Origin of the sequence: Microcoleus sp. AT8-B5, assembly GCF_036705565.1 — a bacterium.
Classification (GTDB): Bacteria; Cyanobacteriota; Cyanobacteriia; order Cyanobacteriales; family Microcoleaceae; genus Microcoleus.
Genome location: NZ_JAUBUY010000018.1, coordinates 57,672 through 113,167 on the forward strand (window position 1 = coordinate 57,672; position 55,496 = coordinate 113,167).

The following is a 55,496-nucleotide window of genomic DNA, read 5'->3' on the forward strand; positions in this document are numbered from 1 at the left end:
TTCTCATCCCCACTCTAGCAGTTCGAGGCAAAACATTGACGAAATCTTACACCAAGTTAATACCGTTTGGCCCGAAGCTAAAACTACTTTTATTTCTCTGCCTTTGACGCCTGAAGGCATTTTTAAAGTACGGAAAAAATTTCCCAACGAGCCGCATCCAAACGGGGTTAGCACCATTTATCTCGACCAATACAGTGGCGAAATATTGCAGGCTGACAGCGTAAATTCAGCTTCTGTCGCAAATCGAATTCTCAACTCGCTTTATCCGCTACATATTGGCAGCTATGGCGGAATTTACTTGCGGCTGGTACACACGATCGCAGGATTAGCAGCGATCGTACTGTTTGTTACGGGCGTACTGATGTGGCGACAGCGGCATTTGGTGAAATTTTACCGCAAGGAGGCGAGACAGCAATATGAAGAATTATCTCCCCTTAGCCAGCAATGGCCTTGGTTTTAATGAGAGCAATGTGTGGTTTTATGCGGGTGTCAATCGATTTTCGATTTTCGATTTTAGATTGAAGCATTGACTTGCGCGAGATAAATACGTTCGGCAAGTTTCTCGGATACAGGTTTTTTATTTCTGGGTCCTGAGTCTGCGAAGGAATGAATCCGGAGGCTTGTATCCTGGATGCTTTCGGTCATTCTCCTGCCTAAAAACCCCGATTCTCTCAATTTTAAATCCTATCAATCGCTTCTTTAATGCAAAAATTTATTCAACTCTGGCTCGGACAAACTGCTTCGATGATTGGCAGCGCTATGTCCGCGTTTGCGCTGACTATTTGGATTTGGGACTCTACCAGTCAAGCGACAGCTTTGGCTTTGTTGATGTTTTTTACTCAATTGCCGCGCATCTTGCTCGCTCCGGTTGCTGGCATTCTCGTCGATCGCTGGAATCGAAAATTTTTGATGGGGATAGGTGATGCGGTTTCAGCTCTGTTAACGCTCACTATCCTATTACTTTATATCAGCCAAAACCTGCAAATATGGCATATATATGTAGCGGCTGCGATTAACGGAATTTTTGACCAAATTCAGCAGTTAGCTTACTCAGCAGCGATCGCCACAATGATGCCAGAAAAGCATTACAGCCGCGCTAGCAGTTTAAGTTTTTTGGCAAATTACGGCGCGAGTATTATTGCTCCGACACTGGCGGGGATTCTCTATTCTGCGATCGGGCCCGGCGGGATTTTTACGATCGACCTGGCAACTTTTACAATCGCGATCGCCACCCTAGTATCTGTCAAAATACCACAGCCCGCGATCGCTTCCAATCCCCAAGCGACTCGCTTTCACCTATGGCAAGAACTCAGCTTCGGATTCCGCTACATCGTCGATCGTCCCAGCCTGCTTGCCTTGCTGGTGTCCGTGTCGCTATTCTGGTTCGCTCACGACATCGGCGCGGCCCTCTACTCACCGATGATTCTGGCACGCACCGACAACAATGCCAGAATCCTCGGTACTATCCTTTCAGCCGCCGGCGCCGGCGGCGTTTTAGGAGCATCGATCGTCAGTATATGGGGCGGCCCCAAACGCCGAATCCGGGGCTTTCTGCTCGGCATGGCAGGCGCGGGCTTGAGTAAAATAGTCTTTGCTTTCGGCCAGGCCCTTTCTATCTGGATTCCCGCTCAATTTTGTTCGTCTTTCAATTTCCCCATCCTCGGCAGTTCCAACGAGGCGATTTGGTTGGCGAAAGTCGCACCAGAAGTACAGGGGCGCGTTTTTGCTACCAGAGCAGTTATCGTGCAATTGGCGTCTGCGATCGGTTTATTGATCGCAGGGCCACTTGCCGATCGCGTCTTTGAACCCGCCATGCAACCGGGAGGTTTTTTAGCAGCTATTTTTGGCCCAATTATGGGGACAGGTGCCGGTGCTGGCATGGCCTTGTTATACGCTATCTCCTCGCTGGGCTTATTGCTCGTAGCAGTCGGTGGGTATGCTTGCCGGCTGCTGCGCGATGCGTAAAGGGGAAATGGGAAAGGTAAAAGGAGAGAGGTTTTTTAACGGCGTTGCACAATTTGAGGATGATTCTTGTGGGGAGTGGGGTTAGCCGTCCCGCCTGCTGTGAAAATACACGCCTTCGGGCGAAGAGATCCCATCCCACAAAACAATCAAAACCATCCCGCAATTATGCAACGCCTTTTTAACTTCTTCCTTCTTCCTTCTTCCTTCTTCCTTCTTCCTTCTTCCTTCTGCTATATTTCCGATTTAAGATACTTCAGCCATAAATTCAACGACAAATCTTTTAAAACTTTCAAGTTATCAGTTAAATTGTATTTACTTTCTTCTGAAGCAGATAGCAAAATTTCACCCCCATCAACGATTGGTGATACTTTGTGTATAACACATCCAATGATTGGATGTTTCAAATAAGTTGCTTTTTTTTGAGGATGGATACCTTTTAATTCTGGATATTTGTTAATTAACCCTGGATGTAAATTTACAATATTATAATTGTTACAAATGCTATTAGGAATAATTCTTAAAAAACCGTGTAATGTAATTAGGGTAGCTTTTGTGTCAATTTCTATCAGTTTAAATAATTTAAAATAATCTTCTTCTTTCGGATTATTTGGCATTTTATATATTTTTGATGCGAATAATTTAGTGATTTCTAATAGTTCTATATTTTGTTTATTTGTTACAATTATATCGGGTGAAATATTAATATTTTGAGTTATATTTATAATTTCATTTCCAGTTTGTGAAAAAAATGCTATCCATTTCATAACTCATCGCTCTCCCACGGAAATTTCACCCAATGATTCTGTTTAACAAGAGCAGCAGATCGAACTTGTGCTGTAATAAATTTATTTTCATAAGATTCATCTACAAGTAATGAATATATAGCTAGAATATCTTTATTTTTTTTGTATATTTCATCTTGAACAAGCTTTATTGTCTGCCCTCTAAAAATGATATCTTCAAATATGATAAATTTATCAAAATCATTTCTTATTGCTTTAAGTAGTATGGATGATGTTCCGTAATCAAATGGTTTATCACTATTTGTCATTTTTAATTGACAAATTGACAAATCTCTAATTTTTGTATGATGTGAAACATAGGACAAAAGGGGCAATGCGCCTCTCGCAATACCTAACAAAGAGACCTTTTCTAAATGGAAGTTACTGAGAAAAATATCATTTACAATGAAATTAGACAATTTTTCAAATTGATCCCAGCTAAGTTTTTCAAACTTCTCATTACTAAAGCCAATTTTTTCCTTACTTAGTAATTTCATCTATATCCCCCAATCATTTTAAAAAGAAACCGTTAAAATACTTTATATTTTCATCTAATAGCTTTTCATTAAAAGTAATTTGTTCAAAATTGACTAATATTTCTTTGATGTTTTCTCCAATAGCTTTTACATCTTCAATTTTTATATTTTCGTAAAGTGGAAGAAATATACTATTTTTTTTAACATAATTTGAGTGTATAAATTCATCATTAATATTGATAATATATTTTTTAAATCCTTTTGTTTCTGTAACCGTTGGATATTTAAATTTCCCTATTGGAATTCCTAACTCAATAGCCTTAATTATGAGTTTGTTTATTTCGTACAATTCTGGATCTATTAAAAACCAAGCTGAAATAGGAGCAGTTTTAATGATAGAGTCATTTATCAACCTGATTCCTTGTACATCTCTTAATATTTCTTGGTACAAACTTAACTTATATTGTCTATCCTGAATTATAGTATTTAAATTTTCTAAACATCTAATTCCCAATGCGATATTTATTGGATTAAATCTAAAATTAAATCCCTTTTTTATATAATCAAAACCATGTTCTAATATGTCACGGTATGTCAAGTTACTAGAAACTGTTGATAAACCTGATTTTTTCCAAATTTCCCCAACGTGCCTATATTGATTAATAATATCAAAATCTTTTTCATTTTTATAAACCAAAGCACCTCCTTCACCTGTTCTTAGTAATTTATTAGCACCAAAGCTAAAGCAGCCATAGTCGCCAATAGTTCCTGCGAATTTTTTTCCTATTTTGACTCCTAGACCTTGGGCTGAGTCTTCTATAATTTTAATATTATGTTCTTCGCAAATTTCTTTAATTTTATCTAAATTAAAAGGAAACCCGTGCAGATAAGATACAATTAATACTTTTGTTCTTAAAGTAATTAAGGATTTTAAATGATTTAAATTCAAATCGCAAGAATTTTCTTGAAAGTCACAAACTTTAATTTTACAGCCATGAATATGTATAACAGGCAAAATAGCTGAAGCATGAGTTAAGTTTGGAACAATTACTTCATCATTTTCCTGTAAATCTATTAGTTGCAATGCCACAAATATTGCTGATGTACAATTTGGCATTGTGATATTTTTTACTACTTCATCTTTTGATAAAAAATTAGACAATAGAGATTCAAACTTATTTAATATTTTGCTATTAAAAACAGTAACATCTGAATCAGCTAAAGCTTCTGCTATATTGTCTATATCTTCTTTTGTGGCGTTTATACTATCTGCCTTAATGTTTAATTTATGCATTTAATTTTCTCGCTAATTATTTGGATGTTACTCTTTAGGTCTTTGCTGCCATCTATTAATAAAACAGGTATATCTCTTTCTTGACATACAGATTTGATAAGTTCCTCAAAGCATTCTTTTGTGTCAACTAAAAACTCTTTTTGGCTTTGGGTCAAACTGATGTTATCTCTTTTTTCAATGCGAGCAAAGCTTAAAGATACTGGAACACTAACATATACTAATAAATCTATATTTTTCAAATCAAACATTAAACAGCTTTTCCAATAACCCAAAAAAGCATTTGCTTGTTTTCCGTACTCTAGTTTGATCATTTGCTCTTGATAGCACAATAGAGTAAAAATGTCTCTATCATAGAAATTGATTTTGTTTGAATCATTTCTAAAAAACTCTTGTTTATAAAAAAAATGTGCTGATAAAAGGAAAGTTTCATATATACTTGTTTTAAAAGTTTTATTACTTTTAAAAAAGATATCTTCTTTTAATAAATTATCTAATAAAGTTCTTAAAGGAGTATCTTCTAACTCTGAAATATTACTTGCCAAATACCCATCTTTGGTAAGTTGTTCAATCACTTTACTTATAAGTGTGGTTTTGCCAACTCCATCTATACCTTCAAATATAATATTCAATTTAATACATCTCCCACAAGTTTATACATTTTTCGCTTACACATTTAGTTTTGTCTATTCTAGTTTCTTGCATAGACGCAGGACAACCATAGGTCTTTCCTAAACAATTAACAAAGTTAAATCCATCCCATGCTTTACAGGTCTTAATTAAATTAGATATATCTTTATTAAGATATTGTTGATGTGCTTTCACATAATTCTGATTAAAATATGCGGAGTAATATTGGATTACTTTATATACCTCTGTGATTTCTGATGTGTTTTTTATATCAAACTTTTTACTACTACTATCAATATCATGAACTAAATTTATTGATAAGGAATTTACTCCTCTCTCAATTAAAGTTTCAACAGTTTTTCTAAATTGTTCTATATTATAATTATTGAGACATATTTTTACTTCTAACAATGAACTTTTATACTCTAAAACTTTATCAATTGCTTTTAATATAGAACTGCTATTTATCGTTCTTAATGAATAGCCATTGTCAAAAGTATCGAAGGAAATAATGATTTTATCAAGATTTTCAAATATATCTTGTGGATCAACCGAATCCAATAATTTTAACAGAATAATGCCATTTGTAAATATTGAACATTTTATATTTTTACTTTTCGCCAATTTAATCATTTCTATGATATTGGGATTCAAAAAAGGCTCTCCTCCAGTTATAAAAATATTTTTTGGTTCATTCCTTAGTACCTCATTAAACATACTAAGTGTCATTTGTTCTTTATATCTACCATGATCATGATAAAAACAATATTCACAATTTAAATTGCAAATTTGATTCACTTCAATAAGAATACTGTCTTGATCCACCATCTGTTCGATTTCCTTAAGTATTGTGGCTAGACATAGACTAATAAAAACCAGCGATTTTCATTTTAAAGGAAGCATCCCAATCATGCAATGAGTAGAAATACTCAGATAAATTTAGAGCTAATTGGGGTTTGCTGAAAAAGTATAGCAACCGCCTTGGCGGTTAGGACGCAAAGCGTAAGACATTCTCTATTGCATCTGGTAAACAATCAAACTGATCTAGTTGTTTGCGGATGCGACTTTTTAACCAAGACCAGCATTGCTCTATTTTGTTAAGGTCTGGGGAATAGGTTGAATATAATACTGGCTTCACTAATTTTTAAGCCATCTAGCTTGATGGCTTGAATAACGGCATGACGTAGGTCGTAGCTGTAGGGTTTGGGCATGAAAAGTGCGATCGCAGAAAGCGGGACTATTTCTAGTCTACGTCTTAACCGCCTTGGCGGTTGCTATAGTTTCTGGCGCGAACTCAGGTGAGCTTCAATTTCCGATCGCGATCGCCATACAGGGCGCAATTCCTTGCGAGCAAAGAGCTGCAACTGATCGCCGACGTGGGGCGAACCAGGTTGAGTAGCGTTGCCGTAACTGTTTAGCGCCATCGCTTTCACCGGATTCGAGAACTCAATCGCAGCCACAAAAGAATCGCCTGCAACCGCTTGAAAGCGATTGTCTTTCCCAGGAGCGAACCATACTGAGCGAAATACACCCAAATCACCGTCACCTCCATTTGCCGGCAAATTCGCTTCCCCAGGCAATCGGAAGACTTCCCCCCAGGCCACATCTAACGCGCCATAAGTCGCCTCAACTTTGGTTGCTGTCGCTTCCAGCACCCGCACCGCCTCCGCAGGATTTGCCAACCCGTCTGGCGTCGTTAGAGGCGCATCTTCGCTCCAAGGTTTAGCGAATAACTTATCGGCATCCATCGCTTTTTTCCAAAAGGCAAACAGCACCGCACCGCGACTGTCAGCATCGACTTTGCGATTCCAAGTGGCGAGAACTTCCGCAGCGCGGCGCGCTTTTTCACTGCCTTGCCGTGCGACGGGAATTAAATCATCGAGGAGGCGATCGGCGAGTTCTACCTGAGTAGAATGTTTGTATTGCATCAATTCATCGAAAGAGATTTTTTCATCTTCTAACAGCATTTTTGCCGATCGCTGCGATCGCAAATCCATCGGGCCGCGCGGTGCCATGTAGGCGGGATAATTATTCGGTGCGATCGCGCTGGGAAACGTCGTTGTCCAAGGAGGATCGTTGGTATTTTGCAACCAACCGCTGGGCGGATCGACAACGCGCGGCAAATCCGCATAAGGATGATTTTTGCTCCACAAAGTCTCTGACGTATCGCCTGGGATTGTGTCTGACCAGTATTTAAAATCTCCGTTTTTGCGAATGGGGACTTGACCGTTAAACAAGTGCATGATATGCCCCTCTCGATCGGCATACATGACGGTAAACATGGGAATTTCTAAGCGCTTTAAAACAGCCTCAAATTCATTGAAATTCCGGGCTCGTGCCATATCCCACCACTGCTGAAGGGCTGCTGGTTTATCGAGTCCGACAACGCGCAGGGCGATCGCTTTGCCCTGTTTTTCTGTGAGAATCGGCCCGTGAACAGAACGCCGCACTACTAGAGATTCCGATCGCAAATTCCCATTCTTTTCTTTGACTTTTAAAACCTTCTCTTCCCTGTCAAAACTTCGGACTTCGCCATCGAAGCGATAGCCATCGTTAGCGAGGGGCAATTCGTAGGCATCCCAGCCATCGTGAGTGTTGACAGTATGAGTCCATCCCAAGTTGTCGTTAAAGGCGATCGTTAATACAGGAAATCCGACGAGAGTCGCTCCGTAAGCGTTAATTTCTGGGGCAACCAGTTGTGCTTCGTACCATAAATATAAATCCGACCAAGGAAGGTGAGGATTTGCCAATAGCATGGCATTGCCACTTTGAGAATGGGAAGGAGCGATCGCCCAACCATTAGAGCCTTTGGGGGTGTGATTTTCAGTGAGATTTTCAACGCGCTCTGGATCGACTACAAAAGTAAAATTGATGACACGCTGCTCGTGTGCCAATACATCTGCCGGTTTGAGGGGCAATGCTACCTTTAATTCTTCCGTGAGCGCCTCTGGGTGTTCTTTTGCATAGGCATTCATTCCGCCAACAAAAGCATCGAGATAGTTGCGAAAAATGGGAGTTTGTGATTCATACCACGCCTTTGCACGATTAGGAATTCCCATAGTTTGCACCCAGCGATCGGATTCCAGATAATCTTCACCCCAAAATTCCGCAGCTTGTCCGCGAGCTTGCCCGTAAAGACGCAAAATCAGATTACCGTGACTTTGCATCTGCGCCCACCCAAAAGCGTAGAAAAGGCTTTTAGTATTCTCTCCGTAAATATGTGGAATTCCATAGGTATCCCAAAGAATTTGAGTGCCTGTTTGAGGCGAGGATTGAACCCCATTATTTAGAAGCAAAACTAAAATAAAACTCATTAATAACGAAACAATCCGTCGGTCTTGTTTTTTTAGTTGTAGAAACACTGGAAATTAATTGGCTAGGGTGGTTTAAACTGAGAAATTGCAGCCTTTTAAACAAGCTGCATGAACAAAACGCCGAGGATTTAAACCCCTTTTATGGAGAACAAGGGAAAAATTTATACCAAATCCGTTGCCCCAAAATGTAATCTATCTACGTCTATCTGAGTCGATATGCAGTTAAAAAAATAACTTTTCTTCGAGCTATCCAGAAAATCCTAAAAAAGACCCTGTGTAAATCGGATGTGAAATTAAAAACCCTCCGCTAGCTCACCAACTTGAAAAGCGCTATAAAACGCCGCTGTGCCTACTGTAAAGCGCCTTATGTTATTGGTGAGGAGGGGGGGTAAACAAGTAGGGCGAGATAGGTTATAAGGTTATTTTTTAATTTGACCTTGTTGCCAATTTCCTTCTACTTTCGTTCCATCTGCATAAATGTAGGAACCTTGCCCGTGTTTCTGGCCGTTGAGGAATTCACCTTGATAGCGATCGCCATTGGCGTAAATGCAGGTACCTTTGCCGTTGAACTGACCATCGCTAAATTCGCCTTCGCAGCGATCGCCATTCTTAAAAACGTAAACTCCTTTCCCGCTCATCTTACCCTTGACAAAAGTGCCTTTATAGCTATCTCCATTGGCGAACTCGCGGACACCTTCACCACTAAATTCTCCATTGTCAAACGGCCCTTGATAACGTCCTCCTTCTTTAAAAGTAAACAACCCCTGACCTTGAGTGTTGCCCTTGACAAACTCTCCTTCATAGCGGTTGCCATTCGGATATTCGCGAACCCCTTTACCGTGAAATTGCCCTTCACTAAATTGCCCCTCATAACGGCCTCCGACCGCAAAGGTATAAATTCCCTGTCCGTGAGGCAAGTTATTCAGCAACTCTCCTTCGTAGCGGTTCTTATTAGCATATTGACAGACGCCTTTGCCGTTAACTTTTCCTTCTTTAATATCTCCTTCGCATCGAGTGCCATTACTGAACGTAAAAGCCCCACGACCGCTGGGAGAACCACTCGTAAAAGAGCCTTCGTAACGAATGCCGTTAGTCGAGGTAAAAGTGCCTGTACCGTCGAACTCACCGTTTTTAAAAGTACCTTCGTAGCGGTTGCCGTTAGCAAATTCGCGGACACCTTTACCGTTGAATTCACCCAAGGCAAATTCTCCTTGATATTTACCTTCTTCTTTAAAGGTATAAATTCCTTGACCGTGAGGTTGGCCGTTGAGAAAAGAGCCTTCGTAGCGATCGCCGTTGGCATATTGACACATGCCGGGGCCGCTGAGTTTTCCCTCACTCAATTCTCCCTCGCAACGTCCGCCATCGGGTAAAGTAATTACTCCTGCCATTGCGCTGTGAGGGTTGGCAAACAACAAAGCCATTCCCAAGTTGGTACCAAGTAATAGAGTGAGTCCAACTCGCTGAAGTTTACTTAATATTGCTGACGACATTCCCACATTCATAATTCACAAAAAATTCAACTTTTAACTTTGCTATTCCTTGGACGGTGCTATAGAATTCCCAGCCAAATTGCTATAGTCTCAATAAAATCCCTAGTCAGTGAGCCGGAAGATAATGACTATTCTTTCCCCTTGAATGCCACTCTCTGATGGGGCATATTTCCTTTCTTGTACTTGTTTCATCGCTGCGCGATTCAAGTCGTTGTATTTGCTAGGAGTCAATATCTTGATGTTGGATGTCTTACCGTTGGGGTCAATGTCACAAATGAGTTCCACTTGGCCTTGGCGCCCTTCTTCTCTGGCTGCGATCGGATATTCAGGTTTACCGCAGCCACTAATGCAAGTGGCCAGAGGCGCGCCGGCAGGGCGCGAAGGACTCCCCCCTCTTCCTGGATTTGTCGGTTTTGGCATTGGCCCGGAACCGCTGCCAAATGGCTGTGACGAACCCCCGCCGCCATTTCCACCTCCACCGGGTGATGAGTTCGATGCACTTCCTGCAGGGCTACCAGAGGAGGGGAGGTTTCCTAAATCTCCGATCGCACTTCCCGAATTTCCGCCACCTCCTGGCCTGGTGGCCGTGACTGGGGAGCCAGCCGCAGGCGATCGGGGCGATCGCCCCGAACCAGCCGCAAATGGCTCATCAGAAGGTATGTTGCCATTTTCGCGGGCACCGGATGGTGAGTTCGACGCACTTCCTCCGGGGCTATCAGGGGAGGAGGGGTTTGTGAGATCCCCGATCGCATTTCCAGAGTTACTACCGCCTCCTGGCCTAGTAGCTGTGACTGGCGGGCCAGCCGCGGGCGATCGCTGTAGGGGCCCGGAAGAAGGATTTAATGGCTCTGAGGAAGGTTCCCCGCTACCCGCCGAAGCAGGCGGCTGGTTTTCAGGGCTGTCTGAGGAGTTGAGATTTCCAGCATCTTTTGTAAAGTCTGGGAGACTCGCAGCACCCTTGGGGCGGGAGTCGCTAACGGGTGGTTCGCTTTTTGGAGGATCGGGCGAGGGGGTTTCGGGTTCCTGAGCGATCGGGGTTTGAGGAGTTTTTGGGGAATTGAAATCCTCTTGAGGTGCGGGGGAAGGCTCCTCTGGAATCGGCGGTGGCGTTACCGCTACCGGTGGCTCCTCTGGAATCGGCGGTGGCGTTGCCGCTACTGGCTGCTCCTCTGGAATCGGCGGTGGCGTTGCCGCTACCGGTGGCTCCTCTGGAATCGGCGGTGGCGTTACCGCTACCGGTGGCTCCTCTGGAATCGGCGGTGGCGTTGCCGCTACTGGTGGCTCCTCTGGAATCGGCGGTGGCGTTGCCGCTACTGGTGGCTCCTCTGCGGGAGTTGGATCTGGTGGCGGTTCTGGTTTTAACGTCTCAGGCGGGGGAGATGCCTTTTCTGGAATAGTCTGCTCTGGCTGGGTTTCCTCTACTTTTGGCTCATCAAGCACAACAATTTCAATTGCATCCTCTTCAAATTCAGCAGGTTTGACGAACTTGAGGCTCAACGGCAGCGCGACACCGTGCAGTAAGGTTGAGGCTAACAGACTGATCGCCAGAACTTTTTTGAGAGCTTCTTCTTGTTGTTGTCTTTGCGTCGCCGAAATATTTGAAAAACTCATGCCTTCTCACTCTCCTTTATGGATGGCAACATCCTCGCTGGCTCCCCGACATCACCCGAAACAAGCTACCAACTGCGGGTTGAGCTTGCTATCACTGATGAACCTACCCATCCTATAAGAAGACTGTCACCCTGTTCAAGACTCTTGCAATTAATTTTCATTATTTAATTTTGAGATAGGGGCTAGAGGCTACCAATCAGCATTTTCTTTGGGGGCGTCTACTTTGCTCTTATGGGCGGTGTCAATGTTCTGATTCTGGCAGGGCCAGGTTCCACAACGCCTTAAATGCAATACTCTAGCCCCTAATCTACCAACAAAATTCCACATTCTCAAGCTTTTCATAAAAATCAATTAATTAGTAAAACTTATTTCTTTTTGCTATCAGTTCGATAATTATTATCTAAAAGTGTGGCGCATGACTTGACAAACCCTGAACTTTGTGGAAACCTAGTTGAGAATCTTTTAAATTATTGAAGATTATTGTCAAGTCCTAACGCAAATATTTAGCAAAGAAGCACTGGCAGAACAATCTGTCGCGATCTCGATCGGGATCGCAGTAGGAGCATTTTGGGTACAGACGAAGATAGTCACATACAGGTAGTGCGATCGCGCTTGAGTGAAACAATTCGCAGCCTGAATCACTTGTGCCGACTTGACGCAGAAACTCTACCAACCTTCGATCGGGCTAATTACAGCATTAGGCAGCTTGCGATCACTCAACCGAGCTAGCGAGAGTACAAATCAATGGATGCTTTCATTTACATTTTTCGCGCCGCAGGCATTGTTGCTTGGCCGCTATTTGCCTCCTCAATCGCAGCAGTCGCGCTGATCATAGAGCGTCTTGCCTTTTGGTTTAGGGTAAATCGGCGGCAGCGGCGAGTCGTGCGAGAAGTGCTACAGCTTTACAGTCAAAACCCCGATTCCGCCATCAAAAAGTTACAAGTAAACAGCGATTTGCCCCTAGCCCGGATTTTTTTAGAAGCTTTAGAATTAGACTCCCCCAACATCGAAGAATTTCGTTTGGCCTTAGAGAGTGGTGCTCAGGCAGAAATCCCCATCCTGAAGCGATTCAATACAATATTTGACACCATTATCAGCCTTTCCCCACTATTTGGGTTGCTCGGAACAGTTTTGGGGTTAATTACCACCTTTAGTTCTCTCAAACTGGGGAATGCCACGGGCACCAATGCCGCAGGCGTTACTTCTGGGATTAGCGAAGCCCTCGTTTCTACGGCAATAGGGTTAGTTGTGGCAATCTTTACACTCTTATTTGCCAATATGTTTCGCGGGTTTTACTTACAGCAGATAGCTTTTATTCAGGAAGCTGGAGGCCAGCTAGAGTTAATGTACCGTCACCGCTACGAAAAACTACCAAGAGAATCTAATTATGCGCCTACCCGATGAACCTGAGACTATTGCCCAGATTAACATCGTGCCAATGATTGATGTGGTCTTCGCCATATTAACGTTTTTAATTGTTTCCTCTCTGTCTTTATCCAAATCCGAGGGTCTACCCGTAAATTTACCGAAAGCATCAACCTCTCAAGTTCAGGACTCGCCTGCTAAAATTACCGTCACCATTGATGCTAATGGAAAATTAATGGTTGATAAAAAGTTAGTCAACTTAGACCAGATTGAGAGTACAGTGCGACAGGTAATGGGGTCAAATCAGAACTCCTTAATTGTGTTGAATGCAGATAAAAGCGTCAATCACGGAAATGTTGTGGAAGTTATGGATCGATTACGCCGAATTAAGGGAGCTAAGTTAGGGATTGCTACCGCAAAGTAGAGAGTTCCTATAATTACTAATTTGTAATTCCCTCACACCCTTAAACATGAATTACCCCGTGAAAATTTACTAAAAAAGCCTGTAAGCCTGATTAAAAGGTAGTCCTGAATAGTCTGTATGATTCAGGACTTTATTTGATAAAGCAGTTAAAAATTAAAGTCCTTACTGCCAACAAACAGCAAGGACTTTAATTATTTATTCCTGAGTTTTAAGGATGAAAATCCTTACTACACACGTTAAATACTGGCCATCACTTCACGCGCTGCAGCCAAAGTTCGATCGATATCTTCCTCAGTATGAGCCAAAGAAGTAAATCCCGCCTCAAACTGCGAAGGAGCCAGATAAATTCCGTGCTCCAACATTCCCCGGTGAAAGCGGCTGAACTTTGTCAAATCCGACTTCTTCGCATCCTCATAATTGTGAACCGGGCCAGCCGCAAAAAACAAGCCAAACATCCCGCTAATTTGCCCGCCCCAAGCCGCGTGCCCGGTTTCCTTAGCAATTTTTAGCAATCCGTCAGACAGTTTTTTAGTAATCTTATCCAACTGTTCGTAAGTGCCGGGTTTTTGCAGCAATTCCAAAGTCTTAATCCCAGCAGTCATCGCCAAAGGATTTCCCGAAAGCGTACCCGCTTGATACATCGGGCCAGCAGGAGCCACCATCCCCATAATATCCCGCCTTCCCCCGTAAGCTCCCACCGGCAAACCGCCACCGATAACTTTACCCAAAGTAGTCAAATCCGGGGTGACACCGAATCTTTCCTGAGCTCCACCGTAGGCGATGCGGAAACCAGTCATTACTTCATCAAAAACCAACAAAGCACCGTTATCTTTAGTAATTTCCCGCAAACCTTCGAGAAAACCTGCATCCGGGGTAATAAAACCGGCATTCCCCACCACTGGTTCGAGAATTACGCCTGCTATCTCGCCGGGATTTTCGGCAAATAAAGCTTTGACTGCTTCTAAATCATTGTAGGGAGCGTTGAGGGTATTGGCAGTAGTGGATTTCGGGACGCCCGGAGAGTCGGGAAGGCCCAGAGTTGCGACACCGGAACCGGCTTTTACCAAGAACATATCGGCGTGCCCGTGATAGCAACCTTCAAATTTAATCAGTTTATCGCGTCCGGTGAAAGCTCGCATCAGGCGCAAAACGGCCATACAGGCTTCGGTGCCGGAGTTGACAAATCGCACCATTTCAATGCTGGGAACGGCATCGATGACCATTTCGGCGAGTACGTTTTCCAACAGCGATGGTGCGCCGAAACTCGTACCTTTTTCTAAAGATTCGTGCAAGGCTTTGATGACTTCCGGGTGGGCGTGGCCACAGATGGCGGGGCCCCAAGTGCCTACATAGTCAATGTATTGGTTTTCGTCAACATCCCAAATGTAGGCTCCTTTTACCCTGTCAAAGACGATGGGCTGTCCGCCCACGGATTTGAAGGCGCGGACGGGGGAACTGACGCCACCTGGCATCAACTTCTGGGCTGCAGCGAAAATTTCTTCTGATTTGGTAGTTTTCAAGGTTGTGGAAACCAATGTTTTCTCCTTAGTGAACGTCTGTTGTTGGTAGAATAATTTTATAGCCAGTTCAACATAAAGGTTAGGTCGATTCAAGGAAACTATTCTAGTAGATTTTAGGGTACAAACCAATCAGTAGCAATACTAGCTTGGGTTTTTTAGGCTTTGTCGCACTAGCACCGAGCGCCCTAAAATGTAATTTTTTGTAAAATAGTTCTTGACAATTTAGCCATCCCTTGCTCAATCTTCTCTCTTCCTCTGCGTCCTCTGCGTTCTCTGCGGTTAATAAAAAAACAATCTCCGACAGGAAAGCGTTAATCTATATTACCAAGTTGAAATAAAATTATGTCTACTACTGATTTATCGAGTTTGAGCCGATCGATCCCAATTGAAAAGATTCGTTACGACGATCGCGGTTTAGTGCCTGCGATCGTCCAAGATTATTTGGACGGTACAGTGTTAATGATGGCCTGGATGAATCGGGAGTCCCTGCAAAAAACGCTCTCTACCGGGCAAACTTGGTTTTGGAGTCGATCGCGCGCCCAATTGTGGCCCAAAGGCGCGACTTCGGGACACATTCAAAATGTCAAAGGGCTGCGTTACGACTGCGATAGCGATGCTTTGCTAGTCACTGTCGAACAAGTCGGAGATATTGCTTGTCACACGGGAGAAAGAAGTTGTTTTCACCAAGTTGATGGGGAAATTCAACCGCCGCCAGGGGATATGTTATCTCAATTATTTGCGGTAATTTGCGATCGGCGAGACAATCCTAACGAAAGTTCTTATACTTGCAAATTGTTCGAGGGCGGCGACAACAAGATTCTCAAGAAAATTGGCGAAGAGTCGGCGGAAGTTGTGATGGCTTGCAAAGATGACGATAAAGAGGGGATTGCTGGGGAAGTTGCGGATTTATTTTATCACGCTTTGGTTGCTTTGGCTCACCATCAAGTTGATTTGAGAGAAGTTTACCGCAAATTGGGCGATCGACGAAAATAAATTAGTTATTGGTTATTGGGCATTGGGCATTGGGCATTGGGCATTGGGCATTGGGCATTGGTATAGCCATCCTAAATCATTTGTAAATTTCTTACTCCCTCCCCTTACTAAGGGGAGGGTTGGGGTGGGGTAAAAAATTTACGACTCATGTAGGATTGCTATAGCAGCAACAAATGACTAATGACTAATAACTAATGACTGCTGACTAATGACTAATTACTAATAACTAATGACTGCTATTTTTCAACATTCGATCGAGCTTTTGCAAAATAAAAATAGCCGCGCCCACACTCAAAGCCAAACCCAACCAAAAATTATCCGCCGCCCCTTTACCTCTATCCAAAGCCAAACCGCCCAGGGGCGGCCCGATTAAATAGCCGATCGCCCAACACTGAGAACTAACCGCCAAATACACGCCCCGCAAAGACTCCGGCGCTAAATCCACCACCAAAGCAGAAGCAAAAGGCGTATAAGCAACAGTCGCCATCGACAAAAAGCTCAAGCCTAAAACAGCTAATAATAGATTGCCAGTGGCAGCCATTCCCGTCAAGCCGATCGCGATAAATCCCATTCCCCATAGCAGCGCAGAAATCATCAAAGCTTTCGGATGGGAAAACCGCTTCAAAGCTTTAACAACCGGCAGTTGCAAAGCCACAGTTAAAAACGTGCTAAAAGCAAACAAAACCGTAATTGTACCTGTAGAAAAGCCTTTTCCCGATGTCCCCACCGCGACAAACTTGCTAAAGTACAGCGGCATTGTGGTTTGGATTTGGGAAATATATAATGTGAACAGGGTATTTACTAAAGCATAAACTAGAAGACTTCGATCGCTCAGCGCCACCATCCAGCCATTTTCCCGATTCTTTTTGCCTCTATCCCCTGGATTAGCTGGTTTGTAGGTTTCGGCGATCGCGATCGCAACTACTGCAAACAGCACTAAAAACGAGATACCATCAATAATAAAGAGCGATCGATAATTCCCCGTTATAGAAATTAACAAACCACCCAAAATAATCCCAACTTGCAAACCCAAATTATCAGCCAGCCGCGTCAAAGCAAAAGCCTCCTGTCGCTGTTCGCCCTCGGTTAAATCCGCCACCATCGTCTCGGTTGGAGGCCAATACAAACCCACCCCAAAACCCATCAGTAAATTGCCCGCAATTAAGCCAGCGAAATCATTAGTCCCCGCCAGTACAAAAGAAGCCGCCGCCGAAATAATTGTCGCCAGCAATAAAGTTCGCCGCCTTCCCCAAAATTTGGAATCGCAAAAAGAACCGCCCAAAATTCTGCCGAATATTCCCGAAACTGAACCGCTACCCAAACCAATCCCAACAGCAGTAGCAGATAAACCGACGCGATCGACAAAAAATATCGGCGCGTAAAATAAAGTAAAACCGGTGCCGCTTTGGGAGAGGAATCTGCCGGCGGCAAGAATCCAGACTTGAGGCGGGAGACGGGGCAACCAAGAGGATAATTGAAATTTAGGCATATACACTTAAATTAGGAGTTATTTCTGGACGCAGAAACCCGGTTTTTTTATGAAAAAAATACGTTATGACCTTTAATCAGGTTCAAAAACAGATGTCTTTGGTCGCAGTGCATAAGTCCTGTGAGTAATTATTAATTTATTCCGTACTTTTTCGGAATTAGTATTAATTAACCGAGGTGATGACAAACATAAGTGAGCTTAACAATTCTTCAGCGTCTGTTACACAAAAGTTACCATTAATTTAAAAATACTTAACACGATTTGAGAAAAAAGTTAGTTAAACTCTAGAAAAGGCAGAAGAAAATTTTAGAGGCTCAATTATATGACAGCTATTACAACATCAAGAGTGGAATCAATCAAACCGCGCTGGCAAGCAATTGTCATGGTTGCCCTAATTTTCTGGCTCAGCGTTAGCCTGATTTTGGATCTAGTAATTATGCCCAGTCTCTACGTATCTGGCATGACGACATCACCGGAGTTTGCAACTGCCGGGAATTTAATGTTCTGGGGATTCAACCGCGTTGAGTTAATCTGTGCGGGCGTGGTGGCAACGGGTTTGATGGTTTTGAGCAATTTAGTCGGTGACTTCGGCAAGCGCAGCCGCACAGCAATTTTATTATCATTGGTACTTCTGGCGATCGCCCTGATTGACACCTACGCCCTGACACCCCAAATGAGCGCCTTGGGACTGCAGCTAAATCTGTTCGATTCCGCAGCAGAAGTCCCCGCCGGGATGAATCTACTGCACCAAGGCTATTTTGCATTGGAAGCGCTGAAGTTGGCTGTCGCCGGTACGCTGCTGGGCTGGTGCTACCAAAACCAAGTTTAATCGACACCCTGCTCAGAGGTTGAGTGGAGAAAAAAGACTCAACCCGCAGCGGGGGGCGTGAATTCACGCCCCCCGCTAATTTTTTTTAAATTTTAACGCGATCGTAAACACCGGATTTGATATTCATCGGCGTTAATCTGTGTTTATCTGCCCTTATCTGCGGTTCAAAACAAGAGAATTTCTTGGGCCGCAGATGACAATGTATTGACGCTAATTCACGCAGATGAAGATCGGAGATATATGAATAATCTCCGATGCTAACTGATTTGATACAACTATACGGTCAAGTTTCCTGAACCAGCGCAAAAACGGATACTTGCGAACTCCTCCCGTGGAGAAAGCAAAATTTTAGACTCTTGTTTAAACTCCCAGATTCATCTGTAGAGTAAATCTAAAATCTAAAATCTAAAATCTAAAATCTAAAATCGACTGCCCTACTCCGATGCTTCCGGTAAATCTGCTTTTGGCCACAGCAGGCGCAAACCCATTACCGCAAATCCGATCGCCGCGAGTCCCTTTACCAGTCGTTCCGGCAACACCTCTGCCGTGCTGAAGCCAATGGCCACGCCGATAAAACTGGCCAACAGCAGCGCCGACGCCGTACCAAAAAATACAGCCCGCGGCGAGTTACAACTACTGCCCAGGGCGATCGCAGCTAATTGACTTTTGTCTCCCAATTCTGACAAAAACACTGTAATAAAACTGATTCCCAAAAGTTGCCAGTCCATGTTTTTTTAGTTCTTAGTTAGCTATTGTAGAAATCTACGACTTACCGACAAGGCAGACAATTAACCCAGCACTTCCCACAGCAGAACCGCCGAAATCGCCAGTAAAATCACTCCGGCTGCTCTCTCCAAAGTTCTCGGAGCAATCCGACTAGCCAGCCACCTTCCCAGCAACACCCCCAGCAAACTGGTTGCTATCAAAGCCGAACCCGCACCCGCAAACACGATCCAAGGATTTCGAGATTCAGCCGTCATCAGCAAAATCGCGATCTGAGTTTTGTCTCCAATTTCAGCTAAAAAAATAGTTGCAAAAGTCGAAGCAAAAATTGCCCAGTGCTTGGGCTTCAGTTTCTTTTGTTCCTGACAAATATCGGGATTTACAGTCACTGAGAGTTCAGCGGGCTCCGGGGTTAAAGCAGCACAAATCTCAGTAACCTCTTTTATTTGTAGTTGTACCTGTTGTGGTAAATCATAATTGGGGTTTACTGAGTCAGAAGCAGACAAGCTTGGCGGAACAGAATCAAGTTTCACGGGCAATGAGTGCTAAACGCTATTTATTTTTGACTTGTACTTTTGATTCTAACTCTCTCGGTGCCTGCTTTTACCAAACCAGGGTCAATCGATTTTAGATTTTAGATTTTAGATTTTAGAATTGAAGGATTGAAGGATTGACCCCACGGATAAATACGTTCGGCAAGTTTCATCGGATACAGGTTTTTTATTTCTGGATCCTGAGTTTGCGCGTTGGAATGAATCACGTGGCGGGTATCCTGGATGCTTGATTTTCATCTTTTTCCCCCGATATTTCAGCAACTGGTTCCTGGAACCACTCACCCCCCCCCAAAAAGGCCTACAAGCCCCCAGACTTATCTGTCGAGTCAATCTAAAATCTAAAATCTAAAATCTAAAATTGACTGACTGGCTGGTTCATGTGCCGTAAGTTCGATCGCCCGCATCTCCCAAACCAGGTACAATAAAGCCCTGTTCGTTGACTATTTCGTCGATCGTTGCCGTGTAAATCATCAAACTTGGGTACTCTGCACTCAGCCTCTTCAAAGCCGGAGGAGCAGCCACCACAGAGATAATCCGAATCAAGCTCGGATCAATTCCCCGTGCAGTCAATTCCTGCATAGTCGCTATAATCGTCCCGCCAGTCGCCAGCATCGGCTCGCTAATTATCACCCGCGTTTCCGGGTTAAACTGCGCCGGCAATTTGTTCAAATAACAAGTCGGTTCCAGCGTCTCCTCATTTCTTGCCATGCCGAGGTGGTAAACCGAAGCCAGCGGCACAACCGTCTGAATTCCTTCGAGCAGTGACAAACCCGCCCGCAAAATCGGTACCACAACTAACGGAGCTTCTGGGTTGATAAAAGTCGCCGGACATTCTGCCAAAGGCGTTTGCACCGTTGTTTCCACTGTCGGCAGCCATTCTCGAATCGCCTCGTAAGCCAGCCACCTTCCCAATTCTGTCATCGCAGAACGAAAAAGTACCGATGGGGTGGCGGCGTCGCGGGCAACAGCCAGCCAGTGTTTAATTAACGGATGTGGAGGAACGTAAACGCGCAGTTGCAGGGACATGAGGAAATTGGGGAGATTGCTAGGTTTGAGGGATTTTATGCGGTGCGATCGATCTGCTTCGTTGGCGTAGCCCCCGTAGGGGCGGGCTTCCCCAACGGGCGATCGATCGCTCTGTGCAACTTATCACATCCTTGAGGGTGCATACAAGCCAGAGATTGAGTTAGAACCCATTCGCCGATCGACCTCCATCCGCTTATTGAAATATTTTTCTAATAGTATTGACATTAATTAGCAACAAGGCTATATTGATTTTTAGTGTTCTCCTCTCAAAGGATCGGCAGACGGGGGCAGTCGGCAATGGTAGACTGTTCCCGCATTTTTTTTTAAAAGCTGGGGCATCGGCCAAACAGGGCATCGGCCAAACAGGGCATCGGCCAAACAGGGCATCGGGCATTGCCGAACTTCGGTCTTCTTGACATCCGCTACATCCGCTACATAATCCGTTGCCGAACTTCTTGCTTCTGGAGCGATCGACTGTAAAATCATAGAAATATTAAGATTTTTAACCGAATGTCAGCTCCTACCCAATCCCAGTTATTTTCTCCCAACTCCCGCCCAACAGAGCAAGAGTTTGATGTAATTGTCATCGGTTCCGGCATTGGCGGACTCGTGACAGCCACCCAGCTAGCAGCTAAGAAAGCCAAAGTTTTAGTGCTCGAAAGCTATACAATTCCGGGGGGTAGCGCTGGATATTTCGATCGAGAAGGCTACAGATTCGATGTCGGCGCCTCCATGATTTTTGGTTTCGGACAGCGCGGCACCACCAACCTCCTCACCCGCGCCCTGAAAGCAGTCAACGTCACCTTAGAAACCATTCCCGACCCCGTACAGCTTCACTATCACTTACCCAGCGGCTTGGAACTTGAAGTTCCCCAGGCTTATGATAAATACTTGCAAGAATTAACAGACAGGTTCCCTCACGAACGCGAAGGAATCCACAAATTTTACGGCGAATGCTGGAGCGTCTTCAACTGCCTCAACGGCATGGAATTGCTATCCCTAGAAGAACCCGGATATCTCGTTCGAGTCTTTTTTCAGAATCCTTTAGCCTGTTTGGGATTAGTAAAATATCTGCCTCAAAATACTGGCGACATTGCGCGGCGCTACATAAAAGACCCTACTTTGCTGAAATTTATCGACATGGAATGCTACTACTGGTCTGTAGTACCCGCAGACTTGACGCCAATGATTAATGCCGGAATGGTATTTTCCGACAGGCATTACGGTGGCATCAATTATCCCAAAGGCGGAGTCGGTCAAATTGCCCAAAAATTAGTCGAAGGATTAGAAAAATGTGGCGGGAAAATTCAATACAAAGCTAAAGCGAAAAAAATTATCACAGAAAACGGTCGCGCTGTCGGAGTCGAGCTCGCAACCGGCGAAGTTTACCGCGCCAAGCGCATAGTTTCTAACGCCACGCGCTGGGATACTTTTGAGAAATTGCTTCCCGCAGAAGAGATGCCAGCTAGCGAGAAGAAATGGCAGCAACGCTATCAAAAAGCCCCCAGTTTCTTGAGTTTGCATTTGGGAGTGGAAGCAAGCGTAATCCCTGCGGGTAGTGCCTGCCACCACATTTTGTTAGAAGATTGGAACCAAATGGAAGCGCCGGAGGGAACTGTTTTGGTGTCAATTCCGACCGTGCTCGACCCGGATTTAGCTCCCGCAGGATATCACATCGTTCACGCTTTTACTTCGAGCTGGATGGAAGAGTGGGAAGGACTTTCGCAGCAGGAATATGAGGATAAAAAAGAAGAGGCCGCAGGGAGAATTATTGAAAGATTAGAAAAGATTTTTCCCGGTTTAGATGCCGGTTTGGATTATATGGAAGTGGGGACAGCGCGTTCTCACCGTCGCTTTTTGGGGCGCGAAGACGGAACTTACGGCCCGATTCCGCGACAGAAGCTAATGGGTTTGCTGGGAATGCCGTTTAATCGAACTTCTATGCCTGGTTTGTATTGTGTGGGCGACAGTACGTTTCCCGGACAGGGTTTAAATGCGGTGGCGTTTTCTGGGTTTGCTTGCGCGCACCGAATAGCGGTTGATTTGGGTTTTTAGTGGTAGTGGTAGGGTGCGTCAATCGATTGCGCGATTTTAGATTTTAGATTTTAGATTGACTTGCGCGAGATAAATGCGGGGGGCAATAAGTGATTTTCGATTTTAGATTTTGGATTGATTCCACGGATAAATCACGTGGCGGGTACCACATGAAGAAATTCGTGGTCAGATTGTTAGCTTGAAATACGATAGAAAATGTGAGGCTTCGGGGCAGTCTACAAAAAGACTAAAAACCCGGTTTCTGGGGAGAAACCGGGTTTTTAACCTCAAAATTGGTGTTTTCCATTCTTTTAACGAGTTTACTGGTCGTAGCTGCCGCCGACGCCGATTTGGGTATTGTAGATTTTTGCATCAATGATGGTCATATCTTCCATTGATGCGCCGGATACGTCAGCGGTGTTAATGATAGCCGCGGTCAGATTTGCCCGATCGAGGTCTGCGTCATTTAAACTAGCATTAGTCAGGAAAACTTTAGTTAAGTTAGCACCCGTCAAGTCAGCACCCGTCAAGTCAGCACCTTCGAGGTTTGCCTGAGATAGGTTTGCTCCTCGTAAATTTGCTTCTCTCAAATCAGCACCAATTAAATGAGCTCCCGTTAAATCGGCTCCCGACAAGTCGCACTTAAAACATTGCCCGGTGGACAATAACTGTTCGACGTGAACGGGATTTTCAGCGCGAGCCGGGCCTGCCAACACTAGGGGAGCAATTAAAAAAGTAGCGGCGAATAGATTGCGTTTCATAATCTCTTTTCCTCACAGACTCTGTATTCAACTTCTTGTCTTGATATCTACAATCGTACCATGGTTGTTTTCGCAACTTGCGATCTAATTCACACATTGGCTGTGATATCGATTGCCCTCAACAACGCATACATGGTCTCGACCAGCTTGCCAAACTTAATTTTGCAAAACTTAACACTGCCGAACTTAATACAGTGCCTTTTTGTAGTAACCTTTTCTAGGTTAGCTAATACAGCCAACAGATGCGTCTTTCTGAAGAGGGAGATGATTCGCAATGCTATGGATGATTTTAGCCGATAATCTTATCGCAAAAAGTTCACAACAAATACATTATTTTTAATAAATGTGTCACGGGATAGAAAATTTAACTTAAAATAAAGATAAGCTTCTAACTTTATAGGTAGAAGAAAAGCAGTCACTGGCCCGATCCCCAGCCCAAGCTCTGCTGCATTTTTAACAATAAATTTTAATTAGGTCTCACCAGCGCCGTAAAAATCCACCTAGTGCTTGGAAATCAGCACTTTTTTGGAATGTCGCAGATTCCACGCGATCGCAAAACTCAATTAAATATGCTCAAAAACGATTCATCCAAGTATCTGCCCACCTTAGCTCAAGTAATAGACCGCTACCCCTTGACAGTGGCGCCCGATACCCCACTAGCAGAAGTAATTACCCTGATGGGCCAACGGCGCCCAAGTTGCTCTCTAAACGCAGTCATTCCACCAACCGATATCTATCAGCCACTAACAGAAATCGTAAATCCGCCCACATCAAGTGCATTCAGAGACGCCACAGGTATCTGCGTCTTTGTCGTGGAAAAATCACTCTTAAAATTATCCTCGCCTTGTGCTCCACATTCTCAATTGCAAGGAATCTTCACAGAAAGGGATCTTGTCGATTTGATTGCCTCGGGCAAAAACTTAAAAGGTGTCACCATCGCACAAGTGATGAGGCAGCCGACAGCAACTCTGACAAAATCCGAGAGTCAAGACATTTTCAGCGCCCTAATTCTGCTGGGGCAACGAAGAATTAAGCATCTGCCAATATTGGATAGTGAAGGTCAACTCTTAGGAGTAATTACGCCGGAAAGCATCCGCCAAGCCATGCTCAAACCGGCAAATATCTTAAAAATGCGCTGCGTGAAAGAAGTAATGACCGCACAAGTCATTCAAGCACCTCGCTCCGCGTCAGTTAGGAGTTTAGCTGAGTTGATGGCGCAGCACCGCGTTAGCTGCGTAGTAATTACTGAATCAACAGAATTATCGAGGGATTCACCGTTCCCTATTCCAGTAGGTATAGTCACAGAACGGGATATTGTGGAATTTCAAGCTTTAGATATAGATTTGTCGCAAACGATCGCCCAAACAGTGATGAGTACCCCCTTATTTAGCCTCAAGCAAGAAGACTCGCTGTGGGTAGCTCATCAGGAAATGCACCAGCGTTTAGTCCGCAGGTTGGTAGTAACGGGAGAATGCGGAGAACTCCTGGGAATAGTTACTCAAACCAACATACTGCGCGTACTTGACCCCATGGAAATGTCCGGGGCGATCGATGTTCTGCACGATTCAGTGGCAGAAAGAACTAGGGAATTGGAAAAAGCGATCGCATCCCTCAGCTTGACTAACGCCAGACTAGAAAGCGAAATTGCTATCCGCGTTAGGGCCGAGGCCAGACTCCACCTTTTAGAATCTGCTGTAGTGAACGCTAACGACGCAATCGTGATTATGGATGCCGGAGACAGCGATATCTCCGACCCCACCATCATCTATGCCAACGAAGCTTTTACCCAAATGACGGGCTACCTACCCCAAGAAATCATCGGACAAACCCCCAGTTGCTTGCGCGGCCCAGAAAGCGACCCCACCCAAGTCGCTAAAATTCGCCTGGGTTTCTCTCGCCGAGAACCCCTACGCCTAGAATTGATTAACTACCGCAAAGACGGTTCAACTTATTGGGTGGAACTCAACAGCGTACCCATTGCCGATACCTCCGGGAACGTTACCAACTGGGTGTCCGTGCAGCGAGATATTACCGATCGCAAGCGCATGGAACAAGCATTTTTTGAAGAAAAAGAACTCGCTCAGGTAACACTACAATCGATCGGCGATGCCGTCATCACTACTGACGCCGACGGCTGTATTTCCACCCTGAATCCAGTTGCCGAAACACTCACGGGTTGGTCTACCTCGGCAGCTAAAGGTTTGCCCCTCGCCAGCGTGCTGAGAATAGTTGACGAAACTACCAGGCTGCCGATCGAAAATATCGCCGAAATCGCTTTGTGCGAAGGTCGGATTGTTGACCAAGGGCGCAACAATTTGCTGATTGCCCACAACAACACCGAATTTGCGATCGACCACTGCGTCGCCCCCATCCACGCTAGCAGCGGCGAAATTGTCGGGGCCGTTGTTGTGTTCCGAGATGTCACCCAAGTGCGAACTCAAGCGCGGCAACTCACCTGGCAGGCAACTCATGACCCCCTGACGCAATTAGTCAACCGCCGGGAATTTGAGTACCAGCTAGAGCACGCCCTACACGGCGCTCAAGGTTACGGCCAAGAACACGTGATGCTTTACCTGGATCTCGATCGCTTCAAAATAGTTAACGACACCTGCGGTCATGCTGCTGGGGACGAACTGCTGCGCCAAGTCAGCCAGCTATTTAAAAGCAATATCCACAAAACCGATATTTTGGCGCGTCTCGGCGGCGATGAATTTGCCGTACTCCTGTACAATCGTCCCGTCGAACGAGGATTGAATGTTGCGGAAACGCTGCTGCGAAGCATTCAGGGCTTCCGCTTTGCGTGGCAGGACAAAACTTTTTCGATCGGCGTCAGTATCGGTTTGGTAGCAATCAATCCCAAAACAGCCTCGACATCTGCGATTTTGAGCGCCGCCGATATGGCCTGCTACGCTGCTAAAAATAAAGGTCGCAACCGGGTACAGGTTTATCAAGCCGGCGATCGAGAATTAATCAAACAGCACGGCGAAACCGAGTGGGTGGTGCAAATTCATCAAGCTTTAGAAGAGAATCGCTTTTGCTTGTACTCTCAGCCGATCGTACCTTTGCTCAACTCTCCCACCACCGGAACCCACTGCGAAATCCTCCTGCGCCTCCAGTTGGAAACTGGTGAGTTGGTGTCGCCGATGGCGTTTATTCCGGCGGCAGAACGCTACAACTTGATGCACGCGATCGACCGCTGGGTAATTCGCACTTTATTTAGCAATTTATCTAAAATTTTCACGGCAAATTTATTAGTCCAAAACCCCGATGTAGACAGCGATAAAATAGTTACCTTCCCTGCTAGCTCTGTTTTGTCGGATCTGCAATCGTCCTTTGGAAAATATCCCAACCTTTATTCAATCAACCTTTCTGGGGACAGCCTCAACGAAGAAAAGTTTATCGAGTTTATTCAGGAACAGTTTTCCATCCATCAAATACCGCCGCAAATAATTTGTTTTGAAATTACCGAAACCGTGGCGATCGGCAATCTCAGCAAGGCAGCCAGCTTGATTTTGCAGCTCAAGGAACTAGGCTGCCAGTTTGCCTTGGACGACTTCGGCAGCGGGATGTCTTCGTTTGCTTACCTGAAAAGTTTGCCGGTTGATTATCTCAAAATAGACGGCAATTTTATTAAGCATATTGTCGATAATCCTATTGATGTCGCAATGGTGGAAGCTATTACCAAAATCGCTCACGTCATGGGAATTAAAACTATTGCCGAATATGTTGAAAATCAAACAATTATGGATAAACTCAATGAACTTGGGGTAGATTACGCTCAAGGTTATCATTTGGGCAAGCCTCAACCTTGTAACTTCACCTCTCCGATTTTAGAGGAAGTTTTGGGGGAGTTTCCTGTTAATTCTTTGGCTTTTGAGGCTAAGCTGGCTTGTTGAAGAAGGAACTTCGGCAACGAGCAAGCAATGAGATTTAACGGATTTAAGGGAGGGATGTTGAGGGAACAAGGAAAAGGGCTCGGAATGATTTAACCGCAGAGACCGCAGAGGGCGCAGAGGAAGAGAAGAGAGAGATGAATAATTCTGATACTAACGGATTTTATAGCAATCCTTGCAGGACTCGTGATTTGTTTACCCCATCCCAACCCTCCCCGAACCCCCTGGGAGTCCGTAAGAAATTCACAAATGATGCGAGGATTGCTCTATCAGATTAATTTTCCCCATTCCCCCTTCTCCATTACCCATTACCTTCTACAATTGTTTCTGCCGCTTCAATGTACTGACTGTCTAACAGAAAAGCACCTTTTTCAAAGCGAATGCCCCAATAATTGCCGGGACGCCGATCGATCACAACGCCTTCAGCGCCGATCGCAATTAAATTCGCTGGCCGCAGCATCGGCATCGGTTCGGCTGTTTTGACGTAAGGTGGCATCGCCACAACTCGGACTTTTTGACCGATTGTAAATTCTTTTTCCATGAGTTTTATTCCCTAAAAAAACGCGGCGATAAAGTAATTTTAACAAAAAATGTTTCTGTTTGATTGATTGATTAGGGATGATAATAGAATGGATAATTATGAAGTGTAATCAAGGGAATTACGGCGAAATTATTGATATTTTAGGGTTCCATCTTCGTTATATTCAAGTTCATAATATTTTCCGCCTAACCCTAAGTCATGAATACATCGTTGGTAGTTTTTGGCTCCCATATCGAAAGGGTTAGTCCTGTTCAATCTTGCCCATTCAGCTATCTTTAGCTGGTTAGTTACCCCTGAAGCATCGGCTACGGTTTTGACAATCCAATCAAACATTTTTTTTCCTCTAAGCTGTCTCTCACTCTACCTCTCTATATTAGCTGCTATATATTCACCTATAGGCAATCAAACATTTTTTTTCCTCTAAGCTGTATCTCACCCCTAACTTGGACGATCGCCCGTAAAACCCCTGACCGATCGCGCTACAATTGTCAATCGGGATAAAAACGGCTGATTAGGAAAGTAGAGGAGTAGGTGCTATGGCTACAAGTCGTCGCATTGAGCGTGTAGCTTCAATGGTTAAACGGGAAGTCAGCCTGATGTTGCTGAATGGAATCAAGGACGATCGGGTAGGTGCCGGTATGGTTAGCGTTACCGATGTAATTGTTTCGGGAGACCTTCAGCATACAAAAATTTTTGTCAGCATCTACGGTACTGATGAGGCGAAGGCTGAAACTATGGAAGGTTTGAAATCTGCTACTAGCTACGTCCGCAACCAGTTGGGCCAACGATTGCAACTGCGCCGGACGCCGGAAGTGATTTTTCTGGAAGACCGTTCTTTGGAACGGGGCGATAAAATGTTGATACTGCTGAATCAGCTTTCTGCCGATCGCAAACCGGATACTTTAGATCCCGATGAAGAATTCGCTGAGGATGAAAGTCCCGATTGAAGCGAGAAGGAAGAAGGAAGAGGGGAAGAGAAGGAGATAGGGAAAATTCTCAATTCCCTGTTTTGCCGATTCCCGATTCCCAATTCCCGATTCCCAAATCTAAAATCTAAAATCTAAAATCTAAAATCTAAAATCGAATGATTGACAATCTTTCCTTGCCCGAACTGGTCGCCCAGATGTTCGTGGTGCGCGCTTCTGGCTGCTTGTTCGACCACCAAATTCGCTATCGGGAATGGGAACCAACTGCCAGCAAACTCCGCTATTATCTGGAAAATTTGGGCGTCGGTGGGGTGATTTTGGTCGGGGGAAGTGCTGCGGAGTTGGCAGTTCGATCGCACCAATTGCAGTCTTGGGCTAAGTTTCCGCTGTTGCTGGCGGCTGATATTGAAGAAGGTGTCGGCCAGCGGTTCGCGGGGGCGACTTGGTTCGGGCCGCCGATGGCGATTGCTGAAGTGGCCCGGCAGGATGCAGGTAAAGCCGATCGATATGCTGAACAAATGGGCGCTGTCACTGCGATCGAAGCTAGGGCGATCGGTCTCAATTGGATTCTCGCACCAGTGGTTGATGTTAACAACAATCCCGACAATCCTGTGATTAACGTCCGCGCTTTTGGCGAGACACCGGAAATTGTCGGGAAATTAGCCGCTGCTTTTATTCGCGGCGCAGGCCCGCACCCGGTTTTGACTACAGCTAAGCATTTTCCCGGCCACGGGGACACCGCGGTTGATTCTCACTTGGAATTGCCGGTTTTGCCGCATTCGCCAGCGAGATTGACTGAGGTTGAGTTGCCTTCTTTTGTTGAGGCGATGGCTGCTGGGGTCGATGCTGTGATGAGTGCTCACTTGCTGATTCCGGCTTGGGATGCCGAGTTTCCTGCTACTCTTTCTCGCAAAATTTTGATCGGGAAGCTGCGAGAAGAGTTGGGATTTGAAGGTTTGATTGTGACGGATGCTTTGGTGATGGGTGCGATCGCCAATAAGTACGGCGCTAATGAAGCTGCTGTTTTGGCTGCTGAGGCTGGTGCTGATGTTTTGCTGATGCCGCTTGACCCGGAAGGGGCGATTCTGGCTGTCTGCGAAGCTGTCACTCAAGGGCGGATTCCCATATCACAAATCCAGGAATCTGTCAAGCGAATTTGGAAAGCGAAAATAAAGGTGGGTTTGCCGATTTCTGACCCCCCCCAACCCCCCCTTGCTAAGGGGGGGAGCAAGAATCTACAATCGATCGACTCGATCGAGTCGATCGACTTAAGTTGGCTGGCAACTCCTGATGCCAGGGCAACTGCTGCCGATATTTTGCGAGATTCTTTGAAATTTGGCGGCAATCTACCTTTGCAGGTTGCAAAACCCGCAGAAAACCAGCTTTTGCGGAATTTGATTGTTGTAGATGATGTTTTGGGGTGCGAGTTTTTGGGCAACCACACTCCGGCGATCGCCCTTCCCGAACAGTTTGGTTACGAATTGCAACTGATTGACGATCGCACAGGGGCGATCGCTGAAAATACAGGTGCAGAGCATTTTTCTCCGACACTGCTGCAAATTTTCATTCGCGGCAATTGCTTCCGAGGCAGTGCTGGTTTGACCCAAGCAGCTCAAGATTGGTTTAAGAAATTATTAAAAACGGGAGAACTGCAAGCTGTGTTAATTTACGGCAGTCCCTACGTTTTAGAGCAATTTTTGCCACACTTGCCTCCGAGTCTTCCTTATGTATTTTGTTTTGGCCAGATGCCCACAGCGCAATCTCTCGTTCTAGAAGTGCTATTCGGCATTGACGCCACTGGTAATGATTGAGTTGCTTGCGGGAATTCTGAATCTTTCCTTTGCTGCTTGCTGCGTGAGGAGTTAAATTTATCAACCCGGTTTCTCGCGAGAAATTCTGCCTTTGGTGGCGAAGTATCCAGAAACCGGGAATTGGAGGCGGGTTCCTAAGTTCTCAATAGAGCTTTCCAGCAGATCCGCTTGCTACTGAGGAAAATGTGCTGCGTCTGAAAATCCCAAGACTGATCCCATCACTTACCGATCGTTCCTATAATTTTTTTAAATGGACGGCAGTGAATTGTATAGCTGTATACGGACAAAATTTAACTTCCATATTCCTAAGTTTGGACTATATTATTACCAGGGCCATAAAATTTTTTAGTAAAACATTGAGGGCGCATTATGATTCACTCCACTATTCCCCAAATCCAATACTCTTTAGATGTGATCCAAGATGAAGCGCGTCACCTTGTCCACGAGGGCGTGCTGAGCCGCCAACAGCCGATCTACACGCTTTGCCAATTCATTCCGCCTCGGGAATGGGCTTGTGTAGAGTGCGAATTAGAAAAATGCGACTTCTTGCTGCGCGATCGCATCGCCGACCTGATCGGTTCTGAAAAATGGGACAATGACTAAAGTTTGGTTCTGTTAAATTAAGTTGGCAAGTAAACTCCGGCTGTGTTAAAGACTCTTGATTCTTTAATACTGGGAATTTTCGGCGCGCAAATTTTCCAACTCGGCCCTTAGCGCTGCCATGTGTGCAGTTAATTCTTGAATCTCTAGCTTTACGTTAGACTGTACAACCGACTCGGGAGGAGCATCATTCGCTGCATCTGATTGCTTGGGCGAGACAGATTCACTGTCTGCATTCTCCCGATCGCCCGGTTGAGAGAAAATAGTATCTACAAAATTCCGGGCTTCTCGCTCAGTCATTTCTCCTTTTTCCAGCAGATCATCGGCTAGCTGACCAAAATCTGACTTCAGTTTGTCCAGATTTTCTTCTCGCTTCAAGGGATCTTGCAATGTCTCAATTAAAAAGGAAGTTGCACCTAAAGTTAGGTGAAATCCTGTTTGCAGCATTTGAGGCAGGTTGTCGGGATTCATCTAAAAATGCCGCTAGAACGTTTTTCTGAGTTTTTGGTTCGCTAGTTGCTCCCAAGTCGGGGCGCAAAGCCGCTTTTTAGCGCGAAGATGCTGGCGTTGTGGGTCGCGATCGCCCCGATTCAGGAAATATCAACTTTTGGGGGGAGGTTTTACCGTTGTGCCAATACTAATCGTATCATTACTGCGTAAATTAATAAATGTCAAGTGTAAATTTTTGTAACTACGAATCGAGACTTTCCCACTGGAAGGCTCAGTCTATTTTAGATTTTAGATTTTAGATTTTAGATTGAAGAGGACTTAGGCACGGCGACTAAAAAAACCCCGGTGGCTGATTACCCGTGCGTAAGTCATGTTCAAGCCCGTTAAGGATACAGCGCTTCACCGGTGGAAGGGTCAAATATAAATAGTCGATCGAAGTCAAGCTGTACCTTTAGCCGATCGCCCGATCGCAAGCGAACACTTGCAGGTATTTGTAACTGTACAGTAGTTTCAGCACTCAACAACGGCAAACTCGCCCGAATTAAAGTTTCTCGCCCCAGAGGTTCAACTACTTTTACCTCTACATCAAGGGGGACTTTTTCTAAGGCCCAAACATCGCTTTTCAAATCATCTTCTTCTACTGTTTGTGGCCTAAAGATTTCTATATTTTCTGGACGGATGCCCAAATCAAATCCTTGTCCTTCTCTCGCCTGCAATTTTTTCTGAATCGAGGGCGGACAGGCTAAAGATTGATCTCCTACTTGAAAGGAGTCGTTAGTATAAATTGCCGGCAAAATGTTCATGGCGGGATTGCCTAAAAATGTCGCAACCATGCGGTTAGCTGGTTTGGCGTAAATGCTTTGCGGGTCTCCAATTTGTTGAATTTTTCCCCCATTTAAGACTACAATCTTATCAGCTAAAGTCATCGCTTCCACTTGGTCGTGGGTGACGTAAATTGTGGTAATTCCCAGCCGTTGATGCAGTTGTTTGAGTTCTGCTCTAGTGTCGTCTCGCAGTTGAGCGTCGAGGTTAGAAAGCGGTTCATCTAAAAGAAATACTTTCGGTTCGCGGGCGATCGCCCTTCCCAGTGCTACCCGCTGCTGCTGTCCGCCTGATAGCTGTTTGGGCTTACGCTTGAGGAGGTGGTCGATCGAGAGCGATCGGGCTACTGTTTCGACTCGTTCTTGAATTTTAGTCGGGTCAACATTCCGCATCCGCAATCCAAATGCCAGGTTTTCTGCGACAGTCATGTGCGGATAAAGCGCGTAATTTTGAAACACCATTGCAACGTCCCGCTGTCTGGCCGGAATGTTGTTAACTAAATTATCTCCGATGTAAAGATTACCGGAAGTGGCGGTTTCTAAACCTGCAATTGTCCGCATAATTGTGGATTTTCCGCAGCCGGAGGGCCCGACTAATACCCAAAATTCCCCGTCCGGGATTTTGAAGCTGATGTTTTCGATCGCGGTGACGTTTTGGTAGCGTCGGGTAATATTTTCTAAGCGAACATTTGCCATTTTGTGACTGTAATTGGTAATTGATAATTAGTGATTTTTACCTTCAGTGTTCAGCCTTCAGAAAACTGTTCTAATTCTAAAACTGTGCGGTCTAATTCTTCCACTATAGGCGTTAACTCAGCTTTGCGGAATGCTTCTACTAAAGAACGATAATACCAGAGAGAACCATCTTTGCCGCCTTTGAAGCGTTCCCAAACAGTATCTCCTAATTGACGGGAATCTTTCAGGATCGATCGAGCATTATAAAGTTTATCAGCAGCCGAGACTAATCTGACTGAGGCAGAAGCTGTAGAAATGCGATCGATATAAGCTTGTTTTCGCTGTCCCCAAGGGGGTTTCGGCGTCTCGTCACTGTCGGTACAGCCGTCTACAATCGCTGTTACCGAAAGCATCCAGGATACCCGCCACGTGATTCATCCGTCCAGAAATAAAAAACCTGTATCTGATGAAACTTGCCGAACGTATTTATCTCGCGCAAGTCAATTCTTCAATCTAAAATCTAAAATCTAAAATCTAAAATCGATTGACGGTATCGCCAAAGCGGTGGCGGATGGCTTCGCGGGTGGTGGCGCCGCCTTGATCTTCGATCGCCGGAGTGAAGCAAAGCTGCGATCGCCTCATCTTCATTTGCCCCATATTCTAAAGCTATACTAGCAGTGCCCAACAAATGGGCAATGTAGGGAACGCCGGAACCTTTGCGAACTTGGGTAGCGTGCAATTCGGCCCCATAGGTGAGGGCTTCAGAAAAACGGTTTGAGAGAATCATGAAAGTCACCTTTCTGAATTGCTATGATATATAAATTGTCGGGCTAAGTTGAAAAGACAAAATCTACCAAGTTCAATCATGTCATCGAATGCGATCGAGAGCGATCGCTTGTAAAATTATAATCGTTAAAGAGATGTTTATAGCATGACAGCTACTATAATTATACCAAACAGTGGCGACCAAAACTCAGACCAAGAACTACCGCAAAAATTAGAAAATGTAGCAGAAATTCCGCCACAATCTGAGACTAAAAAAGTCATATCTCTCGAAAAGTTTTTAGTCAAGCCTCCTGATAGAATGGAATGGGTTGACGGCAACTTAGTTGAGAAAACAGGAATGACATTCAAGCACGGTCTCGCTCAAGTTAATCTAGCTACTGCCTGGAAAACTTACAAAAATTCCAGCGGACAGGGAGGAGAAGTTGTTACAGAAGTCCTTTGTCGCACTAGCAAGCAGGGTCGCCGTCCCGATGTTGCTTACATTACTCCTGAACTGCTGCCACAATCAGGCAATTTTACAGCCTTTTCCCAAAGTTTTCCTTTGATAGCGGAAGTTGCTTCTCCCGAAGATAGTGGCGAAGAGTTATTTGCCAAAGCTCAGGAATATTTGGAATCGGGATGTTTAGAAGTTTGGTTGCTGTTTCCTGAAGCTAGATTAATATTTGTCAATGCAGGGCAACGCTGGCGGTTGTTTAATGCCGATGAAGTTGTTAACACTCAAAGTGTGCTTGCAGGTTTTAGCGTAGCTGTGAGTGAATTGTTGGCTTGAGGAATTTGTTCAAACAAAATTATCAAAGATTCTGCAGTATTGATATAGTAGTACGCGGTGCAAAAAACGGTAAGCCATGACAGCCACAAATCTCGTCAATAAATTTGAGTACAAACCCCTATACAAACCAAATCAATTAATTTGCGGAACGGGGCAAACAGCCATTGTCAGCGGCTGGACAGTAAAAAGTGCGATCCTTTCCAAGGGCAGCGCTAACGGCAAAAAATTACAACCCAATGAATTTGCTGTCATCGGACAACTATACTCTCCTACTCGCGGCATCAACTTCTTAATTAGAAACTTGCTGTGCAATCCCCACGTCCGCTTTTTAGTAATTCTCAACGCTACCAAAGAAGACCGCAACTCCGGTGCCGCAGCGTGCCTAATCGACTTTTTTCGTAACGGCTTTGAAGCAGGCAAAAGCGATACAGGTAGAGATTGCTGGCTAATTAAATCTTCAATATTTGGCTACATTGATATTGAAATAGCAGCAGAAGCCTTAGAACTATTGCGTCATTCAATAGAATGGAAAGAAGCAAAAAACATAGCAGAAACAGTGACTTTTGTCAAGTGTTTTTCTGAAAAAGAATCTGTTGAACCCTGGGGAGAACCCGTAACTTTTCCGCTAGTCGAAATCGTCCCCACCGTACTCCCCGGCCAGAAATACGGACACAGAATCGAAGGCAAAACTATCGCCGAAACATGGGTAAAAATCATTCACCGAATTAAGACCACCGGCACCTTGCGGCCGACTGGTTACGACGGACAGTGGCAAGAATTAATCGACTTAATGGCAGTGATTACAGATGAACCTGCGGAGTTCTATTTTCCCGAACCGAATTACTTACCAATCGACCGCGATTTCCTCGAACAGTACAAACCGCAAATGCTGGAAGATGCCCCGTATAACGAAGGCATTAAATATACCTACGCACAGCGGATGCGGTCGTGGTTTGGACGAGATCAAATTGAAGAAGTTATTACCAAACTAATTAAGGAAATTGACGCGGCAAGTGCTGTAATTAGTCTGTGGGATGCAGGCGGAAATGTTAACAGAAGGGCTGACGGTTCCTCAGACCACCAGCACAGCGGCAGCCCTTGTTTAAATCACATTTGGGTGCGAGTTGTAGACGGTGAAATATCGCTAACCGCAACTCTCCGCAGTAACGATATGTTTGCGGCTTGGCCGGCTAATGCCATGGGTTTGCGGGCTTTGCAGCAGCACATTCGAGATGAAATTGCGAGGCGTTCCGATTATAATTTGACGATGGGCCCGTTGGTAACGCTGAGTCAATCGGCTCACTTGTATGACGATACCTTTGAAAATGCCGATCGACTAATTCAAACCCAATATGCTAAAATCTGCGAAGATCGAGACTTTTTCGATGCAGCAGGCAATTTTTTAGTTGAAGTAGCCGACAATCAAATAGTTGTCACGCAAACCACCCCCGGCAGTGGCGAAGTTGTCACCTGTTATTCTGGAAAAAACCCTCTCAAGTTAGTGCGAGAAATTTGTGCAGCTTCCCCGGCTATCAAAGGCGAGCATATTGGTTATTTGGGAATAGAATTGCAAAAGGCGGCCGAGTGTCTGAAAACCAGCAACCAATACATTCAGGATAGAAAATGAATCTAGAAGAAGAAAGACCGAATTGGGACGAATACTTCTTAATGTTAGCAAAATTGGCCGCTACTCGATCGACTTGTTTGGCTTTTCCTGTAGGCGCAGTGATAACTAAAAACAGGCAAGTTTTAGCAACGGGTTACAACGGTTCGCCGTCTGGTTCGGCACACTGTACTACTCAAGGCTTCTGCTATCCCGGTTTGAGTAGTTGCGACGCCAGTAAAACTTTGCCCTCAAGGGCGGTTCACGCGGAAGCAAATGCGATCGCCAAAGCTGCTAAACACGGTATATCTACTGCTGGGGCAAGTATTTACGTCACTTTAGAACCCTGCATCTATTGTTTGAAATTAGTCATTGCGGCGGGCATTAGAGAAGTGTTTTACGAAACGAGTTTTAACAGCGGAGAAAAAGCTGCTTTGAGAGATACTTTTATCAGTGAAGGTATTGTTGAGTTAAAACAAATTCAGCTATCTGAAGATACAGCAAAAAAGGCGGCTTTGTTTTTGTTGCATCCTACATCTGTTGCCAAAAAATTAGTATAGGATCAATCCTTCCCGTGGTTGTCGCAGCCACAGGAAATAACTGTGCTGTGTCCCTATAAATGATATTTATTTGCTGGCAATTTGTAGGGATACGGCAGTGCCGTATCCTAAATCCCGTGTGATACACAGGATATTATTTCCGGTCCCTAATACGGTAGGGGCGGGTTCACCAAAAATATCTGCCAATAATTGACAATCTCAAAAACCCGCCCTTTTAATCGCTCGATCAGACAGGATATGATATTTATTTTACCCTTTGCAAAGACACAGCACTGCCGTGTCTTTACAACAAATAGAGATGGCAATTAACCAAAAAACGGCCTGACAAATTATGAATACGGTGTAGTTCAATCAATCAAACTCATTCACCACTTGCAAATAGTCGATCGCCGCATCTATCCTCGAAGAATACTTAAAAGCAAACTGATCGAACCAATATCCCTCATCGGAATTCTTATCCAACTTTTTCAGCCAAACCTGAGCTTGCCTAACTTTCTGTCTGTGCGTTTGTACGTCCAACTCCGGCACCGCGACTTTTTCTGCTGGCTGCGGTTCCAGTGAAGCTACTTCCTGAGCTTGATTTTGTGCTTCGTGCTCAGCCTTAAGGGGTTGCTGTGAAGCCACTTCTTGAGCTTTATTTTGCGCTTCGTACTCAGCCTTAATTTGAGCTAAATCCTTGTCCAAAGGACTAGCATACAAATTTATATCTGATGTTTTAAATGTTGGATTTGCCGGCGCTTGTGCTTGCACCGGCGCCTGAGTTTTCAACTCAGCATTTTTTTGAGATGCTTGATACTCTGCCTTAAGTTCACCTAACAGGCGTTCGATAGATTCCATAACTTAAACCCCCCTAAAAAATGCTGCTGGGCTAACTAGCCCAAATATAATCGCGTGAACTTCGCCCGCCTCCTCAATCAGTTATTGCATTCAGCAATACCTCTGTCAGGGTCATTCCTTCAATATCATCCATCGTGACAGTATCAACGATATCAAATTTAGCCCCGGCGCTTTGCAGTTCGTCATCCAATATTTTGAGAAACTTAGTAGCTTCCGGCGCATTTCCTACTTGAATGAAAGAAATCGCCAACTCTTCATCTCGATCGAGCTTCCGGGAAGCCTCTATAATCGTTTTCATCACTTCTTTGCGATCGTCCGGTTCGCCGTCCGTCACTACTAATATTGTTTCCCCATTTTGCTTAGTCTTACCGGATGCTTTGCGCTGAAAATAACTGTTCAAGGCGTCTTGCAGAACAGCCGCTAAATTCGTAGTTCCCGAAGGTTCGTTTTCTTGGAAAATTTGCACGACTTTAGCTGATGTTACGTTGTCGTAGCGCTTGAAGCGACCGGAAAACACATAAACTGTTATGCCATCAGGATCGAGTTCTTCGCATTTATTCGCCAATGCGATCGTCGATTCTTGCATGAGCGCCCACCGACTTTTACCGCCCATCTGGTCTTTTGTGTACATACTGCCGCTTTTGTCAATAATGATGGTATAATCGCGGTTCTGAAGCATAAGATTTTTCCTGTTAATTAAGTTCCAAAAATATCAAAACCAGCGAGCAGAAGCTGTTGAGCTTTAGTTGCTCGCTGCGTTTTTTAGTTGATTTGCGATCGCAAATACCGGAATTTAAGCTGCAACTAAAGCATCTTTAAGTGGCTTCCAGCTAAAAGCTCGATCGCCCCCCATCTCAACTGCTATTTTAACTCGCGGTTCTAACGTCGGCAAAACAGTCAAATACTCAATCTCCTGACTCGACAAAATCTGCCCTTCAATAATCCACAGCACCAGTCCTTTTGCTTTAGGTGGCAAATTGTCTAATTGAGTTTTCAACATCGGCGGCACGTAGTACGTATAACCCACAGCCCCTTCATTGCCAGTAGTTTTCTTGCCCAAATGCGGTGGCCGCACGCCGTGAACCCCCGTTAAATACATCGCCAAATCACCCAAACCCCGCGCCGAAATCGTGTACGCACCGTAGCCCGCAGCCCTCAGCCTGCGGAGGTAGCGCCCCTCAAATCCTCCTTCTAAAGGAACGTACAGGGCCAGCGACCCCGACTTTTCCAAATCCCGAATCAGATCAGATCCTGTCGTAATCAGTCCCATAAATTGTGTTTCCTGCTGTATCAAAATTTGGTCGATCGCTGCTTGCGAGCTGGAAATATTATAAATCCTAAAGTTGAGGCGAAAAATTCTCATCGCGGCCTTGACAAACGGCAAACACTTCATGTACTATTGTGAATTGTCGCCGTAAAGGATACTGAGTGGTTTGCTGCTCAAGTCCTGGCGCAAACAAGCAAGACCGAGACAAAACTCGGAGATATAGCAGGTAAAAAGCCGCGAATCTCAACCCTTGCAAGACTTCCACAAGCTCGCTCCCAAATTTAAAACTCAAATTTTAAACACCGAGGAAGGCTGTTGGTTGATAACAGTTAATTGCAGGAACACTGAAATAAATGTTTCTGCACAAGAGCAAGCGGATTGACGTAAATTTCGCAATCCGAAACCTCTTGCGTAAATAAAAGGAAGAAAATCCGTGTCTGTAGGCATTCTTGGCACTAAACTAGGCATGACTCAAGTGTTTGACGACCAAGGGAGAGCCATCCCCGTCACCGTCATACAAGCAGGGCCTTGTACAGTAACTCAAATCAAAACCAAACAAACTGACGGCTACGGTGCCGTTCAAGTTGGATACAACGAAGTCAAACCAAAGGCTCTCAACAAGCCAGAACTAGGACACCTTGCCAAGTCGGGGGCGAATCCATTGCGCCACTTGCAGGAATACCGCTTGGAAGACACCAGTTCCTTTGAATTAGGTCAACAACTAAAAGCAGATACCTTTACACCGGGACAAATAGTAGATGTCATCGGTACAAGCATCGGTAAAGGTTTTGCAGGTTTTCAAAAGCGCCACAACTTTAAACGAGGCCCCATGTCTCACGGTTCCAAGAACCACCGCGAGCCTGGATCGATCGGACCTGGAACTACTCCCGGTCGCGTTTATCCTGGGAAAAGAATGGCAGGACGTATGGGCAACGTTCAAGTCACCGTCCGCAAACTAACAATTGTCCGGGTGGATACAGAGCAGAATTTGCTGCTAATTAAGGGAGCAGTTCCCGGCAAAGCTGGCGCCTTAGTCAATGTTGTGCCTGAGAAAAAAGTAGGACGTTAGTCAGTAGTCATTAGTCAGTAGTCAGCAGTCAGTAGATAGTGGTTGGTCGTTAGTAGCAAGCAATAACTAAGAACTAAAAGCTGAAAACTAAGAACCCAAAACTAAGACCTGAAAACAGACAACAGACGACAGACAACAGACAACAGACAACTAACAACAGACAACTAACAACAGACAAAGGACAAAAGATATGGTTAATTGTGTAGTGCGAAATTGGCAAGGCGAAGAAGTTGGGGAAACAACTTTAGAACTGCGCGTAGCCAAAGAAGAAAATGCGTCTCACATCGTTCACAGAGCATTGACGAGGCAACTAAATAATGCCCGTCAAGGAAATGCTTGCACCAAAACTCGATCGGAAGTCAGAGGCGGTGGCCGCAAACCCTGGCGTCAAAAAGGCACGGGTCGAGCCAGAGCAGGTTCTATCCGTTCTCCGCTGTGGCGGGGCGGCGGTGTCATCTTCGGGCCAAAACCGAGAGACTTTGAAGTCAAAATGAACAAAAAGGAACGCCGTCTCGCTTTGCGGACAGCATTCCAAAGTCGCACCGAAGACATCATTGTGGTTGAAGAATTTGCAGAGCAATTTCCGAGACCGAAAAGCAAAGAATTGCTGAGTGCGATCGCCCGCTGGGGCATCGAACCCGATACAAAAGTTCTGTTAATCTTGCCAGAACCGCAACCAAACGTCTACTTATCCGGACGCAACATCGAATTAGTAAACGTCATCTTGGCAACCTCCCTGAATGTTTACGACGTTCTCGCGGCTGACAAAATTATCGTCACATCTACAGCCATAGCTAAAATTCAGGAGATTTACGGTGAGTAAAATCGACCCCCGCGACTACGCAGATTTGATCCAGCGTCCGATTCTCACCGAGAAAGCTACCCGAATGATGGAATTAAATCAATTCACATTCGACGTAGCTCCCAAAGCGACGAAGCCTCAAATCAAAGCTGCAATCGAAGAACTATTTAAGGTCAAAGTCATCGGCGTCAACACCCAAAACCCGCCGCGCAAAAAGCGTCGAGTTGGCAAATTCGTCGGCTTTAAACCTTGTTACAAGCGAGCAACCGTAACTCTGACCGACGGAGACTCGATCCGCAAACTCCTATTCCCAGAAGTCTAGACGATTTTGGATTTTAGATTTTAGATTTTAGATTTTAAATTGCGGTTAACTGGTGGAAATTATCGAACCAGAAAACTCGTAAGTTAACCAAATATCGCCAATCTTCAACCTAAAATCTAAAATCGATAAACGTCAAATCCAAAATCCAAAATCCAAAATCTAAAATAGATCGATTATGGGCATCCGTTCTTACCGACCTTATACCTCCAGCACCCGAGAACAAACCGTCTCGGACTTTGCTGAAATTACCAGATCAGAGCCAGAAAAGTCTCTAACCAGCAACAAGCACACCAAACAAGGCCGCAACAACCGAGGCGTCATTACCTGTCGCCACCGGGGAGGCGGTCACAAACGGCTGTATAGAGACATTGACTTCCGCCGCGACAAACACAGCATTCCCGCTACCGTCAAGGCGATCGAATATGACCCCAATCGCAACGCCCGCATCGCCCTCCTGTTCTACAAAGACGGCGAAAAACGGTACATCCTGCACCCGCTCAACTTAAACGTCGGTACAGTAATTGTCTCAGGCCCAGACGCGCCGATCGAAATCGGTAACGCCCTCCCCCTGAAGAACATTCCCCTCGGTACAAGCATCCACAACGTCGAGCTAGTACCCGGAAAAGGCGGACAAATCGTTCGCTCCGCCGGCTCCAGCGCTCAGCTAATGGCAAAAGAAGGTAGCTACGTCACCCTCAAACTGCCATCCGGCGAACAGCGCAAAGTCCGCGCCGACTGCTACGCCACCATCGGTCAAGTCGGCAACACAGACGCCAGAAACATCAGCTTGGGTAAAGCCGGCCGCACCCGCTGGAAAGGTCGCAGACCCACCGTTCGCGGTAGCGTCATGAACCCGGTAGACCACCCGCACGGCGGTGGCGAAGGCAGAGCTCCCATCGGACGTCCGGGGCCTGTCACTCCTTGGGGTAAACCAGCATTGGGTGCAAAAACTCGACGCAAAAACAAGCGCAGCGACGCTTTAATAGTCCGGCGCCGCCGCAAAGCTTCCAAACGCGGCAAGGGCGGCAGACAAAGCTAGTCATCAGTCAGCAGTCTTCAGTGCTTAGTTATTAACTGCTAACTAATGACTGAGGACTGATGACCAATGACTGCTGAAAGCTGACTAATGACTCCTGAATTACTAAAAAAATCATGTCTCGATCGCTAAAAAAAGGCCCCTTTGTCGCAGATCATCTGATGACAAAAATCGAAAAACTCAACGCCGCCGGCCAAAAACAAGTAATTAAAACTTGGTCGCGCTCTTCCACAATCCTGCCCCAAATGGTAGGTCACACGATCGCCGTTCACAACGGCAGACAGCACGTACCCGTCTACCTCACCGACCAAATGGTAGGTCACAAACTCGGAGAATTTTCCCCCACTCGCACCTTTAGAGGTCACGCGAAAAGTGGTGATAAAAAGGCAAAAAGATAGCCGAATTAGGTGACAGGTAATAGGTAATCGGACAAACTTTTTCCCAATTACCAATTACCTTTTTCCCAATTACCAATTACCAATTACCCAAATCGAAATGGTTATAGATACCACATCCGAAATTAAGGCGATCGCCCGTTACATCCGGACATCCCCCTTCAAAGTGCGCCGAGTCCTCGACCAAATTCGCGGCAAAAGCTACCAAGAAGCGCTGATTTTACTCGAATTCATGCCCTACCGCGCCTGCGAACCAATCGTCAAAGTTTTGCGATCGGCAGTAGCAAACGCCGAACACAACGCAGGATTGGATAAATCCAAGCTAGTAGTGTCTCAAGCTTACGCAGACCAAGGCCCAGTCCTCAAACGCTTTAGACCCCGCGCTCAAGGTCGCGCCTACCAAATCCGCAAGCCAACCTGTCACATTACCGTAGTAGTAGCTCCGCTCGTAGAAAACTAAACCAGGGAAAAACGTAAGAGGTAATAAACAGCTTAAAGTTGAAAAAAATGGGTAATCACCAATTACCAATTACCAATTACCAATTACCAATTACCAATTACCAATTAACTCATCAACTATTATGGGCCAAAAAATACATCCAATTGGTTTTCGCCTCGGCATTACCCAAGAGCACCGCTCTCGCTGGTTTGCCGATCCCAAAAACTATCCAGAACTCTTGCAAGAAGACTATAAAATTCGCAAGTACGTTCGTAAAACCCTCAGCAATGCCGGTATTTCATCGGTCAAAATTGAGCGGAAAGCCGATCAAATCGACCTAGAAGTGTTCACCGCCAGACCAGGCGTTGTCGTAGGCCGCGGCGGAGCAGGCATCGAAACCTTGCGCGTCGGTTTGCAGCAGCAACTCGGTAGCAACCGCCAAATCCGCATCAACGTCGTCGAAGTTCAGCGAGTAGATGCCGATGCCACATTGATCGCAGAATACATCGCTCAGCAACTAGAACGGCGCGTATCCTTCCGCCGAGTAGTCCGCCAAGCAATCACCCGCGCCCAAAAAGTCGGCATCCAAGGCATCAAAATTCAAGTCAGCGGACGCCTCAACGGTGCAGAAATTGCCCGTACCGAATGGACGCGCGAAGGAAGAGTCCCCTTGCACACGCTGCGGGCCGACATCGACTACTCTTACTGCACTGCTCAAACCATCTACGGTATTCTGGGCATTAAAGTTTGGGTTTTCAAAGGTGAAATTATTCCCGGACAGGAACAAGAGGCAGCACCAAATGCCGCAGTGCCCCGTACCAAACAAAAGCGCCGCCGCCAGAACTTTGAAGATCGATCGAACGAAGGCTAGCTAATTGTTAACTGTTAGTTGTCACTTGTTAATTGTCAGTTGTTCCAAACCAATTAGCAATTAGCAATCACCAATTACCAATTACCAATTACCAATTACCCAACTCCCTTTCGCCATGTTAAGCCCTAAAAGAACCAAATTTCGCAAACAACAGCGCGGGCGAATGAGCGGTGTTGCCACCCGCGGCAACACAGTTAGCTTTGGCGACTTCGCGCTCCAAGCCGTCGAACCCGCCTGGATCACTTCCCGCCAAATAGAAGCCGGACGGCGCGCCATGACCCGCTATATCCGTCGGGGTGGCAAAATCTGGATTCGCATTTTTCCCGACAAACCAGTCACCCAGCGCGCAGCAGAAACCCGGATGGGTTCTGGTAAAGGCTCACCAGAGTTTTGGGTTGCCGTGGTCAAACCGGGCCGGGTAATGTTTGAAATTGGCGGCGTAAGTGAAGAAACTGCCCGCGAAGCAATGCGTTTGGCATCTTTCAAATTACCAATTAAAACCAAGTTCATCACTCGCGAAGAAGACCAGTCATAGCGAAGAGCGAAGGTAGAATTAGGTCTGTATTAATCAGCATTTTAAACGGCTACAGCATTTTAAAATCTGGCTTTCATAACTTTTCTTTCCTTCGACCTTCAGCCAAGCGAGACAATTCTGTCTTCTGTCATACCGCTCGCTAACGATAAAGCACACAATTATGTCTTTGACCAAGATTAAAGAAGCTAGAGAATTAAGCGATGCTGCAGTAGCAGAGCAAATTTTAGCCGTCAAGCGCCAACTAATGGAATTGCGGCTCCAGCAAGCTACCGGCCGCATGGAAAAGCCTCACCTGTTCAAGCACGCCAAACACCGGCTAGCTCAATTGATGACAGTTGAACGCGAGCGCCAAATCCTTGCTGAGAAAGAAGCGGCAGCAAAATCAGCCCCAGCTAAAGAAACAGCAGATTCTGCTCCCAGCCCAGAAGTCAGCCCAGAGTGAGCAGCAGCCTAGCCTCGGCTCGCACAGTAGCTAAAAACAAGTCAATTGCACAACAAAAATAGGTAGCTATGGCAATTAAAGAACGAGTTGGCGTAGTAGTCAGCGACAAGATGGATAAAACCGTCGTGGTAGCAATCGAAAACCGCTCCTCCCACACCAAATACGGCAAAATCGTAGTCCGCACCAAGCGGTACAAAGCTCACGACGAAGAAAATCAGTGCAAATCCGGCGATCGCGTCCGCATCACTGAAACTCGCCCACTGAGCAAAACCAAACGTTGGACGGTTGCTGAGATTTTTGGGACAAAAAACGGCTAAGAGTTAATTGCGATCTCGCGCTCGCCCGATCGGTACTTGATTAATCAATTAGCCGTCAACAGTCAACAGTTAACAGTCAACAGTTAACAGTCAACAGTTAACAGTCAACAATCACCATGATTCAACCCCAGACATACCTCAATGTCGCCGACAATAGCGGAGCCCGCAAACTGATGTGCATCCGCGTATTGGGAGGCGGCAACCGTCGCTACGGCGGAGTCGGCGATGTCATCATTGCCGTCGTCAAAGACGCCATCCCCAATATGGCCGTCAAAAAATCAGATGTCGTTCGGGCTGTCATTGTCAGAACCCGCAAAGGTTTGCGCCGCGACAGTGGCATGAGCATTCGTTTTGACGATAACGCCGCCGTTATTATCAACGTAGACGGCAACCCCAAAGGCACTCGCGTCTTCGGCCCCGTCGCCCGCGAACTGCGCGACAAAAACTTTACTAAAATCGTTTCCTTAGCCCCGGAGGTACTTTAAAATGTACGGAAAAAAGGGTAAACCAACTAGCGAGCCGCAGCGCTACAGAATGCACGTCAAAGCAGGCGACACCGTGCAAATAATTACTGGCAAAGAGAAAGGAAAAGTCGGAGAAATCTTAAAGACATATCCTAAAGTCAGCAAAGTAATTGTTAAAGGTGTAAACATCAGAACAAAGCACGTCAAGCCCCAGCAAGAGGGAGAGTCCGGGAAAATACTCACGTTTGAGGCTCCCATTCACAGCTCCAATGTCATGCACTATTCCGAAAAAGAAAAAATAGCTAGCCGCGTTTGCTATACATTTAGCGAAGACGGTCGGAAACTGCGACAGCTCAAAAAAACTGGAGAAATCATCGATAATTAGTCATTAGTCTTTAGTCATTAGTCATTAGACAAATGCTTTCCTGACAACAGTCAACGGACAACAGTCAACGGACAACTGACAACAGTCAACTGACAACTAATAATTCCCTGACCAAGCCCAGGGACAGTTAACGAAACACAAAAACTATGCCGGACAAACTCAAAGTTCTTTATCAAGGAAAAATCGTTCCCACACTGATGGATCAGTTTAAATATACTAATATCCATCAGGTTCCTAAACTCGTCAAAGTCACAGTGAACCGCGGTTTGGGAGAAGCATCTCAAAACGCTAAGGCACTGGATTCGTCGATCAACGAAATTGGCATCATCACCGGTCAAAAACCAGTGGTGACGCGGGCGAAAAAAGCGATCGCAGGCTTCAAAATCCGCAAAGGAGTACCCGTCGGCGTTATGGTGACGCTGCGCGGCGATCGGATGTACGATTTTCTCGATCGGCTGATCAACCTCGCACTTCCCCGCATCCGCGACTTCCGCGGCATCAGCCCCAAAAGCTTCGACGGGCGCGGCAACTACAGCTTGGGTCTGAGAGAACAGCTAATTTTTCCAGAAATAGAATATGACCGCATCGATCAAATTCGAGGCATGGACATTTCAATTATCACCACAGCAAACACCGACGAAGAAGGACGCGCCTTGCTTAAAGAAATGGGAATGCCGTTCCGGGACAACTAAGCACTAGAGTAAGAAGCAAAAGATGGCAGCTAACGATACCATAGCAGATATGTTGACGCGCATTCGCAATTCTTGCATGGCGCGCCACCAAACAACGCAAATTCCAGCTACAAAAATGACCCGCAGCATCGCCCAAGTCCTCAAAAGTGAAGGCTTCATCGGCGAATTTGAAGAAGCAGAAGCAGAAGGGGTCAAGCGACATTTAGTGCTTTCTCTAAAGTACAAAGGTAAAACTCGCAAGCCCATTATCACGGCACTTAAGCGAGTCAGCAAACCAGGACTGCGCGTTTACTCGAACCGTAAAGAATTGCCCAGAGTATTAGGCGGAATTGGCATTGCCATTATTTCCACCTCCAGCGGCATTATGACGGATAGAGAAGCTCGACGCCAAGGTTTGGGCGGTGAAGTGCTTTGTTATGTTTGGTAGTCATTAGTCATTAGTCATTAGTCACTGGTCGTTGGCAACAGACTCAAAAATCAATCACTAAGGACTAATAACTAAGCACTAATAATCAAGGACTAATAACTAAAAACAAAGGACCAAAAAACTATGTCGCGAATTGGCAAGCGTCCGATTAGCATCCCCACGAAAGTCACCGTCACCCTAGACGGTCAAAAAGTAGCCGTCAAAGGCCCTAAAGGTGAACTTTCCCGAGTTATCCCAGCCGAAATCCTCATGGGAATTGAAGGCGAGACTTTACTCGTTACCCGCCGAGACGAATCTCGCGTCGCCAGACAACTGCACGGCTTGTGCCGCACCCTCGTCGCCAACATGGTCGAAGGTGTATCAGAAGGTTTTCAGCGGCGTCTCGAAATTATCGGCACAGGTTATCGGGCACAGGTTCAAGGACGGAACCTGATTTTAAACGTCGGTTACAGCAAACCCGTTGAAATGCCCCCTCCAGAAGGCATCACAATGGCAGTTGAAGGCAACACCAACGTCATTGTCTCCGGCATTGACAAAGAACTCGTAGGCAATACAGCAGCCCGCATCCGCGCGGTGCGTCCGCCCGAAGTCTACAAGGGCAAAGGCATTCGCTACAGCGGCGAAGTTGTCCGGCGCAAAGCTGGTAAAACAGGCAAAACAGGTAAGAAGTAACAATGAAGCTTACTCGCAAAGAATCAGTCCAGCGCAGACACCGCCGTGTTCGGCGCAAGGTGTTCGGCACCGCCGAACGTCCCAGACTAGCGGTATTTCGCTCAGATCAGCACATCTACGCTCAAGTCATCGACGACACCGCCCAGCACACTTTGGCCTCCGCGTCAACCCTCGATCCCGAATTGAAGTCAACTCTCAGTTCTGGCGGCAACTGTTCCGCGAGCGTGCAAGTCGGTCAGTTGATTGCCAAACGCTGTTCCAGCGCTGGCATAGTCAAAGTCGTATTCGATCGCGGGGGCAACCTCTATCACGGTCGTGTCAAAGCCCTCGCAGAAGCAGCTCGCGAAGCGGGGTTAGACTTTTAGGAAGAAGGAAGAAGGAAGAAGGAAGAAGGAAGAAGGAAAAAAGAATATACAACAAAATTCTTAATTCCTAATTGTTAATTTCTCATTTCCAACTACCAGTTACTAATCCCCAATTCCCAAAGAACAAAACTATGGCAGAACAAAAAGAACAGCGCAACAAGAAAAAAAGCAGCAGCAACAACAAAGGGCGCGAAAAAGAATCCGAATGGCAAGAACGGGTTGTTCAGATTCGGCGCGTTACCAAAGTAGTCAAAGGTGGTAAAAAACTCAGCTTCCGCGCCATAGTCATTATCGGCAACGAACGCGGTCAAGTAGGAGTAGGAGTCGGCAAAGCTAGCGACGTAATCGGTGCCGTTAAAAAAGGCGTCGCTGACGGCAAAAAGCACCTAATTGAAGTCCCCCTCACCAAATCTAACTCCATCCCTCACCCCATCAACGGTGACGGTGGCGGAGCTAAAGTGATGATGCGGCCGGCCGCTCCAGGAACCGGGGTAATTGCAGGGGGAGCAGTGCGAACTGTTCTCGAACTAGCAGGAGTCCGCAACATCTTAGCCAAACAGCTAGGTTCTGGAAATCCCTTAAACAACGCCCGAGCCGCAGTCAATGCCCTCTCCACCCTCCGCACCTTGTCCGAAGTTGCTCAAGAGCGCGGAATTCCAGTAGAAAATCTCTACGGTTAGGGCACGCGAGAATGGGAAACTGTAAGTTTTGAGTGTTAAGTGCTTGCGGTGAAAATAAAAAAATCCGCAACTCAAAACTCACGCACTCAAAACTACTGCGTACCCCCTCTCTAAATACCAATTACCAATTACCAATTACTAAAACTATGAGATTGCAAGACGCCCGACCCAAAGCAGGCTCCCAAAAGCGCCCCCGACGCTTGGGCAGAGGTATTTCTGCCGGTCAAGGCGCGAGCTCCGGCAAAGGGATGCGCGGTCAAAAATCTAGAGCCGGTAGCGGCACTAGACCCGGTTTTGAAGGAGGTCAAAATCCTCTCTACCGCCGTCTCCCCAAGTTGAAAAGCTTCCCTCTAGTGAACCGGAAAGAGTACACTACCATTAATGTAAGTAAATTAGCATCGCTGCCAGCAAACACCGAAGTTACTCTCACCTCTCTGATCCAAGCAAAAATTGTCACCACAGACGACGGGCCGCTGAAAATCTTAGGAGATGGCGAACTGAATGTACCTTTGCAAGTGCGCGCCTCGGCTTTTACCGCAGGTGCTCGCACCAAAATTGAAGCTGCAGGCGGAAGTTGCGAATTAGTTGCGTGAAGATTTGAGGTTTGAGAGTCTGTCCAAATCTCAAATCCTCAAGCTTGCTATCAGAAAATGATTTAGTCGAAAATCCCAAATCTAAAATCCAAAATCGTAACTATGGACGTTAGTAGAGAGAAAGCGCCAACTGCACAAGAGACGTTCATGCAGATGGCTCAAGCTGCTGGTTTGCGAGGCCGCATCCTCGTAACCGTTGGCTTACTGATTTTAGTACGCCTGGGTGTCCACTTGCCAGTCCCCGGCATCGATCGAGTCGCCTTTGCCCAAAACGTCCAAAATAGCCCTTTAATTGGCTTTCTGGATTTGTTCTCAGGAGGCGGCTTGTCTGCTTTGGGGATTTTCGCGTTGGGGATTTTGCCCTACATTAATGCTTCAATTATTGTGCAACTTCTAACTGCGGCTCTGCCAAGCTTAGAAGACTTGCAAAAAAATGAAGGGGAAGCGGGGCGGCGCAAGATTTCTCAAATTACTCGCTACGTTTCATTGGGCTGGGCAATTCTGCAAAGTATTGGCATTGCGATTTGGGTCAGCCCTTTTGCTCAATCTCCAGCGCCTTTATTCATAGCAGAAACTGCTTTGGCTCTGACAGCCGGCTCAATGTTTGTGATGTGGATATCGGAAGTGGTGACGGAACGAGGTATCGGGAACGGAGCTTCGTTGTTGATTTTTATCAATATTGTGTCGGTATTGCCACGCTCTTTGGGACAAACTTTTGAATTGGCTCAAAGTGGGGACACGCAAGTTGTCGGCCGCGTAGTCGTTCTACTGCTGGTCTTTTTGGTGACGATTGTCGGGATTGTTTTTGTTCAGGAAGGTACTCGCCGCATTCCGATTATCTCTGCCCGGCGCCAAGTCGGCCGCAAAGTTTATCGGGAGAGCCGGAGTTATCTGCCCCTGCGCTTGAATCAAGGCGGAGTGATGCCGATTATTTTTGCATCTTCGGTGTTGATTGTGCCTTCTTTCCTCGCTCAGTCTCTCAATAACCCGTTTTTGGTTCAAGTTGCTAATGTTTTGAGTCCGAACGGCCCAGCCCCTTGGGCTTACGCGCTGTTTTATCTGACTTTGATTCTATTCTTCAGCTATTTCTACGCTTCGTTGATTGTCAACCCCGTAGATATGTCTCAGAACTTGAAAAAAATGGGCGCTAGCATTCCGGGAATTCGTCCGGGTCAGAAAACGAGTGATTATGTGGAGAAGGTTTTGAACCGTTTGACTTTCTTGGGAGCGATTTTTCTCGGTCTGGTGGCCATTGTACCAACTGCTGTAGAAAGCGCGATCGGAGTGCAAACTTTTAGAGGTTTTGGCGCAACTTCCCTACTGATTCTAGTAGGTGTCGCGATCGAAACTGCTAAGCAAATTCAAACTTACGTCATCTCCCAGAGATATGAAGGAATGGTGAAGTAATCGTAATGCAATTTATTTTCATGGGGCCTCCAGGGGCGGGAAAGGGAACTCAGGCTCAGATATTAGGCGCTCTCTGGAAAATACCCCACATTTCTACCGGCGAAATCCTGCGCGCCTGCGTGGTGGCGAAAACTGCCTTGGGTCTAAAGGCGCAAGCCTACATGGACAGGGGTGAGTTGGTTCCCGACCAATTGCTGATGGATATCGTGCAGGAACGCTTGAATGAACCGGACGCTAATGCGGGCTGGATTCTCGACGGCTTTCCCCGCACTGTTACCCAGGCAACTTTTTTAGACAAACTGCTGCACGAGCTTAGCGGTGCCGAGGGGAGTACATCGAACCCAAAATGTGGTCTCAAAGCTGTTAATCTCGACGTTCCTGACGACATTTTGGTGTCTCGCCTGCTGTCGCGGGGCCGGCAGGATGACAATGAGGAGACGATCCGCCGTCGGTTGCAAGTTTATCGCGAGCAAACTGAGCCTTTGATTGATTTTTACAGCGGCCGTCAACAGTTAGTTGCGGTTGATGGCGATCGAGCAATGGAATTAGTCACCGCAGAACTGCAACAATCTCTCTCGATCGACTCTTGAACCCTCTCAATACAGCTTGTTACTCACAAGCTTTTGCTAAGATATGTTAACTAGGAGCTTTTTGTGCTATCAGGTTTTGTGAGGGTTGCTAGAGACCGGATTGAACTCGATACTAATTGCCACAACTTTACTCAAGTAAAGCTAAAACAAGCGGTTGGTTGAGTATTAAAGTCGATCGAGGCGCCCTAATTATTGCCCCCCGTTCCCGTTGGACTCCTACCAGTAAATAGGTTTTGAGGCTCACGCCGGGACACTCCTAGTTAATCAAATGTAGAGTTGAGGTAAATACCAAATTGTCTAAGCAAGATTTAATTGAAATGGAAGGGACAGTGACGGAATCCCTGCCCAATGCGATGTTTCGCGTTGACCTAGATAATGGGTTTAACGTGCTGGCTCACATTTCCGGCAAGATCCGCCGCAACTACATCAAAATTCTGCCTGGCGATCGCGTCAAAGTCGAATTGACTCCCTATGACTTGACCAAAGGCAGGATTACATATCGCCTTCGGAAAAAATAGGCTTAGATAAAACTTTCTAAAAACTAATTCTAAGTTTAATTTAGAGAGAATTTGGTAAAAAGCTTCAAATTTATGCTATAATGCTACGTTTGTAGTGTTGCCGAGAAGGGCGTCAACAACCTACCGGTGTATCGGGTTAAGTCATTGTTACACCGTAAAAACATCGCTCGCCACCACTCTGGCGCAGGCGAACTTTACCCAGCAATGGGAGTGGGTGCAAGCGGGCTCCTTCATGAAACAACCCGCACTTTATACAATTTAATCGAGGAGAGGTCTACACCTTGCCCAGCCTCTCCTCCCACCGCTCTACGGGCAGTCCCAGCGTGCCTGTTCTCCGCTAGAGCGGGGTTCTCCAGGCAGGAAGAAAGATGAAAGTTCGAGCATCTGTCAAAAAAATTTGTGAGAAATGTCGCGTCATCCGCCGTCGCGGTCGAGTGATGGTGATATGCACTAACCCGAAACACAAACAACGCCAAGGTTAGAAAAAAAGAAGATTGGGCACTGCACGCAGGTGCATCCTAATTGAACATTGTAGCCAAACAGGAAAACTAGGGAGAGAAAAAGTGTGGCACGGATTGCCGGGGTAGACCTTCCACGCGATAAGCGCGTCGAAATAGGTCTGACATACATTTACGGAATAGGCTTGTCGCGAGCCCAAAAAATTATCGCTGCAACAGGCGTAAATCCTGACACTCGCGTCAAGGATTTAACAGAGGCCGACGTGACAGCTCTGCGGGCTCATGTAGAAACAACATACCAAATCGAAGGAGACCTCCGGCGCTGGGAGTCAATGAACATCAAGCGCCTGATGGACATCGGAACTTATCGCGGTCGGCGTCACCGTTTGGGTCTGCCGGTGCGGGGACAACGAACCCGTACCAACGCCAGAACCCGTCGTGGCGTCCGCCGAACAGTTGCGGGCAAGAAAAAGGCACCTTCCAAGAAGTAACATCTTTTTGGGAAAAATACGCTGGGGGCTGCTGGCTCCTAGCGCTTCGGGACATTAGTTGAGAGAAACGTTAAAGAGACTAATATGGCGCGACCACAAACAGGCAAGAAATCTGGTGCAAAAAAGCAGAAACGGAATGTACCCAATGGGGTAGGCTACATCCAGTCTACCTTTAACAACACGATTGTAACTATTACCGACCTCAACGGCGAAGTGATATCCTGGGCATCTGCAGGTTCCAGCGGTTTTAAAGGAGCTAAAAAGGGAACTCCCTTTGCCGCTCAAACAGCAGCAGAAAGTGCTGCCCGCAGAGCCAACGACCAAGGAATGCGCCAAATAGAAGTAATGGTGAGCGGGCCTGGAGCAGGTAGAGAAACTGCAATCCGGGCGCTGCAAGGGGCGGGACTGGAAATCACCCTGATTAGAGATGTTACCCCAATTCCTCACAACGGCTGTCGCCCTCCCAAGCGGCGTAGAGTCTAAAACGATTTGAGATTTTAGATTTTAGATTTTGGATAATGGCTAACTGCTTAAAGTCAAAAACTAATGGTTCTAACTGTTGCCCCGTCCATCCAAAATCCGAAATCCGTTCAGGGGTATGCTCTGCAATCTAAAATCCAAAATCAAAAATCCAAAGTGGAAAAGGGAGGTCACTCCGTGGCGCAGTTTCAAATTGAATGTATAGAGTCTAACACTGACAAAGACCGCAGTCAGTACGGAAAATTTGTCCTGGAACCGCTCGATCGCGGTCAAGGAACAACTGTTGGGAATGCGCTTCGGCGAGTTCTGCTGTCAAACTTGGAAGGAACAGCAGTAACTTCAGTCCGAATCGCGGGCGTCAATCACGAGTTTGCCACGATCGAAGGGGTACGTGAGGATGTTCTAGAAATTCTCCTGAACATGAAAGAGGTCGTCCTCAAAACTCATTCTCAGCAGCCCCAAATCGGCAGGTTGCGGATTGAGGGGCCTGTCACAGTTACGGCAGATCGATTCGATTTGCCCTCTGAGGTGGAATTGATCGATCGTTCCCAGTACATTGCAACTCTCTCCCCAGGCTCAGTTCTGGAAATGGAATTCAGAATTGAAAAAGGCATCGGATACCGAGCAGTAGACCGCAGTCGCGATGATGGGTCGGCTTTGGATTTTCTCCAAATTGACGCCATCTTTATGCCGATTCGCAGAGTCAACTACAGCGTTGAAGATGCTAGGGTAGGCGGTACTGTCGAGAAAGACCGGCTGATTATGGAAATCTGGACTGATGGCAGCGTTACTCCTCAAGAAGCTTTGAGTCAATCTGCCAACATCCTGGTAGATTTATTTTCACCTCTCAAAGACATCACCCAAGATTCTCTCAAACCAGAGTATCCAGGTGAAGCCGATCCTACTAGCCAAATTCCGATCGAAGAATTGCAGTTGTCCGTCCGGGCTTACAACTGTCTCAAGCGGGCTCAGATCAACTCAGTCGCAGACTTATTGGATTATACCCAAGAAGACTTGCTCGAGATCAAGAACTTCGGGCAGAAGTCTGCTGAAGAAGTGATTGAAGCTTTACAAAAACGCTTGGGCATTACCTTGCCACAGGAAAAATCAGCTAAAAGTTAATCAACGGGTAACGGGTAAAAAAGTTCTGAATTTTAAGTAGGTGAGTTTTTAAGTTAAAGAAATCACCCCCCTAGATCGCGGACTATCCCGGCACCCAATTACCAATTACCAATTACCAACTGCCATGCGTCACCGCTGTCGCGTTCCCCAACTCAGCAAACCGGCTGACCAGCGCCGCGCCCTACTGCGCTCGCTGACCACCGAATTAATCCGCCACGGTAAAATCACTACCACTCTCGCCCGCGCCAAAGCGCTGCGCTCAGAGGCGGACAGGATGATTACCCTGGCCAAAGATGGCTCCTTAGCCTCTCGCCGCCAAGCTATGGGCTATATCTACGATAAACAGTTAGTACACGCCCTGTTTGAGGCTGCCCAAGAACGGTACGGCTCGCGCAACGGCGGCTACACCCGCGTAGTGCGAACTGTCCCCCGTCAAGGAGACAATTCCGAAATGGCGATCGTTGAACTGGTTTAATTCAATTTTGGGTTGGAGATTTGTGATTTATGACTGACAATCCAAAATCCCCAATCGAAAATCCCCAATCGATACAGCGCGTTGCTCTAGTAATCCAATACCTCGGCACTAACTTTCACGGTTGGCAGCGACAGCCGAACCAGCGTACAGTACAAGAAGAAATTGAAACAGCAATATCGACTGTTCTGGAACGCCCGGTAACGCTGCACGCTGCTGGGAGAACCGATGCGGGAGTTCACGCCGCTGCTCAAGTAGCGCATTTTGATGCCCACGGCCCAATTCCGGCTCACCGCTGGGCAAGCGTTCTCAACTCTCGACTGGCAAAAGATATTTTAATTCGAGCTTCGGCAAAGGTGGAACCTACCTGGCACGCTCGGTTCTCAGCCAGTTGGCGGCGCTATCGCTACACCCTTTATACAGACCCGACCCCTAATTTGTTTGTGCGTCCTTTTGCTTGGCACTGCTATCACGCCCCTGTGGATGAATCTTTGATTCAAACAGCTTTGACACCGCTCATCGGGCGGCATCACCTGGCTGCTTTCCACCGCGCGGGTTCTGCCCGCCCCCATTCCTGGGTGGACGTGCAAGCGGCCGAGTGTCAGCGTTCTGGGCCTCTTATCTATATAGAGG

Annotated in this window: 65 protein-coding genes and 3 pseudogenes (2 of these 68 cut by a window edge); 42 read left to right on the forward strand and 26 right to left on the reverse strand. The window is 46.1% G+C overall.

What is annotated here, in order from left to right:
• Together QUB39_RS14365 and QUB39_RS14370 are read left to right on the forward strand one after the other, a co-directional pair.
• A protein-coding gene (locus QUB39_RS14365; RefSeq protein WP_333053477.1) for a PepSY-associated TM helix domain-containing protein crosses the window boundary here: on the forward strand, positions 1-460 show its final stretch. The gene continues 722 nt to the left of window position 1, outside the view; 460 of the gene's 1,182 nt are visible here — the last part of the coding sequence; its start codon lies beyond the left edge, outside the window; its stop codon occupies positions 458-460.
• Between the two features lie 242 nt (positions 461-702).
• Positions 703-1,965: an MFS transporter gene (locus QUB39_RS14370; RefSeq protein ID WP_333209363.1), complete on the forward strand. Its 1,263-nt coding sequence runs from the start codon at positions 703-705 to the stop codon at positions 1,963-1,965.
• 230 nt (positions 1,966-2,195) lie between these two features.
• Here QUB39_RS14370 and QUB39_RS14375 read toward each other — a convergent pair whose 3' ends face one another.
• From QUB39_RS14375 to QUB39_RS14415, 10 genes and pseudogenes are all read right to left on the reverse strand, one after another.
• On the reverse strand, positions 2,196-2,729 hold the full coding sequence (locus QUB39_RS14375; protein WP_333209362.1) for a formyltransferase family protein: 534 nt from the start codon (positions 2,727-2,729) through the stop codon (positions 2,196-2,198).
• On the reverse strand, positions 2,726-3,244 hold the full coding sequence (locus tag QUB39_RS14380; protein WP_333209360.1) for a hypothetical protein: 519 nt from the start codon (positions 3,242-3,244) through the stop codon (positions 2,726-2,728). The genes QUB39_RS14375 and QUB39_RS14380 overlap by 4 nt, the downstream gene beginning before the upstream one ends.
• Before the next feature lie 13 nt (positions 3,245-3,257).
• Positions 3,258-4,517: an aminotransferase class I/II-fold pyridoxal phosphate-dependent enzyme gene (locus QUB39_RS14385; protein ID WP_333209358.1), complete on the reverse strand. Its 1,260-nt coding sequence runs from the start codon at positions 4,515-4,517 to the stop codon at positions 3,258-3,260.
• Entirely contained in the window at positions 4,505-5,146 is a 642-nt protein-coding gene (locus QUB39_RS14390) for a deoxynucleoside kinase (protein WP_333209356.1), read from the reverse strand. Before QUB39_RS14390 ends, QUB39_RS14385 begins: the two co-directional genes overlap by 13 nt.
• A 1-nt stretch (position 5,147) precedes the next feature.
• On the reverse strand, positions 5,148-5,972 hold the full coding sequence (locus tag QUB39_RS14395; RefSeq protein WP_333209355.1) for a radical SAM protein: 825 nt from the start codon (positions 5,970-5,972) through the stop codon (positions 5,148-5,150).
• Between the two features lie 160 nt (positions 5,973-6,132).
• Positions 6,133-6,258 (reverse strand): annotated as a pseudogene (locus tag QUB39_RS14400) (transposase); the annotation flags it as partial.
• Positions 6,257-6,355: pseudogene (locus QUB39_RS30620) on the reverse strand (IS630 family transposase); the annotation flags it as partial. The pseudogenes QUB39_RS30620 and QUB39_RS14400, both read right to left, overlap by 2 nt.
• A 63-nt stretch (positions 6,356-6,418) precedes the next feature.
• Positions 6,419-8,506, reverse strand: a complete 2,088-nt coding sequence (locus QUB39_RS14405) for an acylase (RefSeq protein ID WP_333209352.1) — start codon at positions 8,504-8,506, stop codon at positions 6,419-6,421.
• A gap of 371 nt (positions 8,507-8,877) precedes the next feature.
• Positions 8,878-9,951 carry a hypothetical protein gene (locus QUB39_RS14410; protein WP_333058276.1) on the reverse strand — a complete coding sequence of 358 codons (1,074 nt, stop codon included), beginning with the start codon at positions 9,949-9,951 and terminating at the stop codon, positions 8,878-8,880.
• A 102-nt stretch (positions 9,952-10,053) separates the two neighbouring features.
• Positions 10,054-11,562, reverse strand: a complete 1,509-nt coding sequence (locus QUB39_RS14415; protein WP_333209348.1) for a TonB family protein — start codon at positions 11,560-11,562, stop codon at positions 10,054-10,056.
• 567 nt (positions 11,563-12,129) lie between these two features.
• On the opposite strand from QUB39_RS14415, the gene QUB39_RS14420 reads away from it, so the two are divergent.
• Genes QUB39_RS14420 through QUB39_RS14430 form a run of 3 tightly spaced genes read left to right on the forward strand, consistent with a single transcriptional unit; the run spans position 12,130 to position 13,351 of the window.
• Positions 12,130-12,291 (forward strand): hypothetical protein, encoded by a 162-nt coding sequence (locus tag QUB39_RS14420; RefSeq protein WP_333209347.1) that lies wholly within the window; start codon positions 12,130-12,132, stop codon positions 12,289-12,291.
• Between the two features lie 15 nt (positions 12,292-12,306).
• Positions 12,307-12,966, forward strand: coding sequence for a MotA/TolQ/ExbB proton channel family protein (locus tag QUB39_RS14425; protein ID WP_333058279.1), 660 nt, complete (start codon positions 12,307-12,309; stop codon positions 12,964-12,966).
• Complete coding sequence (locus tag QUB39_RS14430; protein ID WP_333058280.1) at positions 12,950-13,351, forward strand: biopolymer transporter ExbD; 402 nt, start codon at positions 12,950-12,952, stop codon at positions 13,349-13,351. Before QUB39_RS14425 ends, QUB39_RS14430 begins: the two co-directional genes overlap by 17 nt.
• 236 nt (positions 13,352-13,587) lie before the next feature.
• Here QUB39_RS14430 and hemL read toward each other — a convergent pair whose 3' ends face one another.
• Entirely contained in the window at positions 13,588-14,886 is a 1,299-nt protein-coding gene (hemL, locus tag QUB39_RS14435; RefSeq protein WP_333058281.1) for a glutamate-1-semialdehyde 2,1-aminomutase, read from the reverse strand.
• A 327-nt stretch (positions 14,887-15,213) separates the two neighbouring features.
• Here hemL and hisIE point away from each other — a divergent pair, with 327 nt between their 5' ends.
• Entirely contained in the window at positions 15,214-15,864 is a 651-nt protein-coding gene (hisIE, locus tag QUB39_RS14440) for a bifunctional phosphoribosyl-AMP cyclohydrolase/phosphoribosyl-ATP diphosphatase HisIE (protein ID WP_333058282.1), read from the forward strand.
• A gap of 226 nt (positions 15,865-16,090) precedes the next feature.
• Here hisIE and QUB39_RS14445 read toward each other — a convergent pair whose 3' ends face one another.
• Positions 16,091-17,353 carry an MFS transporter gene (locus QUB39_RS14445; protein ID WP_333209344.1) on the reverse strand — a complete coding sequence of 421 codons (1,263 nt, stop codon included), beginning with the start codon at positions 17,351-17,353 and terminating at the stop codon, positions 16,091-16,093.
• A 322-nt stretch (positions 17,354-17,675) separates the two neighbouring features.
• Here QUB39_RS14445 and QUB39_RS14450 point away from each other — a divergent pair, with 322 nt between their 5' ends.
• Entirely contained in the window at positions 17,676-18,182 is a 507-nt protein-coding gene (locus tag QUB39_RS14450) for a hypothetical protein (RefSeq protein WP_333058284.1), read from the forward strand.
• A 434-nt stretch (positions 18,183-18,616) separates the two neighbouring features.
• On the opposite strand, the gene QUB39_RS14455 is transcribed toward QUB39_RS14450, so the two are convergent.
• From QUB39_RS14455 to QUB39_RS14470, 4 genes are all read right to left on the reverse strand, one after another.
• A complete protein-coding gene (locus QUB39_RS14455) occupies positions 18,617-18,910 on the reverse strand; it encodes a TMEM165/GDT1 family protein (protein WP_333058285.1) in 294 nt (97 codons plus the stop codon).
• Positions 18,911-18,970: 60 nt separating this feature from the next.
• Positions 18,971-19,438: a TMEM165/GDT1 family protein gene (locus tag QUB39_RS14460; RefSeq protein WP_333058286.1), complete on the reverse strand. Its 468-nt coding sequence runs from the start codon at positions 19,436-19,438 to the stop codon at positions 18,971-18,973.
• Positions 19,439-19,834: 396 nt separating this feature from the next.
• Positions 19,835-20,485: a uracil phosphoribosyltransferase gene (gene upp, locus QUB39_RS14465; protein ID WP_333058287.1), complete on the reverse strand. Its 651-nt coding sequence runs from the start codon at positions 20,483-20,485 to the stop codon at positions 19,835-19,837.
• A 252-nt stretch (positions 20,486-20,737) separates the two neighbouring features.
• On the reverse strand, positions 20,738-20,971 hold the full coding sequence (locus QUB39_RS14470) for a hypothetical protein (protein WP_333209341.1): 234 nt from the start codon (positions 20,969-20,971) through the stop codon (positions 20,738-20,740).
• Positions 20,972-20,995: 24 nt separating this feature from the next.
• Between QUB39_RS14470 and crtH the strand changes: the two genes are divergently transcribed.
• Positions 20,996-22,540 carry a carotenoid isomerase gene (crtH, locus tag QUB39_RS14475; protein ID WP_333209339.1) on the forward strand — a complete coding sequence of 515 codons (1,545 nt, stop codon included), beginning with the start codon at positions 20,996-20,998 and terminating at the stop codon, positions 22,538-22,540.
• Positions 22,541-22,839: 299 nt separating this feature from the next.
• Here crtH and QUB39_RS14480 read toward each other — a convergent pair whose 3' ends face one another.
• Positions 22,840-23,280: a pentapeptide repeat-containing protein gene (locus QUB39_RS14480; RefSeq protein WP_333058289.1), complete on the reverse strand. Its 441-nt coding sequence runs from the start codon at positions 23,278-23,280 to the stop codon at positions 22,840-22,842.
• A gap of 530 nt (positions 23,281-23,810) precedes the next feature.
• Here QUB39_RS14480 and QUB39_RS14485 point away from each other — a divergent pair.
• Positions 23,811-27,176, forward strand: coding sequence for an EAL domain-containing protein (locus QUB39_RS14485; RefSeq protein ID WP_333209336.1), 3,366 nt, complete (start codon positions 23,811-23,813; stop codon positions 27,174-27,176).
• Between the two features lie 298 nt (positions 27,177-27,474).
• On the opposite strand, the gene sipA is transcribed toward QUB39_RS14485, so the two are convergent.
• Positions 27,475-27,714: a regulatory protein SipA gene (gene sipA, locus QUB39_RS14490; protein ID WP_333058291.1), complete on the reverse strand. Its 240-nt coding sequence runs from the start codon at positions 27,712-27,714 to the stop codon at positions 27,475-27,477.
• 129 nt (positions 27,715-27,843) lie between these two features.
• Complete coding sequence (locus tag QUB39_RS14495; RefSeq protein WP_333209334.1) at positions 27,844-28,047, reverse strand: hypothetical protein; 204 nt, start codon at positions 28,045-28,047, stop codon at positions 27,844-27,846.
• A gap of 203 nt (positions 28,048-28,250) precedes the next feature.
• On the opposite strand from QUB39_RS14495, the gene rbfA reads away from it, so the two are divergent.
• The 3 genes from rbfA to QUB39_RS14510 all read left to right on the forward strand — a co-directional run bounded on the left by rbfA (position 28,251) and on the right by QUB39_RS14510 (position 31,054).
• Positions 28,251-28,661: a 30S ribosome-binding factor RbfA gene (gene rbfA / locus QUB39_RS14500; RefSeq protein WP_333057776.1), complete on the forward strand. Its 411-nt coding sequence runs from the start codon at positions 28,251-28,253 to the stop codon at positions 28,659-28,661.
• 137 nt (positions 28,662-28,798) lie between these two features.
• Positions 28,799-30,451: a glycoside hydrolase family 3 N-terminal domain-containing protein gene (locus QUB39_RS14505; RefSeq protein ID WP_333057777.1), complete on the forward strand. Its 1,653-nt coding sequence runs from the start codon at positions 28,799-28,801 to the stop codon at positions 30,449-30,451.
• Between the two features lie 369 nt (positions 30,452-30,820).
• The gene (locus tag QUB39_RS14510; RefSeq protein WP_333057778.1) at positions 30,821-31,054 is read left to right on the forward strand and encodes a DUF4327 family protein; all 234 of its coding nucleotides are present in this window, start codon (positions 30,821-30,823) and stop codon (positions 31,052-31,054) included.
• A 63-nt stretch (positions 31,055-31,117) separates the two neighbouring features.
• Here QUB39_RS14510 and QUB39_RS14515 read toward each other — a convergent pair whose 3' ends face one another.
• The 4 genes and pseudogenes from QUB39_RS14515 to QUB39_RS14530 form a co-directional block, all read right to left on the reverse strand.
• Positions 31,118-31,522 (reverse strand): hypothetical protein, encoded by a 405-nt coding sequence (locus QUB39_RS14515; RefSeq protein ID WP_333057779.1) that lies wholly within the window; start codon positions 31,520-31,522, stop codon positions 31,118-31,120.
• Between the two features lie 362 nt (positions 31,523-31,884).
• A complete protein-coding gene (locus tag QUB39_RS14520; RefSeq protein ID WP_333057780.1) occupies positions 31,885-33,018 on the reverse strand; it encodes an ABC transporter ATP-binding protein in 1,134 nt (377 codons plus the stop codon).
• Between the two features lie 50 nt (positions 33,019-33,068).
• Entirely contained in the window at positions 33,069-33,410 is a 342-nt protein-coding gene (locus tag QUB39_RS14525; protein WP_445243067.1) for a hypothetical protein, read from the reverse strand.
• Between the two features lie 136 nt (positions 33,411-33,546).
• Positions 33,547-33,784, reverse strand: a pseudogene (locus QUB39_RS14530) (HD domain-containing protein); the annotation flags it as partial.
• Between the two features lie 144 nt (positions 33,785-33,928).
• Between QUB39_RS14530 and QUB39_RS14535 the strand changes: the two are divergent.
• The 3 genes from QUB39_RS14535 to QUB39_RS14545 all read left to right on the forward strand — a co-directional run bounded on the left by QUB39_RS14535 (position 33,929) and on the right by QUB39_RS14545 (position 36,715).
• Positions 33,929-34,552, forward strand: a complete 624-nt coding sequence (locus QUB39_RS14535; protein WP_333340466.1) for a Uma2 family endonuclease — start codon at positions 33,929-33,931, stop codon at positions 34,550-34,552.
• 76 nt (positions 34,553-34,628) lie between these two features.
• Complete coding sequence (locus QUB39_RS14540) at positions 34,629-36,179, forward strand: thymidylate synthase (RefSeq protein ID WP_333057782.1); 1,551 nt, start codon at positions 34,629-34,631, stop codon at positions 36,177-36,179.
• Positions 36,176-36,715, forward strand: a complete 540-nt coding sequence (locus QUB39_RS14545) for a dCMP deaminase family protein (protein ID WP_333057783.1) — start codon at positions 36,176-36,178, stop codon at positions 36,713-36,715. The genes QUB39_RS14540 and QUB39_RS14545 overlap by 4 nt, the downstream gene beginning before the upstream one ends.
• Positions 36,716-37,066: 351 nt before the next feature.
• On the opposite strand, the gene QUB39_RS14550 is transcribed toward QUB39_RS14545, so the two are convergent.
• The 3 genes from QUB39_RS14550 to QUB39_RS14560 form a co-directional block, all read right to left on the reverse strand.
• Positions 37,067-37,552, reverse strand: a complete 486-nt coding sequence (locus QUB39_RS14550) for a salt stress protein, Slr1339 family (protein WP_333209328.1) — start codon at positions 37,550-37,552, stop codon at positions 37,067-37,069.
• A 73-nt stretch (positions 37,553-37,625) separates the two neighbouring features.
• Positions 37,626-38,231, reverse strand: coding sequence for a VWA domain-containing protein (locus tag QUB39_RS14555; protein ID WP_333057785.1), 606 nt, complete (start codon positions 38,229-38,231; stop codon positions 37,626-37,628).
• A 114-nt stretch (positions 38,232-38,345) separates the two neighbouring features.
• Positions 38,346-38,822, reverse strand: coding sequence for an NAD(P)H-quinone oxidoreductase subunit N (locus QUB39_RS14560; protein ID WP_332978150.1), 477 nt, complete (start codon positions 38,820-38,822; stop codon positions 38,346-38,348).
• 430 nt (positions 38,823-39,252) lie between these two features.
• Between QUB39_RS14560 and rplC the strand changes: the two genes are divergently transcribed.
• The 27 genes from rplC to truA form a co-directional block, all read left to right on the forward strand.
• The gene (gene rplC / locus QUB39_RS14565; RefSeq protein WP_190657996.1) at positions 39,253-39,888 is read left to right on the forward strand and encodes a 50S ribosomal protein L3; all 636 of its coding nucleotides are present in this window, start codon (positions 39,253-39,255) and stop codon (positions 39,886-39,888) included.
• A gap of 190 nt (positions 39,889-40,078) precedes the next feature.
• Positions 40,079-40,711 (forward strand): 50S ribosomal protein L4, encoded by a 633-nt coding sequence (rplD, locus tag QUB39_RS14570; protein WP_190657994.1) that lies wholly within the window; start codon positions 40,079-40,081, stop codon positions 40,709-40,711.
• Positions 40,704-41,012: a 50S ribosomal protein L23 gene (locus tag QUB39_RS14575; protein WP_006634999.1), complete on the forward strand. Its 309-nt coding sequence runs from the start codon at positions 40,704-40,706 to the stop codon at positions 41,010-41,012. The genes rplD and QUB39_RS14575 overlap by 8 nt, the downstream gene beginning before the upstream one ends.
• A gap of 175 nt (positions 41,013-41,187) precedes the next feature.
• A complete protein-coding gene (rplB, locus tag QUB39_RS14580; RefSeq protein WP_333057787.1) occupies positions 41,188-42,051 on the forward strand; it encodes a 50S ribosomal protein L2 in 864 nt (287 codons plus the stop codon).
• A 113-nt stretch (positions 42,052-42,164) separates the two neighbouring features.
• Positions 42,165-42,446 (forward strand): 30S ribosomal protein S19, encoded by a 282-nt coding sequence (gene rpsS, locus QUB39_RS14585; RefSeq protein ID WP_041623488.1) that lies wholly within the window; start codon positions 42,165-42,167, stop codon positions 42,444-42,446.
• 97 nt (positions 42,447-42,543) lie between these two features.
• A complete protein-coding gene (gene rplV / locus QUB39_RS14590; RefSeq protein WP_006634996.1) occupies positions 42,544-42,903 on the forward strand; it encodes a 50S ribosomal protein L22 in 360 nt (119 codons plus the stop codon).
• A gap of 121 nt (positions 42,904-43,024) precedes the next feature.
• On the forward strand, positions 43,025-43,753 hold the full coding sequence (rpsC, locus tag QUB39_RS14595; RefSeq protein ID WP_006634995.1) for a 30S ribosomal protein S3: 729 nt from the start codon (positions 43,025-43,027) through the stop codon (positions 43,751-43,753).
• 115 nt (positions 43,754-43,868) lie between these two features.
• Positions 43,869-44,288: a 50S ribosomal protein L16 gene (rplP, locus tag QUB39_RS14600; protein WP_333057788.1), complete on the forward strand. Its 420-nt coding sequence runs from the start codon at positions 43,869-43,871 to the stop codon at positions 44,286-44,288.
• A gap of 160 nt (positions 44,289-44,448) precedes the next feature.
• Positions 44,449-44,730 carry a 50S ribosomal protein L29 gene (gene rpmC / locus QUB39_RS14605; RefSeq protein WP_333057789.1) on the forward strand — a complete coding sequence of 94 codons (282 nt, stop codon included), beginning with the start codon at positions 44,449-44,451 and terminating at the stop codon, positions 44,728-44,730.
• Positions 44,731-44,798: 68 nt separating this feature from the next.
• Positions 44,799-45,047, forward strand: a complete 249-nt coding sequence (rpsQ, locus tag QUB39_RS14610) for a 30S ribosomal protein S17 (protein ID WP_006634992.1) — start codon at positions 44,799-44,801, stop codon at positions 45,045-45,047.
• A gap of 116 nt (positions 45,048-45,163) precedes the next feature.
• On the forward strand, positions 45,164-45,532 hold the full coding sequence (rplN, locus tag QUB39_RS14615; RefSeq protein WP_006634991.1) for a 50S ribosomal protein L14: 369 nt from the start codon (positions 45,164-45,166) through the stop codon (positions 45,530-45,532).
• Position 45,533: 1 nt separating this feature from the next.
• The gene (rplX, locus tag QUB39_RS14620; protein WP_333057790.1) at positions 45,534-45,896 is read left to right on the forward strand and encodes a 50S ribosomal protein L24; all 363 of its coding nucleotides are present in this window, start codon (positions 45,534-45,536) and stop codon (positions 45,894-45,896) included.
• Between the two features lie 146 nt (positions 45,897-46,042).
• Entirely contained in the window at positions 46,043-46,588 is a 546-nt protein-coding gene (gene rplE / locus QUB39_RS14625) for a 50S ribosomal protein L5 (RefSeq protein ID WP_006634989.1), read from the forward strand.
• Positions 46,589-46,610: 22 nt separating this feature from the next.
• Positions 46,611-47,015 (forward strand): 30S ribosomal protein S8, encoded by a 405-nt coding sequence (rpsH, locus tag QUB39_RS14630; RefSeq protein ID WP_190657976.1) that lies wholly within the window; start codon positions 46,611-46,613, stop codon positions 47,013-47,015.
• A gap of 123 nt (positions 47,016-47,138) precedes the next feature.
• Positions 47,139-47,687, forward strand: coding sequence for a 50S ribosomal protein L6 (gene rplF, locus QUB39_RS14635; RefSeq protein ID WP_333057791.1), 549 nt, complete (start codon positions 47,139-47,141; stop codon positions 47,685-47,687).
• A 2-nt stretch (positions 47,688-47,689) separates the two neighbouring features.
• Positions 47,690-48,052 carry a 50S ribosomal protein L18 gene (gene rplR, locus QUB39_RS14640; RefSeq protein WP_333057792.1) on the forward strand — a complete coding sequence of 121 codons (363 nt, stop codon included), beginning with the start codon at positions 47,690-47,692 and terminating at the stop codon, positions 48,050-48,052.
• A 131-nt stretch (positions 48,053-48,183) separates the two neighbouring features.
• Complete coding sequence (gene rpsE, locus QUB39_RS14645) at positions 48,184-48,732, forward strand: 30S ribosomal protein S5 (protein ID WP_190745441.1); 549 nt, start codon at positions 48,184-48,186, stop codon at positions 48,730-48,732.
• A 146-nt stretch (positions 48,733-48,878) separates the two neighbouring features.
• A complete protein-coding gene (rplO, locus tag QUB39_RS14650; protein ID WP_006634984.1) occupies positions 48,879-49,325 on the forward strand; it encodes a 50S ribosomal protein L15 in 447 nt (148 codons plus the stop codon).
• 102 nt (positions 49,326-49,427) lie between these two features.
• Positions 49,428-50,732 (forward strand): preprotein translocase subunit SecY, encoded by a 1,305-nt coding sequence (gene secY / locus QUB39_RS14655; protein ID WP_333057793.1) that lies wholly within the window; start codon positions 49,428-49,430, stop codon positions 50,730-50,732.
• Between the two features lie 5 nt (positions 50,733-50,737).
• Complete coding sequence (locus tag QUB39_RS14660) at positions 50,738-51,322, forward strand: adenylate kinase (RefSeq protein WP_333209323.1); 585 nt, start codon at positions 50,738-50,740, stop codon at positions 51,320-51,322.
• 293 nt (positions 51,323-51,615) lie between these two features.
• Positions 51,616-51,840 carry a translation initiation factor IF-1 gene (gene infA / locus QUB39_RS14665; protein ID WP_006276978.1) on the forward strand — a complete coding sequence of 75 codons (225 nt, stop codon included), beginning with the start codon at positions 51,616-51,618 and terminating at the stop codon, positions 51,838-51,840.
• A gap of 368 nt (positions 51,841-52,208) precedes the next feature.
• Positions 52,209-52,322 (forward strand): 50S ribosomal protein L36, encoded by a 114-nt coding sequence (gene rpmJ / locus QUB39_RS14670; RefSeq protein ID WP_015178722.1) that lies wholly within the window; start codon positions 52,209-52,211, stop codon positions 52,320-52,322.
• 83 nt (positions 52,323-52,405) lie between these two features.
• Entirely contained in the window at positions 52,406-52,789 is a 384-nt protein-coding gene (gene rpsM / locus QUB39_RS14675; protein WP_006634981.1) for a 30S ribosomal protein S13, read from the forward strand.
• 84 nt (positions 52,790-52,873) lie between these two features.
• Positions 52,874-53,272, forward strand: a complete 399-nt coding sequence (gene rpsK / locus QUB39_RS14680; protein WP_332978136.1) for a 30S ribosomal protein S11 — start codon at positions 52,874-52,876, stop codon at positions 53,270-53,272.
• A 174-nt stretch (positions 53,273-53,446) separates the two neighbouring features.
• Positions 53,447-54,391, forward strand: coding sequence for a DNA-directed RNA polymerase subunit alpha (locus QUB39_RS14685; protein ID WP_333057810.1), 945 nt, complete (start codon positions 53,447-53,449; stop codon positions 54,389-54,391).
• Positions 54,392-54,515: 124 nt separating this feature from the next.
• Positions 54,516-54,866 carry a 50S ribosomal protein L17 gene (gene rplQ / locus QUB39_RS14690; protein ID WP_006634978.1) on the forward strand — a complete coding sequence of 117 codons (351 nt, stop codon included), beginning with the start codon at positions 54,516-54,518 and terminating at the stop codon, positions 54,864-54,866.
• A gap of 29 nt (positions 54,867-54,895) precedes the next feature.
• Positions 54,896-55,496, forward strand: partial view of a tRNA pseudouridine(38-40) synthase TruA gene (truA, locus tag QUB39_RS14695; RefSeq protein ID WP_333057795.1) — the 5' portion only. It continues 242 nt past the right edge of the window; only the first 601 of its 843 coding nucleotides appear in the window; it begins with the start codon at positions 54,896-54,898; its stop codon lies beyond the right edge, outside the window.

Coding starts and splice junctions, on each gene's coding strand:
- QUB39_RS14370 (WP_333209363.1), top strand. CDS start 703: ATGCAAAAATTTATTCAACTCTGGCTCGGACAAACTGCTTCGATGATT.
- QUB39_RS14375 (WP_333209362.1), bottom strand. CDS start 2,729: ATGAAATGGATAGCATTTTTTTCACAAACTGGAAATGAAATTATAAAT.
- QUB39_RS14380 (WP_333209360.1), bottom strand. CDS start 3,244: ATGAAATTACTAAGTAAGGAAAAAATTGGCTTTAGTAATGAGAAGTTT.
- QUB39_RS14385 (WP_333209358.1), bottom strand. CDS start 4,517: ATGCATAAATTAAACATTAAGGCAGATAGTATAAACGCCACAAAAGAA.
- QUB39_RS14395 (WP_333209355.1), bottom strand. CDS start 5,972: ATGGTGGATCAAGACAGTATTCTTATTGAAGTGAATCAAATTTGCAAT.
- QUB39_RS14410 (WP_333058276.1), bottom strand. CDS start 9,951: ATGTCGTCAGCAATATTAAGTAAACTTCAGCGAGTTGGACTCACTCTA.
- QUB39_RS14415 (WP_333209348.1), bottom strand. CDS start 11,562: ATGAGTTTTTCAAATATTTCGGCGACGCAAAGACAACAACAAGAAGAA.
- QUB39_RS14425 (WP_333058279.1), top strand. CDS start 12,307: ATGGATGCTTTCATTTACATTTTTCGCGCCGCAGGCATTGTTGCTTGG.
- QUB39_RS14430 (WP_333058280.1), top strand. CDS start 12,950: ATGCGCCTACCCGATGAACCTGAGACTATTGCCCAGATTAACATCGTG.
- hisIE (WP_333058282.1), top strand. CDS start 15,214: ATGTCTACTACTGATTTATCGAGTTTGAGCCGATCGATCCCAATTGAA.
- QUB39_RS14445 (WP_333209344.1), bottom strand. CDS start 17,353: ATGCCTAAATTTCAATTATCCTCTTGGTTGCCCCGTCTCCCGCCTCAA.
- QUB39_RS14450 (WP_333058284.1), top strand. CDS start 17,676: ATGACAGCTATTACAACATCAAGAGTGGAATCAATCAAACCGCGCTGG.
- QUB39_RS14455 (WP_333058285.1), bottom strand. CDS start 18,910: ATGGACTGGCAACTTTTGGGAATCAGTTTTATTACAGTGTTTTTGTCA.
- upp (WP_333058287.1), bottom strand. CDS start 20,485: ATGTCCCTGCAACTGCGCGTTTACGTTCCTCCACATCCGTTAATTAAA.
- QUB39_RS14470 (WP_333209341.1), bottom strand. CDS start 20,971: ATGATTTTACAGTCGATCGCTCCAGAAGCAAGAAGTTCGGCAACGGAT.
- crtH (WP_333209339.1), top strand. CDS start 20,996: ATGTCAGCTCCTACCCAATCCCAGTTATTTTCTCCCAACTCCCGCCCA.
- QUB39_RS14480 (WP_333058289.1), bottom strand. CDS start 23,280: ATGAAACGCAATCTATTCGCCGCTACTTTTTTAATTGCTCCCCTAGTG.
- QUB39_RS14485 (WP_333209336.1), top strand. CDS start 23,811: ATGTCGCAGATTCCACGCGATCGCAAAACTCAATTAAATATGCTCAAA.
- sipA (WP_333058291.1), bottom strand. CDS start 27,714: ATGGAAAAAGAATTTACAATCGGTCAAAAAGTCCGAGTTGTGGCGATG.
- QUB39_RS14495 (WP_333209334.1), bottom strand. CDS start 28,047: ATGTTTGATTGGATTGTCAAAACCGTAGCCGATGCTTCAGGGGTAACT.
- rbfA (WP_333057776.1), top strand. CDS start 28,251: ATGGCTACAAGTCGTCGCATTGAGCGTGTAGCTTCAATGGTTAAACGG.
- QUB39_RS14505 (WP_333057777.1), top strand. CDS start 28,799: ATGATTGACAATCTTTCCTTGCCCGAACTGGTCGCCCAGATGTTCGTG.
- QUB39_RS14510 (WP_333057778.1), top strand. CDS start 30,821: ATGATTCACTCCACTATTCCCCAAATCCAATACTCTTTAGATGTGATC.
- QUB39_RS14515 (WP_333057779.1), bottom strand. CDS start 31,522: ATGAATCCCGACAACCTGCCTCAAATGCTGCAAACAGGATTTCACCTA.
- QUB39_RS14520 (WP_333057780.1), bottom strand. CDS start 33,018: ATGGCAAATGTTCGCTTAGAAAATATTACCCGACGCTACCAAAACGTC.
- QUB39_RS14525 (WP_445243067.1), bottom strand. CDS start 33,410: ATGCTTTCGGTAACAGCGATTGTAGACGGCTGTACCGACAGTGACGAG.
- QUB39_RS14535 (WP_333340466.1), top strand. CDS start 33,929: ATGACAGCTACTATAATTATACCAAACAGTGGCGACCAAAACTCAGAC.
- QUB39_RS14540 (WP_333057782.1), top strand. CDS start 34,629: ATGACAGCCACAAATCTCGTCAATAAATTTGAGTACAAACCCCTATAC.
- QUB39_RS14545 (WP_333057783.1), top strand. CDS start 36,176: ATGAATCTAGAAGAAGAAAGACCGAATTGGGACGAATACTTCTTAATG.
- QUB39_RS14550 (WP_333209328.1), bottom strand. CDS start 37,552: ATGGAATCTATCGAACGCCTGTTAGGTGAACTTAAGGCAGAGTATCAA.
- QUB39_RS14555 (WP_333057785.1), bottom strand. CDS start 38,231: ATGCTTCAGAACCGCGATTATACCATCATTATTGACAAAAGCGGCAGT.
- QUB39_RS14560 (WP_332978150.1), bottom strand. CDS start 38,822: ATGGGACTGATTACGACAGGATCTGATCTGATTCGGGATTTGGAAAAG.
- rplD (WP_190657994.1), top strand. CDS start 40,079: ATGGTTAATTGTGTAGTGCGAAATTGGCAAGGCGAAGAAGTTGGGGAA.
- rplB (WP_333057787.1), top strand. CDS start 41,188: ATGGGCATCCGTTCTTACCGACCTTATACCTCCAGCACCCGAGAACAA.
- rpsS (WP_041623488.1), top strand. CDS start 42,165: ATGTCTCGATCGCTAAAAAAAGGCCCCTTTGTCGCAGATCATCTGATG.
- rplV (WP_006634996.1), top strand. CDS start 42,544: ATGGTTATAGATACCACATCCGAAATTAAGGCGATCGCCCGTTACATC.
- rpsC (WP_006634995.1), top strand. CDS start 43,025: ATGGGCCAAAAAATACATCCAATTGGTTTTCGCCTCGGCATTACCCAA.
- rplP (WP_333057788.1), top strand. CDS start 43,869: ATGTTAAGCCCTAAAAGAACCAAATTTCGCAAACAACAGCGCGGGCGA.
- rpmC (WP_333057789.1), top strand. CDS start 44,449: ATGTCTTTGACCAAGATTAAAGAAGCTAGAGAATTAAGCGATGCTGCA.
- rpsQ (WP_006634992.1), top strand. CDS start 44,799: ATGGCAATTAAAGAACGAGTTGGCGTAGTAGTCAGCGACAAGATGGAT.
- rplN (WP_006634991.1), top strand. CDS start 45,164: ATGATTCAACCCCAGACATACCTCAATGTCGCCGACAATAGCGGAGCC.
- rplX (WP_333057790.1), top strand. CDS start 45,534: ATGTACGGAAAAAAGGGTAAACCAACTAGCGAGCCGCAGCGCTACAGA.
- rplE (WP_006634989.1), top strand. CDS start 46,043: ATGCCGGACAAACTCAAAGTTCTTTATCAAGGAAAAATCGTTCCCACA.
- rpsH (WP_190657976.1), top strand. CDS start 46,611: ATGGCAGCTAACGATACCATAGCAGATATGTTGACGCGCATTCGCAAT.
- rplF (WP_333057791.1), top strand. CDS start 47,139: ATGTCGCGAATTGGCAAGCGTCCGATTAGCATCCCCACGAAAGTCACC.
- rplR (WP_333057792.1), top strand. CDS start 47,690: ATGAAGCTTACTCGCAAAGAATCAGTCCAGCGCAGACACCGCCGTGTT.
- rpsE (WP_190745441.1), top strand. CDS start 48,184: ATGGCAGAACAAAAAGAACAGCGCAACAAGAAAAAAAGCAGCAGCAAC.
- rplO (WP_006634984.1), top strand. CDS start 48,879: ATGAGATTGCAAGACGCCCGACCCAAAGCAGGCTCCCAAAAGCGCCCC.
- secY (WP_333057793.1), top strand. CDS start 49,428: ATGGACGTTAGTAGAGAGAAAGCGCCAACTGCACAAGAGACGTTCATG.
- QUB39_RS14660 (WP_333209323.1), top strand. CDS start 50,738: ATGCAATTTATTTTCATGGGGCCTCCAGGGGCGGGAAAGGGAACTCAG.
- rpmJ (WP_015178722.1), top strand. CDS start 52,209: ATGAAAGTTCGAGCATCTGTCAAAAAAATTTGTGAGAAATGTCGCGTC.
- rpsK (WP_332978136.1), top strand. CDS start 52,874: ATGGCGCGACCACAAACAGGCAAGAAATCTGGTGCAAAAAAGCAGAAA.
- rplQ (WP_006634978.1), top strand. CDS start 54,516: ATGCGTCACCGCTGTCGCGTTCCCCAACTCAGCAAACCGGCTGACCAG.